Origin of the sequence: Ktedonobacter robiniae, from assembly GCF_016587375.1 — a bacterium.
GTDB lineage: Bacteria > Chloroflexota > Ktedonobacteria > Ktedonobacterales > Ktedonobacteraceae > Ktedonobacter > Ktedonobacter robiniae.
This window is the reverse complement of the sequence record NZ_BNJG01000002.1, coordinates 115344-173014: the sequence shown is the minus strand read 5'-3', so window position 1 is coordinate 173014 and position 57671 is coordinate 115344. Positions and strand designations below refer to the sequence as shown.

Genomic DNA, 57671 nt, shown 5'->3' with positions numbered 1-57671 from the left:
GGGCCGCGGTAAGCGCTTTGGGCGAAATGGGCAATCGTGCGTCTGTCGTGCTCTTGTTAGAAGCTTTTCACGACATTGATGAGAGCGTTAGAAAGGCTAGTATTTTGGCTTTAAGCCAATTGGGTGAGCGTGTACCTGTCGATCACCTGCTAGCAGCTCTTGATGATCCAGATGCGCCTATAAGATGGTTAGCTGTTGAAACCTTAGGTAGACAGAGTGAACGTGTACCTGTTGAACCTTTGCTGGCAGCTCTCCACGATTCAAACAAAATTGTAAGAGGCGCTGTTGTTGAGCTTTTGAGCAAGCTAGGGGATAGAGTCCCTCAGGCTTCCCTACTGGCAACCCTCTATGCTCCAAACGAGCGTGTCAGATATGCAGCAGTCCACGTCCTAAGTAATCTGGGAAAGTATACCCAACTGAGTCCGCTGCTGGCAGTTCTTGATGACCCAGATGAGGAAGTGAGATGTGCTGTACTTGAGATTCTTGGTAAATTGGGGAAACGTGTGCCATTGGATCCTATTTTGGCAGTTCTTGATGACCCGAGTGTGGAAGTGAGAAGTGCAGCGCTTGAAGCTCTGGGCAATCTAGGAGAGCGTGTGCCATTGGATCCGCTTTTGGCGGCACTTGATGACCCAGATGAGGAAGTGAGACGCACTGCACTAGAAGCCCTGGGCAATCTAGGAGAGCGTGTGCCATTGGACCTGTTGCTGTCAGCACTTAGTGATCCAGATGAGGGAGTTAGGTGCGCTGCATTAGAAGCCCTGGGCAAGCTAGGAGAGCGTGTACTACTGGATCCGTTGCTGTTGGCTCTCAGTGATCCAGATGAGGGAGTAAGGCGTGCAGCACTAAAAGCCTTGAGTAAACAGGGTGAACGTGTGCCACTGGACCCGGTGTTGTTGACTCTTGATGATCCAGATGAGGGAGTGAGGCGTGCAGCGCTAGAAGCCTTAAGCAATTTGGGAGAGCATGTGCCGCTGGATCCGCTTTTATCGGCTCTGCACGATCCAAATCAATATGTTAGGAGTACTGCACTTAAAATCTTAGGTATGTTAGGAGATCGTGTGCCACTAGAACCGCTTTTGGTGGCTCTGCACGATTCTGATGAGACTGTCAAACGTACTGCAGCACGAAGTCTCATGCAGCTACAAAGAGAATTGACGTTAGACTGGTATTTACAAAGCCACATAGTGGATAATCCAATTGTCTATTGTGCTGCACTTGAGATTCTAGGTATGCTAGGAGAGCGTGTGCCACTGGATGTGTTGCTGAGAGCACTCCATAATCCAGATAAGCGTGTCAGATACGCAGCACTAGAAGCTTTAGGCAATCTGGGGGAGCGTGTACCACAAGAGCTGCTGCTGTCGGCTCTTGATGATCCAGATACGCAAGTGAGACGCGTTGCATTAAAAGCCTTAGGCAATCGGGGAGAACATGTGCTACTGGATCCGTTGCTGTCGGCTCTTCGTGATCCAGATTGGACAATAAGGCACAATGTACCCAAGATTCTAGGCAAGCTAGGAGAGCGTGTACCACTGGATCCGCTGCTGGCAGCTCTTCATGACCCGGATGCGGAAGTGAGGCGTACTGCATTAGAAGTCTTGGGTGAACTAGGAGAGCGTGTGCCACTGGATCCGTTGCTGTCGGCTCTTGATGACCCAGATGCAGGGGTGAGACGTATTGCGCTAGAAGCTTTAGGCAAATTGAGGGAACGTGTGCCACTGGATCCGCTCTTGGCAGCTTTCTATGATCAATCCTGGGGGGTGAGACTCGCAGCACTGGAAGCTTTGGGCAATCTGGGAGAGCGTGTACCACTCAACCTACTGTTGTCGGCTCTTGATGATCCAGATACGCAAGTGAGACTCGCAGCACTAGAAATTTTGAGTAAGTTGGGAGAGTGTGCGCCACTAGATCGGCTACTGTCCGCTCTTGATAATCCAGGTTCAGGAGTGAGATGCACAGCATTAGAAGCCTTGGGCAATTTGGGAGAACGTGCTCCACTGGAGCCACTGCTATCAGCTCTTCACAATTCAGATAAATATGTCAGACGCACTGCGCTTAAAACTCTGGGTAAGTTGGGAGAGCGTGTGCCACTGGATCCGCTGCTATCGGCTCTTCATGACCCAGATGAGGAAGTGAAACGCATGGCATTAGAAGCCTTAGGTAATATAAGAAAGCCTGTTCCTCTCGAACCGTTGCTGGAGATTCTTCACGATACAAATACATCTGTAAGATGTACTGCACTTCAGATTTTGGGTAAACTAGGAGAGCGTGTGCCACTTAATCCATTCCTGGTAGCTCTTCATGATCCAGATGCAGAAGTGAGATGCACCGCGCTGCAAACACTAGAAGTATTAAAGATCAATATTTCTGAAGAAATGCTTATCGAGATGTTAGGAGATATGTCGACTTTCGTTCGTACTACTGCCAGTCGGCTTCTTTCTCAGAAGAATTCAGAAAAAGTATATGGGGTAGTTGAGGAAATGGTCGCTGTCCTTCAAAAAAGAGAATCAAGCAGTATTTTAGCCTCACTGAGTAATAGTATGTTTGCGGACGCCATCGTTGACTCAAGTTTTGGTACTCCTCAAACTCTCAAAGATTTAATAAGCCTTTTACATTGGCCGTATTGGCAAGTTCAGTTAAAAGCAATTCAAGCCTTAGGAAGGCTTCGTCGGAATATACCAGATAAAGCGATAGAACAATTGCTAGAACTACGCCTTAAACCAGGTTTAGAAAATATCTATATCCGCCAGACAGCGGATGAGACACTCGCTGAGCTTCTCTCTTTAGAAGGAATCGAGGATGACTGAGAATAACCCGCGTAAGTGGGGAGTTTGAAGAATGAAAAGACATTGTGTGGACTGACTGAATCGGTAAAATGGTTTCACTTTAAGGGTGCCTGTTAAAGATCAACTATCCTAGTACTCATCGACTACTTTAGACTTGCCGTTTCTGCGTTTGTCTCCTGAGCCTGTTGAAAAATGGTCGCCTCCGTGGCTCGGTAACTCTCGACCTCCATCATGTCCAAGATCACCGAATGATGCACGATGCGGTCGATAGCTGCTAAGGCCGTCATCGGGTGTTTGAAGATCCGCTCCCATTCGCTGAAGACGAGATTGGTTGAGAGCATAATCGATTTGCGTTCATAGCGTTCACTAAAAAAGGTAAACAACACCTCCATTTCATCGCGATCCTGTTGGATGTAGCCCAGATCATCGAGAATGACACAGGCGAACTTGTCGAGCTTGGCCAGCTCCTGGGGAAGACGCAAGTCCCGTTTGGCTGCCAACAACCGTTGGACGAGGGTTGAGGTTGGGAGCCAGAGGACTGGATGCCCCTGCGTGACTAGCTCGTGGCCAACAGCGGCCAGGGCATGACTTTTTCCAACACCCGGCTTGCCGATGGCGACCACATTCGTCGCAATCTCCAGGAAGGTCCCGCTCTTGAGTCGCGCCATTTGCACCTGGATGGCGCTGGGTAGTTTGCCCAGGTCCAAGGTGCGAAACGTTTTCTCTGCAGGCAAGCCACTGGCACGCAACAGCCGCGTCGTCCGTCTCTGGATACGTAGGTCTCGCTCGTGAGTAGCCAGTTCCCACAAGTACGCTTCGTGAGTGAGATGTTCTTTGGCCGCACGCAAGGCGACCTCGGCAAAGATTGCTGCCATCCCTCCTAGTTCTACAGTTGTAAGTAGGTGGAGTAATGAGTGAAGGACGGAGACGAGCAAACAGAGACGGCATTCATAAGGCCAACGTTCTTTACAACTGCGCGAGATCTTTTGGCAAGACTCAGAAAGTACCTCCCGCCAGTCCCGGAGTTACCTCCGATCTGGCGCACGTCACCATGAAAGGGCGCGCAGCTATTCAGACGACAGCTTCATTCACCCAGGCGAGCCGTGCGGAGATGAAAAGACGAACATCGTTTGTTCCCGCGTCTCATGCCTGCTGCTGTTCTCACAGCAAGCCGCGTTCAAGCGCGATGGCGACTGCCGAGGCACGGGAGTCAACATTCAACTTGGTATAGATGTTGGTGAGATGCGCTTTCACTGTCCGTTCAGAAACGCCAAAATGGTGGGCAATTTCTTTGCTGCGTTCACCGCGGGCAACTGCGATGAGAATGGCTCGTTCACGTTCTGTCAGTTCCGCTGTGGAATCACCTGGAGGAGCTCCTGTTGAAGGAGTTGGCATCGAACGATGGGTCTGAGCAAGGATACGTGCCATGATTTCTGGTTGAAGGAGCAATTCCCCTCGTGCCGCCGTACGGATGGCGTGAAAGAGGGTTTCTGCGCTCGTTTCCTTGAGCAGGTAACCACAGGCTCCCGCCTGGAGTCCGCGCAGCAGCGCTTCGTCATCGGTATAGGTCGTGAGAATGACCACCGCAGTCTTCGGCCAGGACCGGTGAATCTGTTCGATCGCTTCTAACCCATCCATGCCTGGCATACGGACATCCATCAAGACCACATCTGGCTGCAATTCGCCTGCGAGGCGGATGGCCTCTTTCCCATCCCCCGCCTCACCAACCAGGGTAAAGCCCTCTCCCATCTCCTCTAAGAGCAGGCGCAGACCCTTGCGCACCACCAGGTGATCGTCAGCTACCAGGATGCGCAGCGGTTTGTTTGTTATTTCCATGCGTTCCTCCTCTGTCGAGAGCCAGGCGCAATAAGAGGGTGGTTCCCTGCCCTGGCGCGCTCCGAATGTCAAGCTGCCCGCCAGCAAGCCCTGCCTGTTCACGTAAGCCAAGCAATCCATAGTGACCAGTCCCGAGGTTTTCGTGACCAGGTGCGTGCAGCAGAGCCTCCGGGTCAAAACCCTGACCATCGTCACGCACTACGAAGACGTAGTGCGCCTTTTCCCGTCTGACTTCGATCCACACCTGCTGTGCGTGCGCATGATGGGCAATGTTTTGGAGTCCTTCCATGATGAAGCGTGAGACTGGTTCGGAAAACGATGGAGGCAAGGTAGCAAAATCTGCCAGGCAAACCTGGCAGACCATCCCTGTGGTGCTGGTAAAGCGATGCACCTCTTCCTGTAGACATTCGACCAATCTTCCTTCGGCACTCCTTTCCTCACGCAGATCGTCAATAGCCTGTCGCGCGCTGATCAGCGTTGAGCGAGCGCCAGAGAGCGCTTCCTGGACGAGTTCCCGTCCACGTTCGACTCGGCTGTGGAGGAGATGCGAGTTGGCCACTTCGAGTTGCATGACCAGCCCGGCAAGTCCCTGGGCCAGCGTGTCGTGTAAATCACGCGCCAGACGCTGGCGTTCCGTCAGGCGCGTCAGTTCCTCAATCTGGGTCGAGGCGAGTTGGAGTTGCCGGTGGGAGCGGGCCAGTTGCCGATAGAGCAGCAAATAGCCAGTGAGGAAGAGCAACTGCGCCAGGTACACCGGGATATTCTGGAGGACGTCGATCCACAGCCATTTCATGCCTGGGCCAAGAGTGATGCGTTGGGCAGCCAGCATTCCCATACTCAGCAGGAGATAACTCCCCAGAGCAAGCAGCAGCACCTGAGCAGAAGAAAGCCTGGGAAGCGTGATGATTTCTAGCGCGAGAGCCAGGGCCAAACTGAGGGTGAGTGGCTCCTGCTGGGCCAGCAGATACACGGCAAAGACGAGGATGATCTGTGCGAGCACGCACACGAACAGGAAAGGCCGGACCAGCTTGCCTGAAAGACTGAACCAGAGCGTCACTCCAAGCAACAGCAGCAGGAGCGTGAACACGGTCGTCCTTGGAACATCAAAAGCAGAAAAGGTGAGGGAGAACTGGCAGCTTTGATCGGATGTGACACACAGAGGCAGCACAAACCGGTTCCACTCCTCCAGCCCCCACAGATACACGATACTTACCCAAATGAGCAGGAGAGTGCGAAGTGGCGATGAAACAGGCATGCACTTCTCCTTCCCAATGCGCGAAATAGCCCTGAACGTCCCTCATTTGAAAGAGCTTGTCAGTTATCGCCAGTATAACACACACAGCCACCAGAAGAGAGCGTCCGTTCAGGCACGACCCGCAAGGGCAAAAACTCCTTCCCTTTCTGCCCTTTTGGGCAGATTGCGCCGCTTCCCCAAAAACAGCTGGTGTCTGCCCAAACGCACGATGTGGAGATCAATGACCAGAGGATATGGTGATGCATGGGAGCAAGAAGTTCGTAGGCAGCGTTTTTCGTCTTCTCGTTCTCCTCACGATAAAGGAGAGGAATTAGGAATGGGCAATATGAAACCATCTCATCAGGCGGCATCACCACGCATGGTTTCCGGCACGGCACTGATTGAGGCAAGCAGCGTCTCGAAGGAGTATCGTCTCGGAGAAACCACGGTCCAGGCGCTCCGCGGCATCACCCTGTACATTGAACCTGGAGAAGTGGTGGCAATCATGGGTCCCAGCGGCTGTGGAAAGACCACCTTGCTCAACTGTTTGAGCGGGCTAGATAGCATTTCCTCCGGCACAGTCAGGATTGCAGGCCAGGATCTGCATGGCCTCTCGGACCGCGCTCTGACGGCCTTCCGAGCGCGCGAGATGGGCTTTATCTTCCAGGCATATAATTTACTTCCGGTGTTAAACGGAGTCGAAAATGTCGAGTTGCCCATGCTGGTGAGCGGCGTCTCCGCGCATGAGGCGCGTAAGCGGGCATGGGCAAGTATTGAGCGCGTGGGCATGCGTGATCGCGCCCACCATCGTCCAGCGGAGTTGAGCGGAGGACAACGCCAGCGCATCGCCATTGCGCGCGCCCTGGCAACGCATCCCTCATTGGTCTGGGCAGATGAACCGACGGGGGCGCTTGATAGCCAGACGAGCCAGGGGATTCTTGACCTGATGCTGCACCTGAACCGGGAAGAGGGTCTGACCTTTGTCTGGGTCACCCATGCGCCGGATATTGCCCAACAGGCCGGGCGTCTGATTACGATGCGAGATGGGCTGATCGAAACGGACCAACCCGTGGATACTTGTCCTGGGAATGAACAGGAAACTTCCGGAAAGCAGGTGCAACGATGAGCGCGCTCTTTTCTGGTCTTGCCCCGGACGCCATCGCCCTGGCGCTCCTGCTGGCGACATCCGGATTCCTCTTGCTGGTCGTGGGGCTGAGCCGTCTGGTGTTCTTGCGCATGAGCCTGCGCAATATGGTCCGCCGTCCCAGCCAGAGTGTGATTCTGTTGTGTGGGCTGATGCTCTCCACCATCTTTATCACTGCCTCATTGGGCCTCTCCGATAGCTTTACCGGCTCGGAGAAAACGTATCGTCTGGCACAACTGGGACAAGTCGATGAAGCGGTGAGCGGTCATTTCTCCGTTGACCAGTTTGCAACAGCCAGCGCCCGCCTCAAACAGCAACCAGGGGTCCGAGCAACTGCCGGCGTTCTGCTGCTCCGGCACGGTGCAGATGTGACGAATGAGCGGACCTTGCTCACCCAAACCCGTCTGGATATCTATGGTCTGCCACCCTCCTTCGATCAGGTCTACGGACCAGTCACCGACCAGCAAGGACACGTCGTTCATTTCGCGGACCTGCGGGCTGATGACATCATGGTGAGTGCTACGGTGGCAAAAATCATGGATGTGCGCCCTGGGGACACGTTGAGCATCCAGACCGAAGTCGGCGCGCTTTCTAGCAAGGTCAGTCATATTCTCTCAACCGATATTGTTGTGACCTCGGGTGAGTTGCTGAGTAATGCCCCCTTTCCTGAAATTCTGCTTCCTCTGGCCACGTTTCAACAGATGTACGAACAGGGATTACATCAGCCCATTGCGCCCAATATACTCTGTATCAGCAATACGACTCAGGGATCGAGCCAGGTGATTCTGAACCTTTTGCAGCAGCTCTTTCAGGTCGCACCTCTTGATCCCCGCATCCATATTCCGGGCACGACGCAATTCGACACCACGTACATTCACCCATTACGCTCGGCGATCGTGGGGGCGTTGAATGAAGTGCCTTTCACCTCTGGCCTCGCGCTTGACAATTCGCCTGCGGGCCGAGAATACGCGCTGCTTCTCCCTGCTTTTACCTGGCTGCTCATTGGCGCTGGGATGGTCTTCCTGGTCCTGCTTTGCCTGCTGCTCGCCACTGAACGCAGGGGCGAATTGGGGATCAGCCGAGCGCTGGGGTTGCAAAGGCAGCATCTGGTCCAGCTCTTTCTCCTGGAAGCATTCGGATATGGTGTGCTGGCCGCACTGCTTGGCGTGCCATTGGGTGTGGGGACTGTGGCGTTGGAACTGTGGGCGTTGGGACAGCTGCCGACGGTCAATCTGGGACCAGATGTCATCGCCTCCAGTGCCTTCCATGTGCCACTTCATCTCCAGGTGAGTTGGCAGAGTCTGCTCAGCGCCGGCTGTCTGAGCGTGCTTGCCACAGCAGGAGTCGCGGGTCTGGCCGCGTTCTGGATCAGTCGGCTGAATATTGTCGCGGCAATCCGTAATCTGGATGATTTCGCGAAGGCCCACGTCTCCCTCTCTGATCTGTTACGCGCGCTCTGGCAGAAACCGTGCGATGCCTCTGGTCAGCCTCTTCCAGAAAAGCTGGCCCTGTGCTTCACCCGCTCTCTTGAGACAGTGGGGAAGCTCTTCTGGGAAGCATTCCGGTGTGGTCCTCTCTGCTTGCTCTGTGGCCTCGTTTTGCTCGTGTCCGATCCGGCGTGGATGCATGAGGGAGGGACCGTTTTGCTTCTCACCAGTGGCGGTCTTCTCGTGGCCTGGGCAGGTCAGGGACCCAGGAGTGGACAACCGTGGCGAGCACTCTTCCAGCGACTGGGATGGAGTTGGATAGGCGTGAGCTGGGTGGTGTACGGGATGCAGGTGGGTAGCAATGCCCTGTTCTCAGCTCTGGCCTCCCTGCCGAATACCACCTTTGACAACACGACCGTGGGGCTGGAACCAATCCTCCTGAGCCTTCTGTTACAGATCGGGGGCTGTGTGATCGTGGTGATGACCAACCTGGATCTTGTGGCGGCCTTGCTCTCTTTCGTATTGAAACGCTCGCGCAGTCTCGCCCCGCTCAGTCGCATGAGCATGGCGTATCCGCTGACTTTTCGTTTTCGTGCCAGAGTCACCGTCACCCTCTTAAGCAGCATCACCTTCCTGATCATGCTGCTGCTGACGAACAATCTGGGACAAGCGCAGCAGGGACAGGTGCAGGTGACCAGCGGGAATTTCCAGTTGGAAATCGAATTGACGTCTGGCGAACAGCAACAGTTGGGCGCACCCATCCAACGCTTGCCCAACACGCTCCCGCAGGATATCGCAACAGTCTCCCAAATGCATCCGCTGTACAATCCGGTCAATCAGGATGGCTCAGCGCCTCAACCAGTCCTGATGTCACTCCCAGGGCAGCGTGTACAGCAGACTGGCACCGCGCCATTAAGCGGACCGCTTGTGGTCAAGGAAGAATCCCCCTGGATGTATCCGGGGGAGTGTCAAACACAGCTATTACTGAAAAAGCGCTTTGTACTTAACAGGTGACATGGAACAGACCGATGACTGTGCCGGTGGCCTCATTCCAGGTTTGGATTGCCTGGGGTGTGGGTAACAAATCCACCTGGCATTGTTTTTGCTGGAAATACTCAGTTGCCTCATCAGAAAGTCTGACATTGCCAAACTGTCCCGTGCCAATGATGAGCCGTTTCGTCCCTTTTTCATAGATGTATTTCGCCTCGTCTTGAGAAAGTATGTGCGATGTACCATAGAGGGCCTTAGATAATTTTTTCTTCCGCTTTTTTACCTGGCCACTCTGCCTGATCATCACATCGTGCGCGAAGACGGTTCCTTCAATGGTAATTGAGCCAAAGATAGTCTGATCAATGCTGGGTTTCATCTTGTTACTCCTCCACATCTATGTGGCATGCCAATGTGGGCTCGTTCAAGAAAAAGTGCTCTGTGGACAAAAAGCTTTGGCCATAGTATATATCACTAAGCAAAGGCGTGGCTGAGAGGCAGTGCCGCCTACCTATTCTCTCGCTCATCTGTAATTGACCCGATTGGGAAGAATACCTGAAGTAAAGGGGAAGGAAGAGCATCTCTGCTCAGAACGAAGGCACTTTACAGTGGGTGGCCTTGTTGCATGCCTGGTACGCGTATTATCAGCACAGCCAGATCCTGGCGTCATTGCTCGCCCGGGATTTCAAGGCAGGCTCGACCAGCGAAGACGAAAATGGGACTTTGTCAGGCCTCTACACTGCCTTGCCAGATGACCTGGCAGCTATACAGAAAGGCGACTTCAGACAGCAGCTGGGCAAGGCCCTTTCCTACCGGGTTGTAATTGTCCCGGTTTGGATGACTCAATAAACTGTGGCTCAAACGCACTTTTGAGAGGCTAAGAGTTCATTGACGAACCAGAAGCGTTAGCTTAGAATGAGGCGATAAGAGCTCACAAGGGGCTACATCTATGCCAGGGAAGCGAGAAGGATATGGAGCAACCAGCGAAAGAACAGACAATCGAAAGTCTTATCAACGCATTGAGTGCTCAGGTGTGGCGGACTCGGACCGAAGCTGCGGACGCATTGATCCAGCTCGGTAAGCCAGCGGTCTTGCCACTCATAGATGCGATCTGCAACGCACGGTTCGGTTACCACTACTTGCCTGAGGCTGTGCGAGCCCTGGGCGGTATTGGTGATCCACGGGCTATCAATCTGCTGATTGATATTCTCGCTAGCGACCATGTTCACGCCGCTCAAGAAGCAGCCAAAGCACTTGGTCACATTGGTGATCCACGGGCCATTGAGCCACTTATCAATGTCTTTCGGCATGACTGGAATGACACAGAAACGTTTACGGCGTGGCAAAAGGCATCAGCTGCCCTGGCTGCCATCGGAGAGCCATCTCTTGGTGCTCTCCTAAACGCACTCTCGGATGAAGATGACACTGTACGACAAGGAGTTATTGAGGCATTAGGAACGCTGCGTGATCCACGAGCCGTTGATCCTCTTATCAAGGCTTTACAAGATGAAGCAAGCATCGTTCGAGGACGTGCAGCAGCAGCTTTGGCACAGATTGGTGACGAACATGCCATTGGGCCACTTACCGCTCTGCTCGCCGATGCAGAATGGTCTGTCCGAGTTCGTGCCATCTCTGCCTTAGGTCAGCTAGGCGGCCAATCGGTATTTGCTCTCCTTGTCGATGCCCTTAAGGATCAAGAGCCCAGAGTACGCAATGCGATTGTACTTGTTTTGGGAAAGCTACAAGACGAACGCCTTTTTGATATACTGCTTGACGTGTTGAGTGATCCAGATGGTCGCGTTCGTGCTGCTGCCGCTAGTATGTTAGGCCAACGTGGCGATGAGCGCGCGTTACCTGCGTTGTGCTGGATACAGCAAAACGATACGGGGTATGCAGGTGCAAACAAAGTCAGTGCTTCTGCCGTAAGAGCCATTCAATCTATTCAAGAGCGTTGCCAGAAACGTTAACACAAAGTGCCTATGTGAGATTCAGGCGGCATGAATCACGCGCAAACGGAGTACGTCAAACTTAGCTCGGCCATACATTTCACGCTTAACCAGCTTCAAACGGGTCACGTGGCCTTCGGTCTGCCCATTACTTTCTGCTCTCTTCCTCTCCTTGACCAACTCGTTGCACAACTCGTGGGACGTAGCTCAGATTGATGCTTGTGTCGACCTGGTAGGCCTGAAGCTTCCAACAGAGTGGGAGCGCGTCTTCATTTTCCACGCACTCAGGAAACGCCCTATAGGCGAATCTCAGAAAGATCAGGCAGTCTACAAGGGTCGCAAGTTGGAGACGGTCAACTTTAGCGGCCACGGTTGCCCCGTCAGCTGCAAAGTCTACAACAAGTCCAAAGAGATTAAGCACTCAGACAAAAAATGGTTTGAAATCGTCTGGGAGAAGCGTAGCTGGGAACCTGGTGAAGAGGTCTGGCGCGTGGAGTTCTCCCTGGAACGCGAAGTACTTAGAGAGATGGGCCTGGATGATGTCTATGACACACTACACAACGTCAAGCGGTTATGGGCCTACTGTACAGAAGAGTGGTTGCGCATGGTGCGACCAGGCCAGACGAAAAATAGAACGCGCTGGCCGACTCATCCCACCTGGGAAAAGATACAGCGGGCTTTTGATCGCTACGGCGATAGAGAGCTAAACCGGTTGGAGCCATTAGTGCGAGAGCCACGACGAGTGAAGAACAAGGAACGGGCGGAGGCCGCCATAGCTGGGTACATGACCACCTATGCCGCCTGGGATCAGAAGATGGCGGAAATACGGAGATGTGTATACCTCTTGTGGAGAGGTTTTTAATTGACTACTTCTCCACAAGCAGCACAAAAACGCGCTATAGGTGTGCATAGTGGTTTGCTACATCGAGGGCAAGGTGCCCCATAGGTAGCGATGCGATGATGCAGAACAACGTTTGGGTGAATATCTTTCATACCAGTCATGCGCTCGTACTCTTTGCTCACAGGGAGAAAGTAATCTGGCAGTGGAAGATGTTCATGGCGAGAGCGTTCTTTTCTCTCCTTGCTGGCACGCAGGAAACATTCACCATACAACGTGTACATCGTGTTGTATTCCTCCTCATCTAACATGGGAACTTCTTGTTGACAGCGCCAGCACCACATGTTTTTCATGCTGTGCTCCTTTCATCTCTTGCTCCTCCTAGTTTATCCGTTGTTGATTTCACTTACTAGCCCTTATAGCACCTGCTGTGAGGTTTTTTTGAGGTGAGACAATGGACCTCTCTATCCAGGATGAATAAATATATGGCTGGCTAGCGACAACCGACACGGGTTGTCGTCTCTGTGAGTGGTGGGAAGGACAGCATCGCCATGTTGCTTGAGGACCTGATGCACATAGGAGAACGAAGCGAGCGAGCATGAGAACACTCGCAGGCTTCATCGCATTGGTTCATAGTTGCTGCCGGTATTATGAAACATCACTTGAAGATTGCTGACGGTCACAACCAGGTCTGGGTGGTGCATATCACCTGAGAAGGTGAGTGTGACGGGCGCCAGATCGGCGCTAGGACCAACAAAGTGAGGCCCGAGCAACATCCGCGCGTGCTGAGGATCTCCTCCCGCCATCAGTTTTGGCATCCCATCAATGGTGAGCAAATGGACAGGAGGGGAGAGCGGCATGGTCAGCGAGCGCATGGGTGGTATATTCTCAATCTTCTCTAAAGGGATCTCCCTTCATGTGAATTGACAGAGTTTCTGTCCTCCGGTTTCTTTATCAGCGAGTGATGAATGAAGATTGTAGGTAAATTCTGCGCTTTCGGGACAGGAGTTTTGCGCAATCACTTCGTCAAGGATGGTCTTTGACTTCTGGCATGCAAATTTCCTGGCAGCGGCGTTGGATGGCGGCATCCCGCTCAATATGTTGGCGATAGTGTTCCAGCGTGCAAGCACCTATCAATTGGATCTGGCGGCGTGCTAGCATCGGCTTCAACAATGGAGCCACATCAATCGGGTAGCGATCCCATTCGCCTCCAACGATGCGATGAAAATGATCGACCAACAACAGGAAAGAACCAGCAGCTTGATGCATTGCAGTGAAGAGCAACTGGAGTCGTTTCGTGGGGGTATCTTTTTCCTCCAGAGAGGGCTGACCGCGTAGCCGTTCCAGGAACGCCCTTTCTTCCGACCCCGGCTTTGCATGGATCAATGCATCGAAAGAGTATGATTTCACCACTCTGGGACGGAAAATATGCTCAGGGAGGCCAGCGAGCAACGCTTCGTAATCTAGCACAATCACCTGCTTGTCGGGTAAAAGATCAGGTGCATCGCCTATGGCCATCCGACGAGTTACTTCTATCAGGGCTGCCCACCGTCCGGCCTCATGAGAACCTAAGAGCACCGGATTGCACTTGTTCTCTCGCAGAAGAACCTGAAACAGTCTATTTATCACTGCATCTTGACCACTGAGAGGTGAGAAAGCGCCGAGTTTCGCAAGCTCAGTCAGGTTGTGTCCGTAGCGCTCCAATGGCGTAGAATCGTTGAGGATGGTTGACATGAGGTTTCTCCTTCGCTGGCGAAACAAATGGTTCTCATCTGACCTCGTCCTGGTCTTAGTATCGCACAAAACAGATGTGATATGTTTTTCGGCTAATTTCATCTCAACAAGATTCTTATGGCGCAAAACTCACGTACCGAAAACGCAACTAGTAAGCCCCAAAGTGGACAAGAGCCTGTTAATGAACACCGGTAATTACAGAGAACCACGAACTTATCCAAAAGGGGTGTGGATAAATTGTGAAGAAGAACGTGTCGAGGGACAAACGTCGTCTGGCTCATTCTAAAGAGAACGATAGGTGGCCTTTTCCAGGTCTATTGCGATGCACATACGCTTGCCGTAAGCAACTTTTCCGCTCTAGAAGCTCTCTCTGCGAGCATGTTACTTTTACGAGGTCAGAGCAATTCACTATGCATTTTGTCTATACAGAAGAAAGCTGATCAGCTAGAATGGGGGAAATACGCGAATGGAGACGAAGAACGGCGATGAAATCGAATCGGCAGGTCATGGGGCAATTGCAACGACAGAGGCTGGTGAAACAGCTTCAACGGCAGTTGAGAGATTGGGACCCTGATACGCAATGTCACATTCACTATTATCTGAGTAAGAATAAGCGGTGTCAATATGATCAATACGGGCGTGTAATTGAACTGCATCTCTGCGATTACGATTTGACGCAGATTCCCTCGGAAGTATGGCAATTCTCAACATTGCAGGATCTTTACCTGAGCCATAATCAGCTCAGTTCCCTTCCTGCTGATGTGGGCAGGCTCTCTTCGTTGCAACGGCTGGACCTGGAGCACAACCAACTCAGTTCTTTGCCTGAGCAAGTGTGGAACGTTAAGGGTCTAAAATCGCTTTACCTGAGTCATAACCAGTTTCGCTCCTTGCCTGAAGATGTGGGTCGGCTCTCCTCATTACAATGGCTTCACCTGGAGCATAACCAACTTCGCACGCTGCCAGAGCCGCTATGGAACCTTTGTCATCTCTGCTCGCTTGATTTAGGCCACAATCAGTTCAATACTCTACCTATGGAAATTGGCAAGCTCTCTGAGTTGCAATTTCTTGATCTAGACAACAACCAGTTGCAAAGTCTTCCTGCGGAAATTGGTAACCTCTCTGCTTTGCGCCTCCTGAATCTAAGTCACAACCAGTTTCGTACTTTGCCTATGGGAATCGTCAAGCTCCCTGACCTACGAATACTCCGTTTATCCCATAACCAACTCGGCACGCTGGCGAAAGAGATAGATCATGTCTCGTCATTAAAACAGCTCCATTTAGATGGTAACCAACTGAATACTCTGCCTATGGAGCTCAGTTCCCTCTCGTCATTAAGCTGGCTTTACGTGAACAATAATCAGCTCAGCTCTCTGCCTATGGCGTTAGGGAATCTCCCGTCGTTAAAACGGCTTCATCTGGATGGGAATCCATTACAGACACCACCGCCGAAGATCATTGCCCAAGGCTCCCAGGCGATTCTTGCCTATTTGAGGACAATGTAAGAGGCAGAGGCGAAACGCCTTAAAGCAAATAATCCACCTGGATGGGCAAAAAGAGGCTGTGCTGATAGTATTTAGCCAATAAAAATGGTGCCATAACCGAAGAAAAGAGCATGGTATGTCTGTTGTCCATTCCATTACGGTGACATCGTCAATCAAGCGCCTAGAGCAATTTTCTACATGGAGCCGAGATGTGCAAACAGTGCTCGACTACCTCCCTCGCTACGTTGCGGCAGGGAGAAAACAGCGTGTTTTTGCATTACCATGGGAGGGTGTTCCTACAATGCTCATCTCTGCTAACCTGTTCCGTAAATACCACGAACAACATTGTCTGGAGCCGCTCATCCTTCCCAATCAGTGGCAGGCCTATAAGCGATTTATTCAACAACTTCCCGTAAACACCCAAGTGGATGCGCAGCTCAAAGAAGGATCCCAAGTTTATAACTATGAGCAAACCATCAGCAGCTTGTATGGGCACGGTCCAAATATTTCTATGTTGCTCAACTTGCCTGGCAAAGGTAGATATTTTCTTCTGGCAATGGAACAAGGAGGGACGGAACCCATTCCCATTCGAGGACCTGACGGCACAGGAGAACCCATAGTTACAAAGATTGAGGTTGCCTTCAACATAGACATTGCAATATATGATCATGGCGACGCATTCTCCCTCAGGGTGGAGGATCTTCTTCAGGAAGGCTACTACTTTTGGAACCTGGTTGGTGATCCGCACGATATCGTTGCCAAGGCGGCCCTTATACGTCTGGTTTACTACTTTCCTGAGATTGAGGTTTCCAGTGATAGCGAGCCAGGCGAATGGTGGGAGGCATCTCTGCTTTGCCAGAAACTTTTCGGAGTTGCCGATCTGCCGCCAGGGCCTTGGGGTGACATCGACAGGCCAGACGAGGATACTAGAAAACAACTCATCTCTCTGGCGAAGTCGCTGCCTGACTAGAGACTGCATATAAAGGCTTCAAGATGGGTCTCTCGCCAAGTGACGCAGAAGCAAGCGATTCTGAGACGCATAGATCCCACTTTCGCTGCTTTCTGGCAAGAACTCGCCGTCTTTGCAGAGCCGACGACAAAAGGGATACCATGCCGAGTATTGTGTAAGAGGACGGAGATTTCTTCGAAGAGATGATGGCACAATTTCGGCGATGGTAATCACCCTATCTCAGATGCTAGGCTTGTGGTGTGTGGAGACTATCGGGTCTGGCGAAGAACTGTACGCTGGGCACAAGTGTCTGGTTTGATGCCTCTAACATCGAGACTACAATCACGCTGACATTATCCTTGCCACCACCATTCAGCGTGGATTGGATCAACGCTTCAGCGGCATGAGATGGATCGGGAAGTGTATAACAGAGAATGTCTTCAATTTTAGAATCACGTACCATGTTCCACAGGCCATCCGAACAAAGCAATACCGTATCGCCGGGGTGTAATTGTACAGTAAATAGATCAACCTCCACGGGCAATTTCCAGCCCAGGACACGCTCAATCACATTGCGGTGTGGATGGGTATATAAGTCGTCAGGTTTGAGGATTCCTGCCTCAATCTGACGAGCAACCCACAAATGATCAGTCGTGACCTTTTTAAGTCCTTCACTGGCACGATAGAGATAGGTGCGGCTATCTCCGACGTTCGCAACGTAGGCAGTTGAACCAACAACCATTGCAGCGGTAACGGTCGTCATCACACTGAAATCCACATCTCTAGCTTGCAGAGGGATATTCTGCTGATAGACCACTTTGTTCGCGAGTTGGACTGCTTCAGCCAACAACGTGACCCAGTCTTCCGGCCGAAATGTAGTGCTTCTGACAACCTGTGGCCAGATAAAGTCAACCATTGTCTGGATTGCACTGCTGCTCGCATCTTGCCCATCGGCATATGCTCCCATCCCGTCAGCAAGCACAAACAAGCCAAAGGACAACGGTAAGGTATCTCTATCCCCGATGCTCTGAGCCGCAAAAAGGCTATCTTCGTTCAGTTTCTTCTGTTTGCCAAGATCAGACCCAACCCCTACCACATACGCCAAAGAGGTGAGCCCTGTTGTAGGTAGTGAAGGGATCTTTTCCCAGTTATGGCTGAGTTCCCAGCTTTCATCTTTGTGAGGCATAACAAGCTATTCCCTCTTTCAGAGTTGCAGGTGTTCCCTTTAATCTATATCACATCCTTGGACGCGAGAGTCCAACCAAAGGGGTCCGCCACAAAGAGACTGATCATTGTGTGTGGCTGACCCCCAATGATAGCTACATCTTTTGTTGAAGAGCAGGATTTGTCAGTCGAGGATCAATTCACTCCCAAGCCACTCGGTGAGTATAGCTTGAAGAAGTGGGAGTGCTCCATCGTGAGGGAACCAAAGGAACGTGACAGCGTGATGGTTTTCGATGAGCAAATGGAGTCGATCAGTGCTGATCCCATGATGTAAGTACGCTCTTTGAAGCAATTCACGTGGAACCCACACATTTTTCGGCGATGCCAGGAGGGCCTGGAAGGTTGCCTGATCGAAAGAGCGTTGCGGTCGTTGTTTTTGGTTGACGGTTGGGCCTGTTCCATGCAGAAAGGTTGTTGCGAGATTAAGCGGGAGACGAAGCAGACCGTGAGGGAATAACCATAGTTCGCCATGAATCCAGTCCAACCAGCCAGTCGTAGCGCTCGCCGTGAGGAGCGTCGCGACAAGAGCATCATTGTGAATGCGAGGAAGTTTTGGCTGCTGTACCTTTTCTTTCCTTCTTCTCTATTTAGGGTAAGTATAGATGAGAAGCGATTCTAAAGCAATACACAAGGTGTCGTTACCATATCTATGGTGCTAGAATGAATATTTTCCGACAATGCCAGCTAGAACAGGGGCAAAGAGAATAAGATACAGACCAGTAGGCCCATTTTTTAAAGGATATTTGCCACGAAGCATGTTATTTGTATAGATACATATGAAGAAAGAAGGTAACTATTGAGGTAACATTTAGCACTATGCAAATCGATTTTGACACTCCAGAACGGTGCCTCTTGATTCCAGATTTCCAGGATAGGATGTTAGATTCTTTCGAGAAGAAACGTTTATACAGTGAAAACTTCTTATTTTTTTCATGGGGATGATGTATGCTCTTCAATTTCCAATTGCGCGCACTCTCCGAGGTAACCCCTTGGGTTTATCAGGGACATCTCTATCTGAACTGGTTTGGCTTGACAGAAGGATGGTACTGGTTGCACGTCAACGAGAAGGATGACATCTTCCGTTATAGCCCGGAGCTTCTGGCTTACTGGCAACAGGAATACCTGGATGAGCCCAGGCGTCTCCCTTATGCCGACTATTACGTCGTCCGTTTTTGGCAAGATCTTTTGGACATTTTACCCCGTATTCTTGAGCCGCTTCCTCCCAGGCTTGCGCAGCTGTTAGCAACAGAAGAACAGGTGAATCAATGGCAGGAACGTATCAGACAATGGGAAACATTATTCGAACCGAGTGGGGAAGCAGAGGAAACAGAAGAGGAAGAACAAGCTGGGAGGGAAATGTGGGACACCTACCTACAAGCATCAAGCTGGTGGTATGATCGGAAGCTCGACACACATCCTTTGATCGCAGGGCCACATCTCTGGTTCTGGAATAATGGTCAGCATATCCAGGCCTGTTGGGATAATCGCAAGCTATACATCGACACTATCCCAGCTTGGACCGCGCAAAAAGGCCAGATCCACCTGACCCGCGCTCAATTCTTAGATGAAGTGCAAGCATTCCATGGTCGCCTTTTTGCCGAGATGGCCAGCAGAATTCAGAAGATGAAAGATACCTACCAACCTGGGCGAACAGATAGAGCGCCCATGCCAGCAGCATTTTCTGCAAATCGCTCCATCTATGCTCCGCTTCCCCAAAAAGGCGAAGACCCGGAGGAAAGATTCTGGCCTCACCCGGATATTGCCCTGGATCTCGCCAAACTCGAAAAAGAGCAACTGACCCGCTTTCAACGGCTCGCTTCGTCGTTTGGGCGAGTCTCTTCAGGCGAGGAGATACAGGTCAATGCTGTGTTCAATGCAATGACGAAGATGGATAGATTTGCAGGGCTTTCCTGAGATGAACACGAATGCTAGAAACCGGAGAGCTTATTTGCCTCCGGTCGCTTTTCATATTTCGCTGCTCCTGGTCTCTGTCAAAATATGTATCAGTTAAAAAATGAAAGAGCAAACGTATAGCATTTAAAAGTAGCACAATACAGGAACTTTATCCTTTCAGCACATGTTGTGCGGAATTCTTCGATGCGTCTAGCATACCCGAGTAGGATCAACGTTAATGTATACTTAGAAAATCTCATGCATTAGGAAGCCTCTAGTATATGCGATCGGAGTAGTTTTACCCATATAGCAGGGAGCGCACACGATGGAAACATATGATATCGTTATTATTGGTAGCGGTCACAATGCACTCGTTACCGCAGCCTACCTCACCCGCGCGGGACGCAGTGTCCTCGTGCTGGAGAAAAATGACCGCCCAGGGGGACTAGTTCGCACAGATGAGCTGACACTTCCTGGCTTTAAACACGACGTCTATTCTGCTGCACATCCCCTCTTCCTCACTGGACCAGCCTATACTGATCTCGGAGACGCACTGGCAAAGCGGGGATTACATTATTTGAATACCGATCTCCCAACGGGTGTATCCCTGGAAGAGGGTCAAACAGCGGTGTTTCCACGCTCTATCGAGGCACTCATCGCAGAGGCGGAGCGACTTGCTCCTGGCGATGGAGCTGCCCTCGTTCGTCTCCTGGAATCGCTCAACCCTTATGTGAATGATGTTTTCTCTCTATTTAACTTGGATCTTACCTCACCTAGCGCACAGGAGATCCTTACGCGTCTACTGTATGATAAGAAGCATTCCGGCTATTCCTCCTTTGCTGCTTCGTTATTTGATACTGCGCGCACTGTGGTCAGTCCTTTCCAGTCTTCAGTCTTGCGTGCAATGCTTGCCCCCTGGGTCATGCATATGGGACGCACTCCCGACGAAGTTGGCAGCGGTATCTGGGTCAAACTCGCCATCTTGGCATTAATGGGAGGGGGCATGCCGATACCCGAGGGGGGAAGCGAAATGCTGGCGCGCGCCCTGACACAATTGGTAATAGATCAGGGAGGAGTCATACGCACGCAGGCTCACGTCAATCGTATCGTTGTAGAACACGGTCAAGCTTCGTGCGTACGCATATCTAGCGGTGAAGAGTTCCGTGCGCGCCAGGCTATAGTTGCTTCAATGAATCCAGATCAGCTCTACCTCTCACTGCTTGCTGATACAGATGTCGATGAATCCCTGCGTACACAGGCCAGGCAGTTCAGGTATGGACGTGGATGTGTACAGATTCATCTGGCGCTTAGTGAGCCGCCACATTGGCCAGATGAGCGCTTCAACAGCGTGGGACAGCCACACTTAACGGATGGACTCGATGGGTGTACCCTCGCCATTGCCCAGGGAATGGCTGGCTTACTTCCGGTGAAACCAACGTTTACTGTGGATTGCCCAACGAACCTCGATCCTTCACGCGCACCGGAAGGGAAATCCATTATGCGCGTTCAGGTTCTTGAGGTGCCCTGTCACCCTCGGGGTGACGCTGCCGATCTGATCGATGTAGGTGACGGGACATGGACACACGACCTTACTGAACGCTTTGCAGAGCGAGTCATTGATATTGTGGGCAGGCATATTCCAAATATTCCTGGCGCTATTATCGGTCACACTGTGATGACACCCGATACACTGGCACAGTTTAGCCCCAATCAAGGCCCTGGTGATCCATACGGAGGTGCACACGATCTGGCTCAGAGCTACCTCTTCCGCCCGCTCCCCGGTCAACCAGGGCATAAGTCCCCAGTGCCAAATCTCTTTCTGTTGGGAGCAGCAACATGGCCAGGGCATGGAATTAATGGAGGATCAGGCTACATTGTTGCGCAACAACTCTTGAATGCGACCCCCGAAGAGATAAGATAGCATGGCGTCTTGAGGAAGAGCACGCTTCAAGAAATTTCGGCGATTCCTTAGGCTTTTAAAGAACTCAGGTGTTTGAGCTTATTGGCTTCGATCGGCAGATGAGAACACAAATATTGCCATCACCCAAAGATTATCAGGGAGTAAGATGGCAACATGTGGGATTGACCCGATTTGGAAGAGTGGGATTGACCCGCTTTGGAAGTGGACCTGAAGTGAAAGGGAGAAGGAAGAGCATCTTTGTTTTAGCAGAGGAACCACGAACGGCACAAAACCTTGATTGTTATATGCATGGGTGCCCCTGCATATAACAATCAAGGTTTTGTCCTTCTGATTGAAATTTTGATTGCCTATCTTTTTCCTCTCAACCTATCTTTTCCCTTTTTATTTTAAAGGAAAATCAAGAGGATACAGCGTGGTTTGCCCTCCGATAGCCCACGCGATGCGCAACGAGCGACGACCCCCGTAGAGAGCAGAGGGAAATAAGGATGTGCCTTCATGAGAAGAAAGAAGCAATGACTTTTGCTCAGGGAGGCACATATGAGCAGTATCGCCAATGGATCAGTGGATATCCAGACCTCTTCTCATGCTGGTCCTATAAGGCGCTGATTTTCCACGAACGTTTTATTTACATTTTTCAGCGCAAACAGCTGACTGAGGGCTTTCAACTGCATTGTACCCCGATGCAATGCCGCCTTCTGGTTGCGTTCCTTCACCATCCTGAGCAAGAACTCTCCTTTCGTGACCTGGCTGCCTATGCTTTTCGTCTTGATGTCTCTCGCTGTGACTTGCGAGATATTGTGGCGCTACAGAAGCACGTGTCCAAACTCAAGCAGAAATTGCCACCATTTCTTGAACTGGTTGTCGTCAAAGGGCATGGCTATGTGCTTCGCCATTGCCAGGATGAGCCAAAAGAGAGCAGCAATCTAGCGCCTGAATGAGTAAACGCCTGGGGCATTGCACACATGGATAGCACTTCGCCCAGAATTGGGAATTACTTCGTCCACTATTGGGTGGTTTTCATCTTCCCTTGTCTCCTTTGCTTCAAGTACACTTAGTCACGTACTTCACGATGTTGACCGGAGCACCCTGGACCATGTTGGTGGTAGTGATGATGGCTGACTGAGTGCCAGGAATGGATCAAGGATTGCTTCATCATCTAACGCTTTCATAGCAACGGTTTACACACTGAAGACATGTCGACAGAGCAATAGTATGTCTAGCCAAATTACAAAATTTTGGTAAAATCGGAGGATTTTTCGCGATGGGAACATCCCTTTTACCTTGCTCTGATCAGCATGTTCCTCTTCACTCAGTCGGACGACGAATATGGTGCCGTTTCGCAGGCACCCCTGAGAACCCACCATTGCTTTTGCTTCATGGCGAGTGGCAAAGTAGTGCCGTGTTTACCCCCTACTTTGAATCTCTTTCTCGCCACTACTACGTTGTGGCGCCGGATCTCCTTGGGCACGGTTTTTCTTCCAAATCAGCGGAACAGTCTGCTTATACCATTTCCGCCTGGGTTGAGGACCTGGCAAGCCTGTGCGATACCACTCTTCATTTGGACGATATACATGTGGTCGCAGTAGGCCGGTTTGGCCTGTGTTTGCTCGATGCGCTTCAGTGGCACGTGGTTATGGCAGAGCGTCTACGGGGATTCGCTCTTCTTCCCTTCCCATGCGCTTATCCTCTCTCTCTCCTGAAGCACCTGGCCTCAACTGATGTCGACATTTCCTATAATGCTGCTCAAGAGCTCACAATGGTGCTGTCCCCTCTTTTTCCACAGGATGGAGTAGGCGTAGAGCGTGCACATGGAGAACTCCTGTCACAGGTTCGACTGGTGCATCCTCAAGCCAATCATGTTCTCTGCCACCTGGTTGAACATATGGAGACGGAGTACACACGTTGGCAAACGCCGCTCATGATTCTTCAGACGCTCAAGAACCTCTCCTGCCTTGTGCCGCAGAGCGATGTGTCTCTCGTCGCGGAAACCGATTCTCAGGAGGAGAACCAGCTGACAGATACTGTGCCTTTCTCGCTTCCATGTGTTCCTGATCTGTCCTGTTGACGGTAGTTGTGCGTTCATAAACGCCCCAGAGGACAGGCAGTTTTCTATCGCGGTCTTGTTTGTCTGGCAATGACAACAGAAGGATATGTTGTCTATAAAGAGAAGAGATGAGAGTATGATGCATATAGTTTCCCACTCCATCCATCCGCAGGAAACATCGCCACGGTCTCAAGGGGAGCAGCAGTGGCTCCCGCTTTCCCATGTGCTCCTTGAGAACGTGCTTACACAACGCGAGGCTCCCCTTGAGACCGTAGCGCTTCATTGTCTTCCTCCTCTTCAAGAGGAGGAGGCCTTGCTCCTGCGGTTCTGGCACCAGGGACGCCCTACACTCACGAACATTGTGACAACGCCACTTGGGCGCGTAGGAAATATACTTCTGCCCATAGCGATCTCGCATGCTGATGACGACGAGCAGCGACAGAAGCTGATTCAGCAGGCCTGCCAGGCGGTAGCCATTGCCCGGTCCTGTGGTGCCAGAAGTGTTTCCCTCTCTACTCCTCTTGCCTCTGTCACGCATGAAGGGCAGCTGATCCAGGAGTACCAGGTTTTGCGGGCAGATGATCGGCCAAGGCTCACCACTGCAGATGCAACTACCAGCGCTGCAGCGTTGCTCACGCTTGAATGGATACTTGCTCGCGTCGCCCGTGATCTGCGTCGTAAACAGATTGTGGCAGTAGGATCTGACCCTCTTGCCAGCACGTTCCTTCGCCTTTTGCTTGTAACTTTGCCCCATCCTGCATCCGTAATTCTCTGTTCTCAGCCGGGTCAGCAGGCACAGATTGAGCGGCTTGTGAGAGAACTACGCGCCTCTGGCTTTGAGGGGGAAATACTGCTTATCGACACGCTGCAAGAAGGCGAAAGCGCTCCAGATGCTGTGTACGAGGCAACGCTTCTGCTTGGGACAGGGAGTTTTCTTGAACAGCTCAACATCGATCGCATTCGCGCTGGTACGATCGTCTTCAGGTTTTCCGGGCTCTCGCCTCTTGTTGCAGAGCCGCTTTTGGCTCGGGTAAGAGCACACGAGGACATCCTTGTCCCCCTGGTAGATGAGCTGACATTCCCCACAGCAGTACAGGCGCACCGGGGGGTTGAAAAAGGATCGATGCTAGATCTGCTCTTACAAGCTGAGGAAAGGTGGGGAGGACGCACTCCATACCAGATCAAAAGCTCCTTGCTAGCCGGGCTTGCTGTGGCAACACTCGATGTTCCCCCGGCCCTTGGATGGGTCGACACAAAAACGGCACAAAGCCACTACCTTGCGCTCAGGCGGGCCGGGGCCCGAGGAATTGCGCCTCATCTGGGCGTACAGGACGCCCCATCGGCATGCCTTATGGAGTTTCGAGCTCGCTTTCGCAACCGTGTGTGAGGGGGTCTACCAGGGAGTGTTCTCTCTGCTTGCCTCTGTAGAGCAAAGAAGGAGGGTTGTGGTACACACTCACCATGTTGTTTACACGAAGAATATGCTTCATTGGATGTGATGACTCTGAAGGATTGGTGAAGAAATGATGTTTGACCCCACGCTTTTCTTAAGGATATGCTTTTCTATCCTTACTGGTATGGCGCTTTTACTCTATGGTGTCCGATCGTTGCTGATCCACGGAGGACGAGATACGACGGTTAACCCCAGGAACTGGAGCGGTTGATTGCGGCTGCGCCTGATTCTACTGAACACTGGCAGGTGTCAGGGCAGAGCACTGTCGGGCGTATTTCGCGGATCGTCAGGCGTATCGCACACGGGTTCTGACGTTCTTTGAGCGTGCTTTACGCCCGGTTCCCAACCCCATGACGATCTCTCAGAAAGATCGACAGCAAACACGTTCGCGACGGACTGTTCTGCCTGCAGAATCGCGCGCCCTGATGGAAGAACAGGATGCGCCCAAACAGGAAATCCCTGCGGCACATCGAAAGCGAACCATGTTTCATGCTTTCGCGATGTTCACGGGATATCCCCGAGCCTACTGGTACCTGCTGTTTGGGACATTGATCAATGGAACGGCCACCTTTGTCCTCCCGTTTGAATCGCTCTACCTGGTCTCCGTCCGACATCTTCTGGTAAGCCAGGCGTCGGCCATTGTCGCACTCTATGGGATTGGCTCGTGCGTCTCGGCACTGCTTGGAGGAGTGCTAGCCGATAGGATTGGACGTCGCCCCACCATTCTTTCTGGCCTGGTGGGCCTGACCGCGACGACCTTTGCCCTGGCCTGTATTCAGGAGACCTGGTTGATTGCGCTGCTCACATTCCTGATGGGCTTCTGGATCTCGTGGTATCGCCCCGCGTCGAATGCGGTGCTGGCCGATCTCATTCCGCAAGCGCGCCAGGCCCAGGCCAATAGCCTGGTGTATTGGGCCTATAATCTGGGCATGGCCGCATCTCCCCTGTTGGCAAGTATCATCGTCCCATATATTGGCTATACCATCCTGTTTTGCGCCGATGGCATCGGGACCGTACTCTTTTGTCTGCTGATTTTCCTCGGTCTACCGGAAACACGTCCAACCGCGACCAGATCCTCCATGCATTCAGTGCCTCATCTCAAACAGGCGGCGAGTACGTCCGGAATCTGGCGGAATGGTCGCTTCCTGCTCTATACTGGTCTGTCTTTCTTCCTGACAAGCATATACTTTCAATACTCTTCCACGCTGCCAGCAGATATGCAGCTCCATGGGCTGGATGCCGCGCATTATGGCCTCGTAATCTCTATCAACGGGATCGTGGTGGTCCTGCTTGGCCTGCCACTCTCCCATCTGCTGACGCGTTTTGCCCCTTTCAAGGCCCTCGCGGTATCGGTCTTGCTCCTGGGGGCGGGATTCGGCCTGACCGCTCTCGCTGACTCCCTGTTTTCGCTTCCTCTGTATGCTGGCTCGGTTCTGGTGTGGACGATCGGGGAAATCATCTTTGTCCCCGTCTCAGCCACGATTGTTGCTCTGCTTTCTCCTACCACTGAGCGTGGGCTGTACCAGGGGGTGGCACGCATGTCCTGGGGCCTCTCTGCCTTTGCTGGTCCTCTGTTGGGAGGCCTGGTCCTTCAGCAATGGGGATTCGCCTTATGGATCGGTTGTGCGGTGCTGGGAACTGGACTGGCGTGGAGTTTCCTCCTGCTCGGGCGCGTGAAGAACCGCGCTCAGCTCAACGAAGAAGCCCTGCCTTCATCTGCGAATGCTTTAGCTTCAAAGCTGGTGCCTTCGCCCGAAATGGAGATGTACCTGGCAAAATGTGGGAAGAGTGTCCTCACTGACGGCAAGCGGAAGGCAAAAACGGCTGCTTCGTAGAAAACTAAGGGAGGCTCTCCTCTGTTCTGCCACGTCTCCCTGAAGGTTAGTCACCAGACCCCACGGCTGATGCGTATGGGATCTTGGCCAGGAAAAGAAGAGTATGTGTAGGTGTCAGTACCGGTACAATCTCAAGCCGATGAAGGGCGTTTTGCCTCAATGGCTCTGCGAGTGTAGCATGCTTCTCAGGCGCTATCAAGGTCGCTTCGCTTTCCCTTGACACCGCCTGAGAAGCATGCTCAGAGAATTGATGTGCCATTGAAGCGAAAAAATGATCATGCTTTTCTCTCTTCCCAAAGATGTCATTTCAGTCTTCAACCGGCGCGTCATGACGTTGGCGTGAACAGGAGGAGGCAAGCGGCAATCAAAGCTCCGGTGAGAGAGGCAAGGAACTGCCGATGCGGCGCACCCATTCATGTACAAGGGATCAACCCAGATGCGTATGAGGGGTCCTTCACGCATCGCCCAATCAGCCGTGAGGGGTCCACCCAAAAGCCGGGCAGGGGTCTTCAGTTCCCTGGAACGAGGGGAGCTCCTCCTCGCTGCCTCTCCATTGGTATCCTACAACACACTTTTCACCTCTATCAAGATCCCGTACATAAAGCCGGGGGCTTGTATCTCTCCTCACGCTTACCCGTGGATCAGGGAAGGATACGTTAGCCTTCAGGACAAGCCTGAACACCACTAGGACGGGTGACAAGCGGTTCAACCAACCGCCACTTCCTGGAGGAAGTCGCCCCACACGGAAAAGGGTACACAGGTTGAGCTAGCGTACAGGGCGTTGGCCCTCATGCCGATCCGTGCATGCTGAACAGTTCGACCGATGCAGGTATCCATGCATCACAAACAGTTTCTCTTGAGTCAGAGGAGTGCCTTTGTGCTGACCTGTTCGCGAACATATACACATCTCTTCTTAGGCAACACAGGAAAACCGGAAAGGAGAGGGCAGGCCCCGCCACCCATGCGCCTGAAAAGGACTGGGCATTCCTCCCCGCGCATGAATGCGGGGGTCTCCTGCCTCGATTTAATGATCTTCAACGAGATGATCGGGAGGAAAACAATCACCCAGGTGCACGGAAAGGCGCGAGCGCCTGGGTGTAATCGACTGTTTTGAAGGCTCTACTCATGACAAGGAACATCACAGAGAGACGTTGCTGTAACAGACTAAGACAGCCAAAATCTCGTGCGGCACTCAGCAGGCAATGTGAGGGAGATGCAGGTATTCACGTGTTGATCCCCAGCGGTTCTTCCTCTCAACGTGGCGTGGAAACCTCGGTGGTTCGCTGACATCTCTTCCCTTTTACTCACTGAACAGAGCCGTCGCGTGATCTGGGGCTGAATTCTTGCCATGGCTGCTAGTCGTGGGTTTGGGCTGAGGAAAAGGAGCGTCAGGCGAGGCGTCGAATGCGGTACAATAAGGGGGGGCTATGGAACAAGGAGGGCTCATGCGGTTGATGAAGAGGCAAGAGGGAGTGACAGTCCACATTTCCTTGCCATGGGAGATTGAGTATTTGGCATCTCTGTCCGAGCAAGGAAGAGAATGGGTCCCTCTCTCAAGTACTGGAGATAATGCCCAGGTAGTGGGTATGATCAATAGCCGGTCGTACGAAATCCAACTCCATCCAGGAGTGGAGATTGTCGATCGGTAAGTGGTGGTCCTTTCGCCACCAACATCTTCCCAAGGCTAAGTGGGAGATTGCCAGGGGAGGGATGCAGGGCATCCTCGAGGATGCCCTGCATCCCTCCCCTGGTTTTTGCTGTATGCTCTGGCAATTCGATACAGATAACAGTACGTTTTCGCTTAAGAGGGCGGGAAGGAAACAACTTCATATGCGATTTGGTCTGGCGCTGCCCAATGTCGGCAGATATAGTGATATTGCTACGCTGGTTGACCTGGCGCTTCTGGCGGAAAGGGATGGCTGGGATGGTATCTTTCTCTGGGACACACTCCACTACCAGGCCGATAGCCAGGAGGTATGTGACCCTTGGATCGCGCTAACGGCCCTCGCGTTGAACACCGAGCGCATTCACATCGGTACCATGGTTACGGCTCTGACGCGCCGCCGCCCCTGGAAGGTCGCGCGCGAAACGGCCACGTTGGATCGCCTGTCTGGTGGCCGCTTGATTCTTGGCGTAGGTGCTGGCGACGAGGGTGATAAGGGCTTTACCCATTTTGGTGAGGAGCAAGACAGTCGCACACGTGCCAAATTGCTCGACGAAAGCCTGGATATCCTGAATGGTTTATGGAGCGGAGAGCCGTTTAGCTACAGTGGCGAACATTACCAGGTGCAGGAGATCACCTTCCTACCCACTCCTCTCCAGCAGCCGCGCATTCCAGTCTGGATAGCTGGAACCTGGCCGCGAAAGGGACCTATGCTCCGTGCCGCGCGTTGGGATGGTGTGAATGCCTTTGCCCAACGCGAAGATGGAACCTTAGGAGAAATCTTGCCAGAAGAGGTTGTCCAGTTGCGAGCCTTTATGGATGAGCACCGTGAATCCGATCTACCACTGGATATAGTCGTAAGTAGCAATGTCTTTGCCGCATATGATGATGAGGATGCTCAGGCGCTTTTAATCGACTACAAGGACGCGGGCGTGAGTTGGTGCCTGCAAAGCGTCTGGCCTGAGACCGATCCAGAAGATGTGCGAACTGGCCTCCAGCGAGGACGCGACACCTGGTACAAATACGCACTCCGCGAATAAGTTGCAATAAGCTTATAGAGAAAGAGGATGCCCCCCCTGATGAAGCCAGGGGGGGCATCCTCTTTCTCTATAAGCTTATTGCCTGGCTGCCTTGTAGGGATGATGCAAGGTCTTGTCGCCTTTCTAGTTTTCGCGCAGGCTGGGTTGAGTGAGATCCCAGTCAGGGCGTGTCTTCTGCATGACGGGGCATATTGTTCAAGAAGCAGTGCTTCTGTGTTTCCCTGATCGATGGATAGGTGAGATGCATGAGAAAGATGTATAGGTATGTGTCAGGGCAATTGCATCTAAAAAAACTCGTGTCTGCAACTTCTGCAACCAGCCAGTTGCAGAAGTTGCAGACACGAGAGAGCAGTACCGCCTACACGTACCCCAGGATGCGGTCAACCTTTACGCACAAAACCACACGCGGATCGCCACGATAGCGCGAGGAGGAGCCATACTTTTCTGCCAGGGTATTGTAAAAGGCTCCAGTGGGATCTTCCTCGATCTTATCAACCACCCCACGAAACTCGGCATAAGTGTAGGGGTCATCGGGGTCAGTAATCGTGATAGCCACACGCGGATCACGCTTGAGATTCTGATATTTCTGACGTTCAGTGGTATGGGTAAACTTGATGTATTCCTCATCCCACAAAAACCACATCACTGATGAATTTGGCTCTCCCTTAGCGCCAATTGTTGCAAGATGCGCGAACGCTTTCGAGTTGAGTATCTTCTGAACTTTGGGACTATTCAAATCGGCCATGCAAATAACCTCTCGACATTACTTTGGCTGAAAGGCGTGATCGCCTTTCAGGTAATAGAACCCCATAATCTGCATAGTTTATTCCTCTCGTTGCTCTGTAAACTCCAACTTCTCCGCAGTTTTAGAGCTTCTGGTAAATGACGCGAAAAGTGGATCTGCCCACGGGATACGCAACGAGATGTGTTTTTGATTGAGGTGTCTTCACAGGTCGTTTCACGCTCCGGCTTTTTGCTGGTAAAGGATCAGAAAACCTCTGCTTTATGAAAACGAGAGGGCAGCGAAGAACACTCTCAAGCCAAATTAATGCTGAGCTACATCTCGTTGCGCATCCCGTGGGCAGACCCCAATCTTGAGCATAGGAACTCATGTTTCTTGGAAAGCCGCTTCTCATCTAGCTTCTTTCACTGAGATTTTGTAAATTGGAAGGAGGAAAGGAAGGTACCGATCCCGCATCCCGGATCGGGTTCGCCAGTTCGCCAACCCCATGAGCTCGGTCTCTTTCAAACCACAAAGAAAGATGGTAATGATAGAATGCTGTAGCAACTATAAGAGAAAGAGGTGCATATGGAAGACACGTCTGCTGCTCAGCAGATAAACATCATAGTCAAAAAGTATGACGATTGGCGGGGTGAGATGTTGTCACGGCTGCGCGCTTTAATCAAGCAAGCTGATCCTGCCTTAGTTGAAGAAGTGAAGTGGAAAAAGCCTTCAAGACCCGAGGGAGTCCCCGTGTGGTCTCATGATGGAATACTCTGCTTTTGCGATACTCTCAAGAATGCCGTAAGGTTAACATTCCCCAAGGGTGCTCAGATGAAAGATCCGCAAAAGCTCTTTAACACGCGCCTAGATAGCAAAAAAGTTCGTGCAATCGACTTTCACGAAGATGACACCATCAATGAGGCCGCGTTAAAAGCACTCATTCTGGAAGCTGTGGTGCTGAACAAGTCAAAAGCAAAATGAGCCCTTATTCTATAAAAGTCATCATTTATGATGACTTTTTAGATTGTTTATCGAGCACCCACTGCACCGACGGGCTTATTGACTTGTCCGTGCGGTGAATACAGCCATCCAACAACAAGGTCGGCGCATGCCCTCTTTGAGTTGCGTGCGCACCCTTTCAACGTGCTGCCTTCTGGTTTCTGGTTTTTTCACGGAGATCGTCCAGCATATCCATTCATTGCGCGCAAGAGGCGTAAGATCCTCCCATGAGGCTCTCGCCTCCGCGTCAGAAGCGAGGATTTCTCGTAAGTCCTCTGGCAATTCGTGGACAATACCACCGGAGATTTCATTGTTAGTCATAGTCATACGTCTATACTACAACAAAATAGCCTTCTCTCGCAAAGATTGCTGGCGCTAACAGTATCTTCAATTTGCCTGCCTTCTCCCGTGCCGAATTGACAAAAATGGTGTGCACATGTTCGCTTGTGGAGCGGCTTGATCTGCTGCCAATGGCTGTGCTGGTAAATAGTGCGAATGTTCGACGGTTTTTAAGGCTCTTGTTCATTTTCGGTGGAAAAGCTCATCATCAATTGAAAAGAGAGAGCTTGGGTGGCTTCTACAGTGATCTTTTGCTGTGTTTTTCCACCGAAAGTGACCAAGACCCGATTTTAGAGTGAAGAGTGGTCAAGCGGTGCGAAGAGTGATCAGCTCAACCATTTTCCATTGGAGAAGCCGCTCCACATCTAAGGTATCAAGAGGAAATGTTGTAAATAATGTGCTCGTCATCTTGTTTCCAAGAACAAGTCGATCATCGTTGGTATCTTTCCCCAAAATGTGCTCATTCAGCGGGCATCCATTGCTTTGAGAGGACAACGATTCGAGGAAAGATGGTTCTCTGAAAATGTGCGCGAATTGCTACCAACTTGTGAGAAGTGAGAAGATGCTAACTCAAGTTCCGACTAGCTTCGTATTGCTTCTGGATGTGCCAGGAGCCACTCACTGAGTTGGAGAAAGGGTGGTCGACTCAGCAACTGGCGAACAGGATCATTTGAAAATCCATCAAGAGCCGCTGCAAAGAGCAGCACGGCTGCCGTGTAAGGAACCAACGCTCTTTTCTCCTCCTCGGTAAGACGCCAGTTTGCGGCATCCTCTGCTGTTTCTGCCATCTTGGCAAACCTCCGCAGGAACAATGACCACTGTTCCAATTATTTCGGGCGCAACCGCTACGATCTGTTCCAGCCTGGTGATCCCCTTTTGCGACTCTATTGCAATAAAGATCATAGATAAAGCTAGTATACCATATCTGCTCCTCAGTAGTAATAAACATGTGAAGCGACTCTTCCGCCGCGAATGGGGAATTTGTAACGAGAAACGGCAATACCGATCGGATGTACTGGTGAACCATGGAAGGATCTTCATCGCAGCCTACGATCCTCTCCCACCTGGCCTAATCCGGCTTCCCTCGCCCGGATCACTGCCTGTACCCGGTCTGCCACCTGCATCTTGCTGAGGATGTTGGAGACATGGTTGCGCACCGTTTTCAGTGTAAGCCCCAGCAAATCAGCAATCTCCTGGTTGCTCTGGCCCTGAGCCATCAGAGTCAGCATTTCCATTTCCCGCTCGCTGAGCTCCGAGAAAACCTGCTTCGCAACGGCCGGGCGGGAGGTGGAAAAGAACGGCTAATCGCGATACCGCGTGGAATCGCTTCATTTTTCACACCTCTACAAGACAACCAGAAATCGCGATAGTGCGTGGAAAAGAAACAGGATGCCTCTCGTAATCGTCTCTCCCTTGCTACCACTTTTACTTTCATTGCTGAGAATTTCTTGGGTAATACTCTGCAATGGGAGAGATGCTTTTGGACCTCCTGGGCCTGGCTGACTTTCGTACTCTGGCAACCGATGAACAAAAACACCACTTTCACTTTCAGGTGACGCCCATCGCGCCACCGCTTCAGTGTGTCCATTGTGGTCATCACAAGCTGTATCGCCATGAGACGAAACTACAACTGTTTCTGGACTTGCCCATTCGGGGCAAGCGCGTTGGTATTACCGTCGAGCGCCGCCGCTATCGGTGCTGTGCCTGTCGCCACACCTTCTTCGAGCCGCTTTCCTGCATGGATGAACGCCACTTCATGACACATCGCATGGTGAGCTACATCCAACAAGAAGCGCTGAGGAGAACGTTTGTCAGCATTGCTGATGAAGTGGGAGTCGTCGAGAGCACCATTCGCGTTCTCTTCAACGAGTTTGCTACCTCCATTCAGCCGCGCTTTCCAGATGACAAGCTGCTCTATCTGGGCATTGATGAACTGTATTTGTTGCACCAATACCGCTGCGTCATTACTGATGTCCAGAACCACCACATTATCGATTTGCTTCGAGACAGGCTCAAACCAAGCGTTCTCACCTACCTGTGTAGCCTGCCCGATACCACCAAAGAGCGGATTACTGTCGTCTGCACTGATATGTGGGCAAGCTATCATGATGCAACTCGTGAAGCCTTGCCACACGCCACACTGGTTGTAGACAAGTTTCACGTTCTCAAGCTGTTTTCCGGTTGTCTGGAAACTGTTCGCAAACAAACCCGTAAGAGCCTGACAGACAAGCAACGTCGAACACTCATGCATGATCGCTTCTTGTTGCTCAGGCGTGCGCACGACCTGGACGAGCAAGAAACACTGATTGTTGAAGCGTGGCTCAACAACTTTCCTCGATTGCAGGCAGCCTACCATCTCAAAGAAGCGTTCTACGGCATCTATGAAGCCCCAACACAGGAGATTGCCTTGCAACGCTACTTTGCCTGGCTGGCTTCGATCACGCTTGATATGTACGAAGCCTTTTTGCCCCTGACACTGGCGATTGGGCACTACGGAGACGCCATCTTTAGCTACTTCACCTATCGCTACACCGCCGGATATACCGAGAGCCTGAACGGGTTGATGAAGTTAACCCAACGAATGGGACGCGGATACAGCTTTGAAGCGATCCGCGCCAAAGTGCTGTTGACAGATGGTCTGCGAAAAACCTCGCGACCTGGCTACAGAGAGCAACAGTCTCATGACGCATCCCCCGAGACTGCCGACATGGCCGTTAGAACGGCTTTGGCAATGGCCCGCCCCAATGGAAGAGGAACCCCATTGCCAACCGCTTTCACGGCTCCTGCAACCGTAAACGAAGGCAATTCAAAATCATCAGGCAGTCCTTGAGCACGCCGCATCTCCTCAAAGGCGGCACGCGACTTGTACCCCAACTCATTTGCCTTCGATGTCCGAGATCGATCTACACCAGGCTTAACCCCACCACTGGCACAGGCAGCCAGTACCTATTCTTGCGGCTCTGGCGTCTCTGGCACCAGGAGCCGCCGCCCGTCGCGTGTTCCAAAGGAAATGCGTCTCGTCCGGCTCTGGGTGCCACCGCCATGCTTACGGTTATTGAGCAATTGTGATTGAACTTGGTAGCCAAGGACAACAGGTAACGGCGCATCCAGTACATTCTCCATGATGAACCAGGCTGGTTGAGCCTCTTTCACGCACCACTCAAATTCAGGAATGAGATTAGGAGCGGTCTGGTAGCCGTTGTACTCGACTAGGTACTTGAACCTGCTAAATGCTTGGCAGGGAGGGCCGCCAATGATGCCGCCAAAATGACCCAATTGTGGGTGAAAATCTCGAATATGGCCCTCGAGTATTAACTGACGCATATCTGGTGGCAAGCTTCGCGCAGTCTCTTGCGGCTGCTTGCGCGGCCTGGAGGCGAAAAAGCTGACCATCCCCTGCTCGTCAAAGTCATCTGCTTTGCGCTCCAGGCTGGTGCGCGGCTCACCTGTCTCTTTTGCCCGTTGAATGGCCGGATCGCCGAAAAGTACTACAGGGCGCAGCAGTTCATAGGCCGTTTGCTCCGTCCAGAGTGTGTACTGCTGAATAGTCTGCCAATCTTCGGTATGCTCTCGTTGCTGACGCTTGCGCTTGGGTACCGTGCTCCCTCCTACACGATGAAATTGGCGATAGTGTCATCATGGCGTTTGATGCGCGAAAGGAGTGGCCTACTACTCCCAGCTTCCTGCGCCTCTATGTCCCGAATAGCGATGCAGTGTACCAGCAAGCCCTCGCTGCCGGAGCAACTGCGGTCACCGAGATGACTTCCCTGGCTTTCGGCGACCGAGTGGGACGCGTTCGTGACCCCTTTGGCAACCTGTGGTGGATTCAGACACGTCTGGAGAACCTGACCTTTGAGGAGATGACAAAACGCGCCGCAGAGCAGCAGTATCGCGATGCCATGCGGAATTTTCAGGAATCTCTTGATCAGGAACTCTCCAATCGGGGGCACCAGCAATCATGATGAGACCTCTCGCCGCTGGACCTTATCGATCTCTAAGAGAGGAAGCTGGATCTTGCCTTCGTATAAGTATGCACGGTGAGGTGTCATCTGGAAAGCGTTGGAAACAGAGGGACTTGAATTGATGCAACGCTCTGACATCATTCCTTGTAACAAGGATGTCAGAGCGTTGTCATTAATGTCAAGCACTGTGGAGAGCACGCAGGCGCTTTAGTGTGCTCTCGATCCATTCGAGTTCGGCGCGAAGCATGACGCGAATGTGCTCACGAATGATTTGCTGGACGATGTCCGTGTATTCCTCCTCTGTCCGCGCCCGTGATTCATCATGGACGCGGATCAGATTACGCTGGACCAGGGCGCGGCGCTCTTCAAGGATGAGCGCCGTCTCGTCGGGCCGCATGTAGCGCAGGAAGAAGAGACCAATATCAATGGTATCGACCTCTGTATCATAGTCGCGCAGAGCGAGGCGCAATTGTCGATCAAAGGTGTGCTGTTGCTCGCGCGTGAGCGATGGCAGACTGATGCAAATGGTGTGCCACATTTTCAATCACCCCTGCTTTGTCGCGTCGAACGTGTCCAACTGAACGCGCTATAGCCGAGAAGTGCTGAGATGATGAAGAGCAGGAGCGCGTTGACCGGGTGAAGCGCGGTCAGAGCGGGCGCGTGAAAGGCGTACAAGAACGATACCAGCCCTACCTGGAAGATCACATCCACCACCAGCAAGAGGTGTAGAAGCACGACCTTGCGTGGGAAGCGTCCCAGCGGTAGCAGGATCAGCATGAATATCGAGAACATGGCTAGCATCCAGCCAAGCCCCGAATGCACTCCCAGCCACCCTCCGTTATCGAAGATGCCCAGGCCCGCGAAGTACGCCTGAATGAGCACGCACAGGGCAAAGAGCCAGGTAACAATGATATATATAACCTGAAACACGCGAGTGACGATGCCATAGACGCGCTTGATTGGGTGTACTGTATCTGTAGGGTTGCGTTTGCTCTCTTCTATCATTTGACGATCACCTCAAGTTTCATACCCGCGTGGATGGTGCAGTAAAGATGGAAGGTGCCAGCCGTATTGAAGGGTCCGATATCAGCCGAACTATTACCGCTAATCTGTAAATCCTGAACTGTGGGTGCGCCAGCTTCGCTGGATGACTTGGCCGTTGTGCCCTCCCAGGTCCCATTGGCGATAGTGTGCGGGTATAGGTGTCGGCGACAAGATGAATGCTCTCGCCCTTCTTAATAGTGATGAATGACTTGACGAAGGTAGTATCGCTCATGTGAACGGTGTTGGGAGCGTCGCTCGCCGCGCTATTACTACAGGCGACCAGGCTCAGGAGAACGACGCTACATATGGACAAAATGATGAGGGTCTTACGAAACATAGAGTTCTCCTTCATTCTATATCTTTCCTCGCGGGATGTCCGCGTTGTAACAATTACGGATGAAGGAGGGGACTCGCTATCACCCGGAGAGGGTGATTGTGAGGATGATTTTGATAGGGTGACATCAATGGGTTAGAGCAAGCCTAGGCGTTGGGCTGTGTCGTAGGCATCCTTGCGCGTGGAGACATTCAGCTTACGATAGATGCTCTTGACCTGCGTTTTGACGGTGTTGATGGAGACAACCAGTTCGCGTGCGATCTCTGGACGGGAACGGCCCGCCGCGAGCAGGCGCAGGACGCGCAACTCCTGTGGGCTGAGCAGGTCGGGGATGCCAGGATCGCTGTCAGGCACGGAGAAGCCCTGGATGAGCTTGCGAGCGTAGGCCAGTAGCGATTCCTCGTGTATGTCACGCAGGGTAGCGCGCAGTAAGGTTCTCATGGGCTCGCCCTTATTCAGAAAGAGCCGCTGATAGCCCTCCGGCTGAGCTTTCTCTAGCGCCAGGAGTAGGAGGCGTCGGGACTGGGACATGGTTTGTTCCTGATCTGATCCCGTGGCGTGGGCCAGGGCCGAGAGTGCCAGTATCTCCAGTTCGTTATATGCACGTCCTCCCTCGTGAGCCTCAGTAAGCCACGGTTCGAGCATGCGTAGTGCCTCTGGCGTGCGTCCCTGCTCGATGAGAAGGCGAGCCAGGGCGATGCCTTCTCGCTCGCGAATGAGGTAAGTAAAGTCTTCGTCATCGCGCGGGAGATTCGCGGCCCAGCGTCGTGCTGTAGGCTGGTCGCCGCTCACAAGCGCTAGGTTCGCCTGTTCAAGCAGTAGTTCACGTTGCAGACGTGGCCTCTGGAAGCGCGCAAGGCGCGTCGCTGCCTCTCGCTCCGCCTCTTCATAATCAGCATGTTCACCGCGCGCAAGCGTCGCAAGCGCCAGGAGTAGCAAGGCCCGGATTTGAAGCTCTTCGAGGTCCCGCTGCTCAGCTATAGCCAGGGCCTCGTGAGCCTTCCGCTCGGCCTGCTCCAACTCGTTCCATTCATAGGAAAGACGCCCCAGCCTGAGCAGCGCGAATCCCTTATCATCAAGCCAGTAACCTTCCGTGACCCGCTCCTCGATCTCCTTAAGAACCTGCTGGTAAAACATACTCGCCTGGTGCAGTTTGCCCTGTAGAACGCATATGTCGCCCTGCCCGCTGATCGCCGCGAGCATAGGCGCGGTCGAGTCGCAAGATGCGAGCAGTTGCCGGGCCTGAGCGAAGAGGCGTCCAGCCTCGATAAGTCGTCCCTTCAATGTCTCTTCCAGACCGACATTTAGCAGGCTCATGCCACGCCACTGCACTTCATGCTCCGGCAGGTGTAGCAGGGACTCGCGAGCTGCGCGGAACGACTCAACATAATCCTCCTGCCACAGAGCAACCAGCGCGCGAAACGATTGAATCTGTGCCAGGCGTTGTAGGTTGCCTTCGGCACGCCAGTAGTGCTCGGCGAGACGCAGAGGTGTCTCGATGCGCGTTCTCGTCACCGGAGCGTGGCGATCCTGGGTAAAGAGGAGCGCCGCCGCGTAGAGGAAGCCCAGACCGGGTTGCTCGTGCAGGATCTCCATGGGAAGCACTCTCAGCCAGCGCCAGAGCGTCTGATGCTCAAAGTAGTTGCCCAATGGCTCAACGAGGCGCATAATCAGAAGCGTCATGCGAGTAAAGTCCTGAATCTGCATGGCGACCTCAATCGCCTCCGGTAACATGTCCTCATGCTCGTACCATGCACTGGCCCGACTCATAAGAGCGTGTATCTCGCTCTCTCCCAGGCGACGACGAGCTTCATGTCGCATGGCTTCGGCGAGGAGCGCGTGGTAACGATACCACGCTTGCGCGCCGTCGAGTGGCTGCAAGAACAGGTTCGCGCGCTCTAGCTGGTCGAGCACGAGGGTGCTATCATTCCGACCTGTTACCGCGTCACAGAGCGAGGCCGTCAGACGATCAAGCAAACTGGTCTGGAGCAGGAAGGTCTGAAGCTCCTCCGGCTGCGCGCGTAGCGTCTCTTCTACCAGATATTCCAGAATATGGCGGTGACTGCCAGAGAAAGTAGAGAGAAGCTCTTCAGCCTCCGGCGCGTTCTCATGACCGCGCAGGGCCAGCGCCGCCAGTTGTATGCCGACCGGCCAGCCCTCCGTACGCTCCGCGAGATGTTGCACGACCTCATAGGCGAGAGGACGTGCCAGTGCGCGCCCCAGGAAGAGACGAGTCTCCTCTAGCGAGAAGCGCAAATCGGTGGCGCGCAACTCATAGAGATCATCATGCGCGCGCAGGCGTGCCAGGGGCAAAGGGGGATCGTTCCGCGTCAGGATGACTAGGCGCAGGGCGGATGATGGGAGATCTAGCAGGCGTACAAGCGACGCATGCAATTGCGGCGAGGTAATCAGATGGTAATCTTCCAGCACTACAACTCCGACGCCTTGACAGTGGCTCAAGTCGTTAAACAACGCGGCCAGCATGAGTTCAGGCAGGCGCTCAGGTGGCGGCTGACGTGGCGATTGCAGCAAAGACAGTGCTGCCTGCCCTACGCCTGGATGCAACACCTGACAGGCCATAATGAAATAGCGCCAGAAGCGAACAGGATCGTTATCGCTCTCATCCAGAGCGAACCAGGAAACCACTGGTGCTGACTGACAGGTATTCCGCCTGGATGCCCATGCCGCCGCCAGCGTTGTTTTCCCATATCCTGCCGGAGCGGAGACGAGGGTAAGTGTGTGTTCCGAAGCAGCGTCCAGGCGCGCCAGAAGTTCCTCACGCGGCACCATAGAGGCTCTCAGGCGTGGCAAATGCAGTTTAGGTCTCAACACTGGCAGCAGAGGCAGCACGTCACCGCTCACATGGCTCTCCTTCGATAACACCTATCGCGACAATACTTTTCACCACAGATTACAACGTTCATGGCCTGAACGCAACACATTACCTAAGCCATTCATGGCTATTTCATGCTTGGCAGACGCTCTCCGCACATACGAATCTTCGCCTTCGGCGCTCTGGGGTAGGATGTGGGTACGGGCAAAACGGACAATTGCCCGTACCCACATCCTACCCCAGAGCAGATCAGGGCCACGTACCACCGTAAAGCCATTCTCTTCAAAATTTACAGCCTGACTATGATATGCTTGGTCCCGCCGTTGTGGTTGAAACGTGTTGCCACAACCTTCACACTGCCGAGGAGCAAGCAAATTATATGGACTCTTCCCCATTTGCACATCCTTGTTTCTTCTGTGAAATTGTCACACGATTCCACGCACTATCGCGATTAGCCAAAAGAACCTGAGCACACGCCGGGCAATACCCAGGCCGAAGATGGCCTCTCCATTGATGATAGCGTGAATGGCCCGCATAATCTCGGCCTGGTTCGCCCCTTTGAGTACATAGCCGTGAGCGCCCGCGCGCATAGCGGCAAAGACCAATTCGTCATCTTCCAACATCGTCACCATCAGGATCTTGATCCCGGGGTGCGCAGCCAGGATCGCGCGAGTGGCCTCGATACCATTGATCCCCGGCATTTTGATGTCCATAAGGATCATATGGGGCCGCAGAGTCTCTACCTGGGCAATGGCTTCTTCGCCAGTAGTGGTTTCCCCCACCACAGTCGTCTCGGCAACCGAGTCGAGCAGGCCATGCATGCCGTTGCGAAAAAGTGGATGATCATCAGCGATGAGGATGCGAATAGGGTCCATAATCAAGCCTCCTGTCAGGATGGTGATGAGAGAGGACGCTCCGATACAGGGAAAGGAGACGAAAGCACGCAGGGAAGCTGGGCGCGCACGACAAGCCCTCCAGTTGGTACAGGCTCAAGCACAACCCACCCGCCCAGTTCCTCCGCTCGTTCGCGCATCGAGGTCAGGCCCACGCCACGCTGGCAATCTCTCAAACACCCCTGCCCGTCGTCCCGCACCTCCACGGTCAGCGTCATAGCCGCCTCATTCAGCTCCAGGCGGATAGTGCAAGAGCGCGCCCGAGCGTGGCGAACGACATTGGTCAGAGCTTCCAGAGCGATCCGGTACGCCTCGACCTCGACTGCCGCCGCAAGCTCTGGCAAGCTGTCGGGCACGTCAAAGTGGATGGATGGGCCGGAGGTGTACTGCACTGCCTGTTCACGTAAAGCCGCCACCAGCCCCAGTTCATCAAGGACCGGCGGCCGCAACCCGTAGACCAGGCGGCGAATATCGGTCACCGCGCTCTGTGTTTGCACCGTGATCGGCAAGTAGCATCTCGGCCAGCGAATTATGTCCCAGGCGGTTGCGCGCGGTCTCCAGTTTCAGGGTGAGGCTAGCCAGTTGCGGACCAAGCCCGTCGTGCAGGTCTCTGCGCAGGCGACGACGCTCTTCCTCGCGAGCCGTCACCAGACGCTCGCGTGAGCTCTGTAAGTCGATCGTCAGGCGTTTGAGATCCTCCGTCAATTGGACTGCGTGAGCGGCAACGCCCGCCTGCCGCGCCAGATCCTCCAGTAATCGGTGTTCAGCAGGTGTGAACGCTTCGCCGGGGGTACGAGTCGCAAGAACCAGTTCTCCTACTTGCTCGGATTGAGAGATCAGCGGCACGTGGAGCACCGCTTCTGGCGCCGTTCCATGTGAAGCCACCAGAACCAGCTCTTCTCCCTGCTTGAGAGTAACCGCCACATACGGCAGCTTGAGGGTTTGAGCCACCACTTCAACAACCGCGGGCAGCACCGCCTCGGGAGCAAGCACCGCCTCCAGGCGCTGCCCCAGACGCGAGATAACCTGGTAGGGATCATCTCGTTCGCCATACATCAGACGGTTGATAGTGCGTTGGAAATGGGTGCGCAGAGGTTGAAACAGCACCGCGATGAGGCCTGTGGCCAGCAGGGAGATCATGAGGTTACCCCTCGCTTGCAAAATGGTGCCCAATCCGCCTATCACCAGCGTGTAGAGGCCGAGGACACAGACGGTGAGAGCACCATAGACCAGCGTGCGGTTGATAACGATATCGATATCCCATAGGTGAGATCGCAAGATGGCAAAAGCGAAGGAGAGTGGGATGAGCGATTGAACACAGTCCTTGCTCAGTTTGTGAGTGACCTGCGTTCTTCCTACAAAACAGCAACGATTTGCAATGGTGGATCACGTGAGGCTGCGAACCGCAAATTTGGGCGAACTCACTGGCGTAGAAATGTGTCCAATCGGACAAGATAGGAGACCAAACCTGAGCAACAGCAACATACGTGATTCCAGTGGTGTTTCACAACCATCACTGGAATCACCCTTAGGGTGTCACTCCTCCTGCAATTTTTCCCTGTTTATAGAGCTGTTCGAGTTTCTTGGCAGTTTCCTCATTTGCTGGAAGATAGATCACCATTTTCAATCCAGGAGAGCCATCAATCTGAAAAGTACTATGATCGAGCGTAAGCAAGCCCGTCTGAGAATGAATGATTTCCTTCTGCCCATCTTGTCTCCCTTGCACCTCGTGACGCGGCCACCAGCGTGCAAATTCTGGACTGCAATGCTGCAGGTCCATAATCAGTGCACCCAACCGTTCATCATCGCGATAGTGGCTGCTACTCGCTCGGAACTGTGCCAGAACCCGCTGCGCTATTCCCTCCCAATCCACAAAGCGGCGGCGAAATTCCTCGTTAGTGAAGATTAAACGCACAATATTGCGCTCCCCTACTGACAGGGCTGCAAAGTCTGCGATAACCTGGCACGCCGCACGATTCCAGACCAGCACATCCCATCTCCGGCCCATAATATAGGCTGGGCTGCTTCCCTGGTGCTCAAGAAACTTCTGCAAGAAAGGACTGGCATGTTCCTGCTGAGGTGCAGGATGCTGAAGTGGTACTTGACCTGCTAGAAGAAACAGATGTGTTTTCTCCTCCGCAGAAAGCCGTAAGGTTCGTGCCAGACTATCGAGTACCTGGACGGAGACATTGATCTCTCTCCCCTGTTCCAGCCAGGTATACCAGGTGACCCCGACACCGGCAAGTTGTGCTACTTCTTCTCGTCGGAGTCCCACCGTCTTGCGGCGTGCTGTGCGTGGTAATCCCACATCTGTTGGTGACAGCCTAGCCCTGCGCGTGCGTAAGAAGGTTGCCAGTTCACCACGTTGCTCGTTGTTATTTGTCATGCTGCGCTCCTTTCCCTGGTGGTGCCAATACCAGTATTAGCACGCTCTGGTATAGCCTCAGAACCTGTGGCATGCTACTACCAGAATTAGCATGCTCGCATAAGAGCAGCAATGTCAAGTTGCAAATACAGAAAGGACATAGTATATGAAGGCCGCAATTCTCAAAACCATCGGTCAATCCCTTGCCATTGAAGATATTCCTGAACCAGTGCCGGGTGCAGGCGAAGTCCTTGTTCGTGTGCTAGCTGCTCCAGTCCTGACCTATGCACAGGAAGTCTTTACTGGGCAAAGACACTATCCCTTATTGCTTCCGCTCGCTCCCGGCTGTGGAGCTGTCGGTATTGTAGAAAAAACGGGTCCCGACGCTACTCGACTTAAACCTGGTCAGCTCGTCTTCTGCGATCCCACCGTGCGGTCACGTGATGATGCTCTTTCCCCAGATATCATGCTGCAAGGATGGGTCGCTCCTGGCGAGGGACCACAGAAACTCCAGGCACACTTCAGGAATGGTTCGTTTGCTGAAAAAATGCTCTTACCCCTTGAGAATGCCTTCTCTCTTGAACATGTGCGTTCCATTGATCCCGCCAAACTTGTCTGGCTGAATACGCTGCTAGTCTCCTACGGTGGGTTCTTAGCTGGGGGCCTCCAGCCTGGACAGGTTATTGTGGTCAATGGAGCAACCGGTCACTTCGGCAGTGCCGCTGTCGCCGTTGCTTTGGCTCTGGGCGCGGCTCGCGTCGTTGCATCTGGGCGCAATGAGCAAGCTCTTAACACGCTCGTACACCAATTCGGTTCACGTGTCCGTCCTGTGCTACTTTCTGCAGATGAAGCGACTGGTAGTAATCGCTTTAGAGAAGCTACTGAAGGTTCTTCCATCACGTATTCGGCCTATTCTTTATCTGAAGATGAAGCGATGAACCGCAAACGCTTTATGGAAGCGGCTGAAGGTCCAATCGATTGCCTGCTGGATATCCTGGGACCCATCCACGATTCCGCACCAACCCGCCGTGCCATTATGACTGTGCGCCCTGGAGGAACAGCCGTCTTGATGGGAGGCGTGCAAGCCGATCTGGATATACCTTATAACTACGTGATGCGCAACAATCTGGTGATTCGCGGCCAATGGATGTGTCCAAGGCATGCGCCCTCGCTGCTCATTGAGTTGATTCACAGTGGCCTGCTCACCCTTGAACCATTCTCCGTCTCCACATTTCCGCTTGAACAGGTCAATCAAGCCGTCCAATATGCCCACGACCACGGAGGCGCTTTCCAACTCACGGTGCTCAAACCATCCAGCATGTAAAAGGGACCTTCGGAATTTGTTGTGTTCAAACTATCCTGATCCTGATCGATCCTCGATCACATATTCGTGTAAAGCCGCTCTAACTGTCAACGGCAAGCGATGAAGCACTGGGGACAATGGAGATCGATCGTGTCCTCGTGATCAGGAGAGGCTCTGCGCAAAAAAACTTGCCGCACCCGCACTTCGGGGCTCAGCTGGATTGCAATCAGGGTAGGCACGGTGCATCGATTGCCTGCTTGCACGAGGGAAAAATCATCTTCCTGCGAGTATATGCGATGACCGCACTCCGTTATGAGTGGGAGGGCTAATCTTCTCACTTGGCATAGCCAATTACGATAGAAAATTCAAGAATATTCTCCAACGTGTCCACCTGGGAACCTTTCACGAATGAACCGCATCTTTATTTTGTGAGAAGCGCTTCTTACAGAAAGTTGTCCGGATTTAGAAAGTATTCAGGGTGATAGATAAAAAAATCATTTTTCGTGCACAGAGAGGAGATATGCAAGCATTTCAACGGATCGTTGAAGAGTACCATCAACTCCTCTGGCGTACTGCTCGCATTCTTCTGAGAAATCTGGCCCCGACGGAAGATGTCTTGCAGGAAGCCTGGATCGATATCTGGAAGGGCTTACCCCGACTCCAGAATTATCTGACCATTCGTTCCTGGCTGCTGACTGTTGTTGCTAATCGCTGCCGAATGACATTACGGCGTGCAGCACCTGTCACAGTTTCTCTAGAAAATGATCCCGATATGCTCCGGTTGCCAAGCGACATCGAGGATGTTCTGGAGCAGATTACGCGCATAGAGATCTCGACAGATCTCCGCCACGCACTGGATAGGCTTCCAATCGAGCAGCGGCACGTGCTGGAATTACGCTATTTCGCCGACCTGGAACTGAACGAAATAGCCCTGGTAACCTCTCTCCCTTTAGGAACCATAAAATCGCGCCAACATCGAGCGCTACAAACCTTGCGTACAAGCTTGCAAGGAGAGAAAGAGAAGCTCTTTTTATGAAGAATACACCCATGAAAGGTTTAGAACAGCATTTGCGTACACACTATCACGAGGAATTCGGTAATCCCTCACCGGCCAGCGAGTTTTGGAATACCCTTGCAGGGCGCTTACCTGTGCAAGAGCAGCCGCAGTCCTGGTGGCAGCGCTGGTTCCGTGCGCTCTCGCCAACCGGGATCATGCTAACGTCTGGTTCTCATCGTGTCTCAACGCGCAGGATCGCGCTTACCTTCTCGCTGGCGCTTGTTGTCTTGTTGTTCGCGACTGGCGCCTTCTATGCTACTGGAGCAATTCGTTTTCACTCGGATCAGCCAGCCCAAACCATGCTGAACCCAGGTGTTAACTCGGCGGCCTTGCTTTCGTCACTCGTGAAGAGTGATGTGCAAGCTCGCACATTGGCCTTTACTACAGTGAATCAGACAGAGGGAACTGGCTCCAATACCATAAATCTTCAGAACGTATACGCTGATGCCAATAACATTGTGCTTGGCTATACCTTTACCATTAAGGTTGGACCATTGGGACCCCAGATGCCCCTACCAACGATTACTCTTCCCGGTCAGCAACCGATCAAACCCTATAACACGTTGATCAAATTTGGTGACACGATCAAACCTGGGCAAGAACGAACAATCGCGGCTCTGGCCTACTTCAACGCATCGGCCATTCAAAGTAATCCTCAGCATATACAGTTGAATATCTCGATCTCCAGGGGGACAACAGTTGAGCACTTCAGCCCAACCGTTCCTTTCTCTGTGGGCAAGACTGTTCATGTGCATCAGACTGTGACAGCCTACGGACACACGATTATGCTCGACCGCGTCGTTATCACGCCATCTGAGTCCCGTTTCTACTTCTCAAGCCGGGACGTGAATCGGCTTGATATTACGAATCTGTCCATCTCGGGGAAGAAGATATCCGGCAGCCCTATGCCCATTCCCGTGGTGGGATACTCCTTTGGCATCTGGCAGAATCTGGTGAACAACACTGGCACCTGGACAGTGAATGTCTCGGCTCCCACTAACAGTCTGTGGGGAAAAATCTGGCAGTTCACCTTCGATGTGAAGTAAATCAACATACTTGCTGTTGTGCATGTTACGACGCCCCTTGTGCGCCTGACATTCGCTGCAACGTAAAATAACCTGATGCTGCGAGCCTCGTACTGTCTGTGTGAACCATAGCAGATATGAGGCTCGCTTCCTCTATTCATACGATGTTGAATACACTCTCCAAATTGTGGCTATACAGAATTCTATGCAAGTGAACCTCATAAGCTTATACCAGAAGTTTAGAGCGATGTATTACCACGTTCACCACAGGTATCTCTGGTCTGGTTCAAGAGACACCGCACCAAGATGTACTGTTCTGATCGGTGTCGCCAATGGGCCTACCGTCAGCGACAAGCGCTGAAGCTCTGGGAACAATGGAGATCGATCGTGCCATTGCGGTCAGGATAGGCTCAGCTTGGCGCAAAAAAACTTGCCGCACCCGTAAAGAGGCGGTCAAACGTCACACTGCTGATATGAAGGTGGTGATTGACAGAAATCAACATGCCCCACAAGAGAAGCTCATTGAGGAACTCAATCGCGTGAATCGGGGATGGGCGAACTACCATCGCCGAACAACGGCCTCAAAGACGTTTCATGCCTGTGACCATCTGCTCTACCTCCAATTAAAACGGTGGGCGAAGCGCCGCCATCCCAACAAGGGAGGGCATTGGATCGCGAACAAATACTGGCATGTGGATAAAGGACAGGGCTGGCAGTTTCAAAGCCAGCAAGCAAAGCTGTGGAAACACGGACAAGCACATGTCCAGAGACACATCAAAGTCAAGGGAGCGGCCAGCCCTTACAATGGCGACCTTCTCTACTGGAGCCAACGACTCAAAACTCATCCCCTGTGCAATGGCGTCAAGGGAGTGCTCTTGCAGAAACAGCAAGGGAAATGTCGCTGGTGTGAATTGCTCTTTCAAGACACCGATGTCATTGAAATCGATCACATTACCCCAAAAAGTGAAGGCGGCGGCGAAGAACTCAGTAACAAATTTTTGCTCCACCGACATTGCCATGATGAACGACACGCCCGACGTGTCAATGGTATCTGTGCCAAAGACCCGATCATTGAGGAGCCGTGTGACGGGAAACCCTCAAGCACGGTTTTGAAGCCGAGCGGGGGAGGTGACTCCCTCGCTTAGGTTAACAATCGCGTGCGCAAGCACTCCACGCTGGGCTATCTCAGCCCAGTGCAGTTTGAGATCATGAAGCGTTGACTTTTCACTTCATCTGATCATTCAAAGCGGGACAACCACCACCACCACTCCATAGAAATGCCTCTCTTTTTCTCCTTCCAGGAATCTATCGCGAAACCTTTTCCTATCCAGTCGTTGACCTCGTTGCTGCCCTGGTACAACAACAGCCTCTGGACAACCATTTGATACAACCCGGCCAATATCACTTGGTGTTCCAACGTGAGAGACATTCACTCACTATGAATGTTTTGACCCTGAACGAGGAAACATCGCTTTTGTTAGATATCTGTCAGCAAGAAGCGAGAGTAGAGGATGTGATTCGGGAAGCGGAACAGCAATTAGGCGAAACTGACCTGGCCGACGATATCCTTGCCATGCTGACATTGCTCCAAGAAAAACATATCGTGGGAGTACACGGATGATCAAAGATACCTCTGGGAAACAAGTTCCTCTCTCTCGGTTTCGCCTTGAGCACGTTGGCAAGAACCAACAACAGAGAACGATGGTAGATACAGGGTGCCAACGCTGTCAACAGTGCGCTTTATGGCGTCGATTCATGTCTGCTGACACACGTACCATCCTTTCGAGCTTTCTCTGGACACAAGAAGAAAGGAGTCATCAATGCGAGAAATAACCAATTACACAGCGGCTATCCCGGCGCTAGGGGTCGGAATAGGCTATCGCTCAGAACTGAGAGAGGGCATATTTTCCAACCGAGATCGTATTGATTTTTTGGAAATTATTACTGAGAACTATCTCTCACACCCGGATGCCTATCGATCATTAGAAGAGCTGTGTGATCACTTCCCTGTCATTCCCCATGGAGTGGATTTATCAATAGGATCGATGATGCAGCTCGAGACACCGTACCTCAAAGCCATCAAGCGCATTTCGGATGTGACGAAGGCTCCCTACTATAGCGAACATCTGTGCATGACCAAAACGCCTGGGAGATACATTGGTCACCTCGCGCCCCTCTGGTTCTCAGAGGAATTATTGCAGCACGTCATCCGTCGTGTTCAGATGCTTCAAGACTATCTAGAGAAACCACTCATTCTGGAGAACGTCACCTATATGCTGGAAATCCCTTCCAGCCCAATGAGCCAGACCGAATTTTTTCAAAGGTTGGTCGAGGCAACAGATTGTGGTATTTTGCTTGATGTCACTAATGTCTTCATTAATGCAGCGAATCATGCATTTGACGCCCGACAGTTTGTAGCGCACATGCCACTCTCACATCTCGTGCAAGTCCATCTTGCTGGCGGATATCAGAGAGGTGGTTGGTATGTTGATGGACACAGCGAGCTTGTGCCCCCCAATATTTTCAGCCTTTTTGAATACCTGGTATCACTGTGTCAGGTAAAAAGCGTTATCTTTGAGCATGATGCCCATTTCCCTCCCATCACTGATCTGCTCCAACAAATGGATCAGGCACGTGCTATTGTACGTCGACAACAGAGGAATGATATGCCAAATGAATGCGTTTCTTCATAAATATTGACGACTTGGCACATCAAGAGTAGGATACAGGAAATTGTAGTAAAAGAGAGATTAGTAAAATCCAGCCGGGTGCAGATGTGCAGTCACTCATCATCATAAATGTGCATAAAAAGCGAATGTAGACGCAAATTTCTTCTCTGAAGTGAGCGACAAGAGGAAGGTACGAATTATTTGAATCAGCATGTGATGGGCTTACAGTTAAACCACTTTCTCATTGATAGTGCCAATCAAATGCACGAGCAGCGATCTCAAAGTGAAGACTATGTTCTGGTGAATGGAGAGAGAGGTCTGCTTGGGGTATTTGATTCAGTGGGAGGAAGAGATAGAAATCTTCTGGTTTCACATCTCGCTGCCATGACAATCTCCTCTGCCTTTGAAGCTTTACCTGAAACTGATTGTTTGCTTGGGCATATTGAAAGAGAAGCACTGTTGCAGCAATTGATACAGCTCGCGGACACAACCATTGCTTCACTGGTCCTCCCCCCGGAACAAAGAAGACCCGCAACAACGGTTGCACTTGGCATCCTCTCTGTCCTGAAATCTCAGGCCTTTTTCTATTTGGCTCATATTGGTGATAGCAGAATCTATCTTTTGCGAAATGGGCAATCCCTCCAACGACTCACGGAAGATCATGGATACTTTTCGTTCGCTATTGAGCGAGGCTACTTGAGTAGAGACGAGAGCTGGCGTATTGAACAAGCCAGAAGCGCACATGATTTATTGCCATGTGACAAGGAGCACTTTGAAAAAAGGAATAAAATCACCTGTGCAGTAGGATGGTCTGACTTTGCGTCGATTCCGACGCGTTGCCTTGCCCTTCAGCCTGGAGATCGCATTGTGTTCTGCACGGATGGAGTTCATGACAATCTTACTGGTCAGGAAATAGAAGAGATTTTGTCAACTTCAGGAGCGTGTACCGCGCGAAATCTGGTAGCTGCCGCGTATCATCGTTCTCAACAACCTGATTTTCGCGCAAAGCCAGATGATATAAGTGCAATCCATGTTTTGTATCAACCATGCTAACCACAAGTAGGATTCCTGTGTAATACTGCACACAGAACCGGAGACAATTCACAGGTTCGACAAATGTCTGAGAGCGTATCTGTCTCTGGTCCTTCTTCTAGAGCCGAGTAATACCAACATTATGAAGACCGATGTGTGAGTACAAGGTATCGCTCCTGTAATTCCATTGCCCTCTCTTCAACCTCTGAAAGAGGTAAGCGCTTACACTCATAGCCGAATATATCTCGGTAAAACATCATCGCCTCATCAGTAAAGACGACGGTTCCGTCTTCCTCAACATCTTCAATCCCATCCAGATACAGTCCTGCCTGATTGATTTGGAGCGCATGATGCATACTCACCTGATGAGGTAAGACAACATCAATGCTCTGAGCATGGACACATATCGAATACCCTTCCTTCTGCAAAGTAGTTCTCTTGCCGCTATTCACATTTTATGCTACTTTATCTTTTCCGATATATGTACAGGCGAGGAGCACGAAAAAAGATGAATACATTTCTGGCAGGCGAGAAAGTAATTCTGCGTTCCTTAGAACTTGATTGTCGTTTAGACAAAAATACCATGACAGAACTTCCACAAAGTTCAGTTGAACACCAAGCATTCTGATTGAAAGGCTCGTTATGCGATCACAATGGAACAAGGTGAGGCAGCTTTGGCCTTTTGCGAATGACGGCAAAGCGCTCGGCCTTCTTCACCCGCTCCCCTTTTTGGCGGCCTTTCGATTTTCCGCGTGGTTGAGGGGCACAAGCAGGAGTCCCCAGGGTGCGCAACAATTTGTCCATGCCGCGTCTGATCTGCTGAGGCGTGGGCTGCCGCTCTCGATTTTCCCAGGGACGCAACTGGGGTTGCACCAAGCCACGTGCCAAGACCAGCTGATTGTGGACAATGGCAACCACCTGGCTCCAGCGCTCGAATTGTTCAGGAGTGCGCAAACGAGCTTGCTCCCACAAGAGCGCCTGTTTGTCAAAGCGATAGCCATGCTCCTGGCCAAAGCGCAGCACATAGCCCAAGGCAATCTGCACCACATCGGCTTCTTGATCCCCAATCCAGACAAACCAACTGCTACGGGGATCGCGTTCCTTGTTGCTGGCATGAGGCCGCACCACACGGACCACGGTCAGTTGCAGCCAGCGAGCGGCTTTCACATGCATGTGCTTCCAGAAGGTGACTTGCACCGGGCGACCCTTGGTATCGGTACCGCTAAAGACCCCATCAGGGTGTCCATGCGTACTCGTGTCTTTGGGTTGGAGCTTGTCTCCATCTTTGCGTGGGGCTCCTCTTTTCCCCGTTGGTGGGGGAGCCTCCCGATACAGGCAGCGGTTGCTTTTGAGCCGACCCAGCACACCCGCCTGCAAGCCGCTACAGCGACACCACAACCAGGTCGCATCGTAGCCTCGATCCAGCAAGACAATGGCCTTGGCTCCCAATTGGGGAACCAGGCTCGCCAGTTGCTCGTAAGCGACTTCAATGGCTGTGGTCTGCGAATCCACTCGTCGTTGATCCAAGATGTAGGTCCAGCTACTGGGAACGCTTGGCAAGGCGACCACGGTCGAGAACTGCCAGCCAAAGGTCACGGGCTTCTTACACTCAGGCAGATTCGGCACGTGTTGAGCCGTCCGATCTGCCGAGGTGGCTGCCTCAGCACGGGCAATGCTACTGGCATCAATCCCGATCCATACCCAGCTCCCCGGCTTTGGTGGCTTGAGGTAGCGTACGAAGATGCTTCGCAAGCGCCCTTCATCAATGCGTCCTCTGACAAACGCTTTGTAGAGGCTGGGCCATTTGCGCTCAAACCACAACGATTGCGAGAGTTCAGCAAAGGAGGTGGCTTGCGGGGTGCTCATGAGAGCATCCACCGCATTCCACAACGCGTCCGCAGATCGCAGAAAACAGGCATAGGCCTCGTGACGAAATCCTTTCAATGTGGTACAACTGTCCATGGAAGCAAAGTCCTTTTTGGGTTTTGTAATTACAAGAACTTTACTTCTTTGAGGCAGCCCTCCGCAAGGTTGGGGTGCCTTTTGTTTTCTTTTGTCTAAACGTCAAAACTTGAAGATCTCGATAGGTTTTGGACATGGTTTGCTGATCGTGAGGTCGTCAGGTACTCAATGGGAACATGGCTGTTTCCCTGGTCGAAAAAGGAGGCCGAACAGTGGCTACAACAAACGCTTCAGGATAAAAATACACTGACACTTGGGGTCATGAAAAAAGATGGAAGTCAATTGATTGGATACGCAGGAATCGCCTCGATAAGCAGTATTAACCATTCCGGAGAATATTATATTTTGCTGGGAGAGAAAGGGAGTTGGGGACAGGGTTACGGGACAGAAGCCACACAACTGATTGTCCACTATGGCTTTGCCAGCTTGAATTTGCATCGTATCATGCTCACTGTTTCTTCGCTGAATACAGGTGGAATAAAAGCGTACACGAGGGCGGGGTTTCAGCAAGAAGGAATACTACGTGACGCCTGTTATCGCGATGGAGCGTATCACGACAAGATCGTGATGTCCATTCTTCGCCCTGAGTGGGAGACTCAACGCTCTTAAAACTCGTTATCACACGGCTCTCCTGATAGCATACGAGAAGAGGGAAGGCATACTATCTTCCCTCTTCTCCTACAAAGGCTGGACCTTGATATTCTCTTTGCCGAGAATGCTTGCTACCTGCTGATGAAGTTGGGGCGTAAAATCGATAGTGTTCTCATGAGGAGTAAGGCGAACACCCCATTCCCCGTTGCAGACCTCGATTTCGTAGAGATCATGTCCTTTGTCAGCATGACGCAGGCAGGCATGAAGATCCTGCACTTTTATTTTGGCGTCGGAGATGGCAACTTCATCACCTCCCCAGGAATGCAGCGTAAACCAGACCAGTTGACGCTGGCGGTTCATCTCCTTTTCTACTGCCTGAAGTGGCTCGATCTTGTTACAGAGAACATTGACCTCATCACGCTGCTCTCGATACTGGGTCTCGCCAGTCAGGAGTACCACCTTGTCTTCCTCGATGTATTCTTTAAAGGTCTCATAGTCACGAGGAAAGACGGTAACTACCATGCCACCTTGAGCATCCTCAAGGGTGAAACTGCACATCATATCGCCCTTCTTGGTGCTAAAGGCACGAATGTTGGTGATGACGCCTCCCAGCGTGACCGTCCCTTTCCCGACCTCCGCTCCTTTTTCCAGCAATTCTGTGGTGTTATGTGTAACGCGTCCATCAAACAGGTGCGCCAGATAGGTCAGCGGATGAGGCGAAATATAGACGCCAATCAGCTCCTTTTCCCAGTCCAGGAGCTGTTTGCGTGAGATCTCTGCGGCCTCTGAAAGAGAAAAGACAAGCGCCGCCGGGGCAGACGCGAGATCTTTAAAGAGACTAAAGACTTCTCGTTCTCGCGCCTGGCGCTCTCGTTTGCCATAGGTGATTGCCGTCTCAACTGAGGCCAGAAGCCGATGGCGTTTCCCTTCTCCCTCGATAGAATCCAGGGCGCCCGCCTTAATAAGATTTTCAATCACACCTTTGCCCACAGTGACGCGAACACAGAAATCGACGAGCGAGGTGAATGGTCCCCCGTCGGCACGCGCACGTAGAATCTCTGTGATTGGCCCTTCACCGATGCCTTTGATGGCAAGCAAGCCAAAGCGAATATTGCCCTCTTCGACCGAGAAACCAAGCTCGCTGGTGTTCACATCAGGACCCAGCACTTTGACACCCATTTTGTGGGCTTCGGCAATAAAGACGGCGACCTGCTTCGAGTCACCAGCATCAGCCGTGAGGGCCGCCGCCATATACTCCGCTGGATAGTTCGCCTTCAGATAGGCGGTATAGTAGGCAACTACCCCATAACTTGCGGCATGTGCCTTGTTGAAGCCGTAGCCGCCAAAGGGCAAGACGAGAGTAAAGAGCTTTTCTGCATCCGCTGCCTTCATGCCATTATGGACACAGCCCTGTATAAAATCGCCTTTGTACCCCTCGACTTCATCCATCTTCTTTTTGCTCAGGGCTTTACGGAACTTGTTCACTTTGCCCCAGGAGAAGCCTGCCAGGTTGTTAGCGATCTGGAGCACCTGGTCCTGATAGACAATGACGCCATAGGACTCGGCAAGCCATTCCGAAAGGCGTGGGTCGAGATAGGTGACCTTCTTGCGCCCATGTTTACAGGCCACAAACTCCGGGATACTATCCATGGGTCCAGGACGATAGAGAGCCACCATGGCCATGATGTCTTCGATACATGTCGGTTTGAGTTGCTTAAGATATTCGCGCATCTTTGCTGACTCAAGCTGGAAGACTGCAATGGCATCGCCACGCGAGAGCATCGCAAAGGCTTTCTCCCTCTTCTCACTCAAGACAGGATCAGGTGTAGGATCGACAGGAATTTGCTCTAGAAGCAGTTCTTCCCTCTGCGTCCTGGCAACAAACGCGAGGGCCTCTCTGAGCACAGAGAGGTTGGCAAGCCCCAGGAAGTCATATTTGATGAGCCCTAAATTATCTTCCAGCCACTTGTGCTCGTAGCCACAGACCAGAGGCGTCGTGGGATCTTTGGGATCTTTGCGCGAAAGAGGCACAATCTCATTGAGTGGCCTGGCCGAGAGCAAGACACCTGCCGCGTGAACGCCAGTCGAGCGATTGAGGCCCTCCAACTGGCGAGCAAAGTCAATGATTTCATGCACCTCTCCATTCTGACTGTAGAGCACATTGAGCTCAGACACCTCATCGAGCGAGCTCTGGAGCGTCACCTTGGGTCCTATTGGGATCAGGCGCGTAATCCGTTCTCCAAGCTCCGTTTTGCCGAGAGCGCGAGCCACATCCTTAACTGATCCTTTGGCAGCCAGCGTGTTAAAGGTAACCATCTGAGCCGTCTTCTCCAGCCCATAGCGCTGCATGGTATAGTTGATCACTTCTTCACGCCTGGAGTCGGGGTAATCCATGTCGATATCGGGCATATCGTTACGCTCAGGATTCATGAAGCGCTCAAAGAGCAGGCCATAACGCAACGGGTCAACATTGGTAATCCCCAGACAATACGCGATGAGGCTTCCCGCAGCCGATCCCCTGGCCAGGCAGGTGATGCCATGGTCGCGAGCATAGTTCGTCACATCCTGCTGAATGAGAAAATAACTTGCAAAGCCTTTCTGCTTGATGATGCTAAACTCATAGTCAATCTGCTCCTGAACGCGCGTGCTGACCTCACCAAAGCGCCATCTTGCCCCCTTTTGACAGAGATCATAGAGGTAGTCGTCGGGAGATGAGAAACCATCAGGAATATCGAAGATGGGTAACCCGGCCTTCTTTGCGGTGGGATCAATCCGGCAGCGTTCGGCAAGTGTCACCGTATTGTGCAACACCTCAGGGATATCGGGATAGAGGAGGGCCATCTCTTGTGGAGATTTCAGGAAATATTCATCAGAGTCAAAGCGGAACCGGTCTGGGTCATCATAGCGATTGTTCATCTGGATGCAGAGAAAGAGGTCATGGGCCTTTGCTTGCTCTTTGTTGACATAATGGAGGTCATTGGTAAGAATGGCAGGTACGTGCATATCCCGGTAGATCTGGTAGAGACCAGCGTTGCATGCATCTTGTGGAGAACCTTTCCCATAATGCTGTTGAAATTCCAGGTAGAAATTCTCGGGACCAAAGACATCCTGGTACCAGCGAACCGCCTGTTGCGCTGCCTCCATATCCTGCTTCTCCACCAGGAGTTCGGGAATTTCTCCGCCCAGACAGGAAGACGTCGCGATCAGCCCCTCGGCATGGGCCTGGAGCATTTTCTTATCAATACGAGGTTTGCCATAGTAGAGGCCCTGCGTAAACCCCAGCGTGGTGAGCTTCATGAGGTTTTCGTACCCGGCCTGGGATCGAGCGAGAAGCACCAGATGCCAGTAGGCATTGCTCTTCTTGGGTTTGTAGTTGACATCTTCAACCAGATAGGCCTCCATGCCAATCACTGGATGGATGTCCTGTTTCTGGCACTCCAGATAAAACTCCATGGCACCATACATCGCGCCATGATCGGTGATCGCCAGGTGCTCCATCCCCAACGCCCTGGCCTGCTTCACCAGAGTTGGAATGCGGCTGAGACCATCAAGCAAGGAATATTCAGTATGCACATGTAAGTGCGCGAAATCGCTCGCCATCGTATACATCGCTCCTCAGCAAAATACTTACAGGCATTATAACAAATGTTCCTTTTGCCTTTACCAAAGCCCTTTTGCTGAGAAACGCGGGAATGGGAGCACTTGGACCAGCGAAAACCAGCCACAAAACGAGGCAAGAGATCTCATCTTCTTTTACCTGAAAAGCCTAATTGTCCCACTCCCGTCCCACTTTTGTCCCAATAAACATGGTACACTCAAAGAAGAAAAAGCAAAAATCACGAATAGGTTATAAAAAGGCAAAGGAGAGGATGGTGGGGTGTCAACAAACAAAAAACACGTAGGATATACACGCCTTACAGGAATATTTATCTCGTTCCTGAAAAAATGTATTACGTATGTAGCCAGGGACGTCCTGTCTATCACCTCTCACAAGAGCCGAGAAAGGAACATAACCCAGCTAATGAGGCAGCCCCAAACAGCACAATATCGCCAGCAGCTTGTGGAAACCATCGAGGTTGCACTTGGACATCATCTTTCCGCACTTGTTCGCGATGCCTTTCTAACGATTCCTCGTGAAGCCTTTGTAGACCAATACTATCAGCAACGCGGCAATACGTTAGACTGGGGTGTGATCCTTCACCCTACTCTCGAGGAACTCTATCAGGATGAGTATTTGGTAACCAGAATCAATGAACGCAAGATGCCAGGCAGCTCGAGTTCACAGCCTTCTATTATGGCCGCTCAACTGGAAGTACTCGCACTTGCCCCAGGGCAACGTGTTCTGGAAATCGGGTCAGGAACGGGGTATAACGCAGGTCTTATGGCCCATATAGTGGAACCAACAGGAACAGTGGTCAGCGTTGATATCGCTGAGGATCTGGTGCTGCGCGCGGCATATCGGCTCCGGCATGCAGGCATCATCAATGTACAGGCATTCGCTGCCGATGGATATGAAGGATACGCACCGTATGCGCCCTATGATCGGCTGTTAGCAACGTGTGGCGTGACGGCCATTCCTCCATTTTGGCTTCCGCAACTTCGAGAGGGGGGGATCCTGATTTCCAATGTGCTCCTTCCCCTGGCAAGTATCTTTGTGCGTATTGAGAAGGTCGGAAATACTGGTGTTGGGACGCTCCTTCCCATTCGAGGTGGTTATATGCAACTCACCGGCACCCATAGCAGACCTATCATCCGCAGATTTGGCTGGAAAGAGTTGTCAACTTTACCCAAGAAAACGCTTCAGCTTGAGGAGGATATTGAAGCGCTCTTAAAACAATCAAACGGCTTTGCCATTCTGCTCCATTGTTTTTGCCCCACGCTCACAAAAGCCTACTTTCGCCCTTCTCATGAGCAGGAACAACCCTATGCCCTCTACCTGATTTCGCAGCCGCAACACGAAACCATCGTCTGTGTTCAAAAAGGCTGTCTGACCTGCTATGGGCAAGCAGAGCCCATAGCAAGTGCTATCCAGTCTTGTCTCCAAACTTATCATGACCTGGGCGATCCACGGGTGGAAGAGTATGCCCTCTCACTCAGCGAAACA

The 57671-nt window shown here is 52.1% G+C and carries 52 protein-coding genes and 3 pseudogenes (2 of these 55 cut by a window edge); 28 read left to right on the top strand and 27 right to left on the bottom strand.

What is annotated here, in order from left to right; genetic code table 11:
* Positions 1-2807: the 3' portion of a HEAT repeat domain-containing protein gene (locus JMJ04_RS21420; RefSeq protein WP_201372539.1), read on the top strand. The gene continues 2584 nt to the left of window position 1, outside the view; only the last 2807 of its 5391 coding nucleotides appear in the window; the start codon falls outside the window, past its left edge; it ends in the stop codon at positions 2805-2807.
* A gap of 122 nt (positions 2808-2929) precedes the next feature.
* Here the strand turns inward: JMJ04_RS21420 and istB are convergent, their stop codons facing one another.
* The 3 genes from istB to JMJ04_RS21405 all read right to left on the bottom strand — a co-directional run bounded on the left by istB (position 2930) and on the right by JMJ04_RS21405 (position 5877).
* The gene (gene istB, locus JMJ04_RS21415; RefSeq protein WP_268887364.1) at positions 2930-3721 is read right to left on the bottom strand and encodes an IS21-like element helper ATPase IstB; all 792 of its coding nucleotides are present in this window, start codon (positions 3719-3721) and stop codon (positions 2930-2932) included.
* 226 nt (positions 3722-3947) lie between these two features.
* Complete coding sequence (locus tag JMJ04_RS21410) at positions 3948-4622, bottom strand: response regulator transcription factor (protein WP_201372537.1); 675 nt, start codon at positions 4620-4622, stop codon at positions 3948-3950.
* Complete coding sequence (locus JMJ04_RS21405; RefSeq protein WP_201372536.1) at positions 4582-5877, bottom strand: sensor histidine kinase; 1296 nt, start codon at positions 5875-5877, stop codon at positions 4582-4584. Before JMJ04_RS21405 ends, JMJ04_RS21410 begins: the two co-directional genes overlap by 41 nt.
* 316 nt (positions 5878-6193) lie before the next feature.
* Here JMJ04_RS21405 and JMJ04_RS21400 point away from each other — a divergent pair, with 316 nt between their 5' ends.
* Complete coding sequence (locus JMJ04_RS21400; protein ID WP_201372535.1) at positions 6194-6982, top strand: ABC transporter ATP-binding protein; 789 nt, start codon at positions 6194-6196, stop codon at positions 6980-6982.
* Complete coding sequence (locus JMJ04_RS21395) at positions 6979-9441, top strand: ABC transporter permease (protein WP_201372534.1); 2463 nt, start codon at positions 6979-6981, stop codon at positions 9439-9441. The genes JMJ04_RS21400 and JMJ04_RS21395 overlap by 4 nt, the downstream gene beginning before the upstream one ends.
* Here JMJ04_RS21395 and JMJ04_RS21390 read toward each other — a convergent pair.
* A complete protein-coding gene (locus JMJ04_RS21390) occupies positions 9431-9793 on the bottom strand; it encodes an MTH938/NDUFAF3 family protein (RefSeq protein WP_201372533.1) in 363 nt (120 codons plus the stop codon). The genes JMJ04_RS21395 and JMJ04_RS21390 overlap by 11 nt on opposite strands.
* Positions 9794-10026: 233 nt before the next feature.
* Here JMJ04_RS21390 and JMJ04_RS21385 point away from each other — a divergent pair, with 233 nt between their 5' ends.
* The 3 genes from JMJ04_RS21385 (at position 10027) to JMJ04_RS21375 (ending at position 12222) form a co-directional block, all read left to right on the top strand.
* Positions 10027-10263: a hypothetical protein gene (locus tag JMJ04_RS21385; protein ID WP_201372532.1), complete on the top strand. Its 237-nt coding sequence runs from the start codon at positions 10027-10029 to the stop codon at positions 10261-10263.
* Between the two features lie 122 nt (positions 10264-10385).
* Entirely contained in the window at positions 10386-11381 is a 996-nt protein-coding gene (locus JMJ04_RS21380; protein ID WP_201372531.1) for a HEAT repeat domain-containing protein, read from the top strand.
* A gap of 322 nt (positions 11382-11703) precedes the next feature.
* Positions 11704-12222 (top strand): hypothetical protein, encoded by a 519-nt coding sequence (locus JMJ04_RS21375; RefSeq protein WP_201372530.1) that lies wholly within the window; start codon positions 11704-11706, stop codon positions 12220-12222.
* On the opposite strand, the gene JMJ04_RS21370 is transcribed toward JMJ04_RS21375, so the two are convergent.
* From JMJ04_RS21370 to JMJ04_RS21360, 3 genes are all read right to left on the bottom strand, one after another.
* Positions 12219-12551 carry a hypothetical protein gene (locus JMJ04_RS21370; RefSeq protein WP_201372529.1) on the bottom strand — a complete coding sequence of 111 codons (333 nt, stop codon included), beginning with the start codon at positions 12549-12551 and terminating at the stop codon, positions 12219-12221. The genes JMJ04_RS21375 and JMJ04_RS21370 overlap by 4 nt on opposite strands.
* A 264-nt stretch (positions 12552-12815) precedes the next feature.
* Positions 12816-13073, bottom strand: a complete 258-nt coding sequence (locus JMJ04_RS21365; RefSeq protein ID WP_201374534.1) for a hypothetical protein — start codon at positions 13071-13073, stop codon at positions 12816-12818.
* 151 nt (positions 13074-13224) lie between these two features.
* Positions 13225-13932: an ATP-dependent Clp protease ATP-binding subunit gene (locus tag JMJ04_RS21360; RefSeq protein WP_201372528.1), complete on the bottom strand. Its 708-nt coding sequence runs from the start codon at positions 13930-13932 to the stop codon at positions 13225-13227.
* Between the two features lie 485 nt (positions 13933-14417).
* On the opposite strand from JMJ04_RS21360, the gene JMJ04_RS21355 reads away from it, so the two are divergent.
* Together JMJ04_RS21355 and JMJ04_RS21350 are read left to right on the top strand one after the other, a co-directional pair.
* Entirely contained in the window at positions 14418-15434 is a 1017-nt protein-coding gene (locus JMJ04_RS21355; RefSeq protein WP_201372527.1) for a leucine-rich repeat domain-containing protein, read from the top strand.
* Between the two features lie 115 nt (positions 15435-15549).
* A complete protein-coding gene (locus tag JMJ04_RS21350) occupies positions 15550-16383 on the top strand; it encodes a hypothetical protein (protein WP_201372526.1) in 834 nt (277 codons plus the stop codon).
* Positions 16384-16609: 226 nt separating this feature from the next.
* On the opposite strand, the gene JMJ04_RS21345 is transcribed toward JMJ04_RS21350, so the two are convergent.
* Complete coding sequence (locus JMJ04_RS21345) at positions 16610-17548, bottom strand: PP2C family protein-serine/threonine phosphatase (protein WP_201372525.1); 939 nt, start codon at positions 17546-17548, stop codon at positions 16610-16612.
* Between the two features lie 159 nt (positions 17549-17707).
* Between JMJ04_RS21345 and JMJ04_RS21340 the strand changes: the two genes are divergently transcribed.
* The 7 genes from JMJ04_RS21340 to JMJ04_RS21310 all read left to right on the top strand — a co-directional run bounded on the left by JMJ04_RS21340 (position 17708) and on the right by JMJ04_RS21310 (position 26732).
* Positions 17708-17860, top strand: a complete 153-nt coding sequence (locus tag JMJ04_RS21340) for a hypothetical protein (protein WP_201372524.1) — start codon at positions 17708-17710, stop codon at positions 17858-17860.
* A 671-nt stretch (positions 17861-18531) separates the two neighbouring features.
* Entirely contained in the window at positions 18532-19500 is a 969-nt protein-coding gene (locus JMJ04_RS21335; RefSeq protein ID WP_201372523.1) for a DUF5984 family protein, read from the top strand.
* A gap of 304 nt (positions 19501-19804) precedes the next feature.
* Positions 19805-21400 (top strand): phytoene desaturase family protein, encoded by a 1596-nt coding sequence (locus JMJ04_RS21330; protein WP_201372522.1) that lies wholly within the window; start codon positions 19805-19807, stop codon positions 21398-21400.
* Between the two features lie 512 nt (positions 21401-21912).
* A complete protein-coding gene (locus tag JMJ04_RS21325) occupies positions 21913-22338 on the top strand; it encodes a helix-turn-helix domain-containing protein (RefSeq protein WP_236038231.1) in 426 nt (141 codons plus the stop codon).
* 323 nt (positions 22339-22661) lie between these two features.
* The gene (locus JMJ04_RS21320) at positions 22662-23465 is read left to right on the top strand and encodes an alpha/beta fold hydrolase (protein ID WP_201372521.1); all 804 of its coding nucleotides are present in this window, start codon (positions 22662-22664) and stop codon (positions 23463-23465) included.
* A gap of 115 nt (positions 23466-23580) precedes the next feature.
* Positions 23581-24831: a thioester reductase gene (locus tag JMJ04_RS21315; protein WP_201372520.1), complete on the top strand. Its 1251-nt coding sequence runs from the start codon at positions 23581-23583 to the stop codon at positions 24829-24831.
* Between the two features lie 491 nt (positions 24832-25322).
* Positions 25323-26732, top strand: a complete 1410-nt coding sequence (locus JMJ04_RS21310; RefSeq protein WP_201372519.1) for an MDR family MFS transporter — start codon at positions 25323-25325, stop codon at positions 26730-26732.
* Between the two features lie 1590 nt (positions 26733-28322).
* Here JMJ04_RS21310 and JMJ04_RS21305 read toward each other — a convergent pair.
* Positions 28323-28472, bottom strand: a complete 150-nt coding sequence (locus JMJ04_RS21305) for a hypothetical protein (protein WP_201372518.1) — start codon at positions 28470-28472, stop codon at positions 28323-28325.
* Positions 28473-28562: 90 nt separating this feature from the next.
* Here JMJ04_RS21305 and JMJ04_RS21300 point away from each other — a divergent pair, with 90 nt between their 5' ends.
* Positions 28563-29435, top strand: coding sequence for an LLM class flavin-dependent oxidoreductase (locus tag JMJ04_RS21300; RefSeq protein WP_201372517.1), 873 nt, complete (start codon positions 28563-28565; stop codon positions 29433-29435).
* A 358-nt stretch (positions 29436-29793) separates the two neighbouring features.
* Here the strand turns inward: JMJ04_RS21300 and JMJ04_RS21295 are convergent, their stop codons facing one another.
* Positions 29794-30180 carry a PPOX class F420-dependent oxidoreductase gene (locus JMJ04_RS21295; RefSeq protein ID WP_201372516.1) on the bottom strand — a complete coding sequence of 129 codons (387 nt, stop codon included), beginning with the start codon at positions 30178-30180 and terminating at the stop codon, positions 29794-29796.
* A 564-nt stretch (positions 30181-30744) separates the two neighbouring features.
* Here JMJ04_RS21295 and JMJ04_RS21290 point away from each other — a divergent pair.
* Positions 30745-31140 carry a DUF1801 domain-containing protein gene (locus JMJ04_RS21290; RefSeq protein WP_201372515.1) on the top strand — a complete coding sequence of 132 codons (396 nt, stop codon included), beginning with the start codon at positions 30745-30747 and terminating at the stop codon, positions 31138-31140.
* Positions 31141-31215: 75 nt separating this feature from the next.
* On the opposite strand, the gene JMJ04_RS48765 is transcribed toward JMJ04_RS21290, so the two are convergent.
* From JMJ04_RS48765 to JMJ04_RS21275, 3 genes and pseudogenes are all read right to left on the bottom strand, one after another.
* Positions 31216-31479, bottom strand: a complete 264-nt coding sequence (locus tag JMJ04_RS48765; protein ID WP_201372514.1) for a YdeI/OmpD-associated family protein — start codon at positions 31477-31479, stop codon at positions 31216-31218.
* A 599-nt stretch (positions 31480-32078) separates the two neighbouring features.
* Positions 32079-32285 carry a hypothetical protein gene (locus tag JMJ04_RS21280; RefSeq protein ID WP_201372513.1) on the bottom strand — a complete coding sequence of 69 codons (207 nt, stop codon included), beginning with the start codon at positions 32283-32285 and terminating at the stop codon, positions 32079-32081.
* A gap of 249 nt (positions 32286-32534) precedes the next feature.
* Positions 32535-32747, bottom strand: a pseudogene (locus JMJ04_RS21275) (helix-turn-helix domain-containing protein); the annotation flags it as partial.
* A gap of 215 nt (positions 32748-32962) precedes the next feature.
* On the opposite strand from JMJ04_RS21275, the pseudogene JMJ04_RS21270 reads away from it, so the two are divergent.
* A pseudogene (locus tag JMJ04_RS21270) lies at positions 32963-34114 on the top strand (ISL3 family transposase); the annotation flags it as partial.
* A gap of 62 nt (positions 34115-34176) precedes the next feature.
* On the opposite strand, the gene JMJ04_RS48760 reads toward JMJ04_RS21270, so the two are convergent.
* A complete protein-coding gene (locus JMJ04_RS48760) occupies positions 34177-34338 on the bottom strand; it encodes a DNA cytosine methyltransferase (RefSeq protein ID WP_420799520.1) in 162 nt (53 codons plus the stop codon).
* Positions 34339-34443: 105 nt separating this feature from the next.
* Entirely contained in the window at positions 34444-34890 is a 447-nt protein-coding gene (locus tag JMJ04_RS21265) for a DNA cytosine methyltransferase (RefSeq protein WP_201372510.1), read from the bottom strand.
* Positions 34891-35135: 245 nt separating this feature from the next.
* On the opposite strand from JMJ04_RS21265, the gene JMJ04_RS21260 reads away from it, so the two are divergent.
* On the top strand, positions 35136-35459 hold the full coding sequence (locus JMJ04_RS21260) for a VOC family protein (protein ID WP_201372509.1): 324 nt from the start codon (positions 35136-35138) through the stop codon (positions 35457-35459).
* A gap of 178 nt (positions 35460-35637) precedes the next feature.
* Here JMJ04_RS21260 and JMJ04_RS21255 read toward each other — a convergent pair whose 3' ends face one another.
* From JMJ04_RS21255 to JMJ04_RS21215, 9 genes are all read right to left on the bottom strand, one after another.
* Positions 35638-35997 (bottom strand): hypothetical protein, encoded by a 360-nt coding sequence (locus JMJ04_RS21255; RefSeq protein WP_201372508.1) that lies wholly within the window; start codon positions 35995-35997, stop codon positions 35638-35640.
* 2 nt (positions 35998-35999) lie between these two features.
* A complete protein-coding gene (locus tag JMJ04_RS21250; protein WP_201372507.1) occupies positions 36000-36464 on the bottom strand; it encodes a DUF6220 domain-containing protein in 465 nt (154 codons plus the stop codon).
* 19 nt (positions 36465-36483) lie between these two features.
* Positions 36484-36840, bottom strand: a complete 357-nt coding sequence (locus JMJ04_RS21245) for a hypothetical protein (protein ID WP_236038230.1) — start codon at positions 36838-36840, stop codon at positions 36484-36486.
* A 132-nt stretch (positions 36841-36972) separates the two neighbouring features.
* Positions 36973-39699, bottom strand: a complete 2727-nt coding sequence (locus JMJ04_RS21240) for a winged helix-turn-helix domain-containing protein (protein WP_201372506.1) — start codon at positions 39697-39699, stop codon at positions 36973-36975.
* A 39-nt stretch (positions 39700-39738) separates the two neighbouring features.
* The gene (locus JMJ04_RS21235; RefSeq protein WP_201372505.1) at positions 39739-40065 is read right to left on the bottom strand and encodes a hypothetical protein; all 327 of its coding nucleotides are present in this window, start codon (positions 40063-40065) and stop codon (positions 39739-39741) included.
* A gap of 30 nt (positions 40066-40095) precedes the next feature.
* Positions 40096-40545 carry a response regulator gene (locus JMJ04_RS21230; RefSeq protein ID WP_201372504.1) on the bottom strand — a complete coding sequence of 150 codons (450 nt, stop codon included), beginning with the start codon at positions 40543-40545 and terminating at the stop codon, positions 40096-40098.
* A 14-nt stretch (positions 40546-40559) separates the two neighbouring features.
* On the bottom strand, positions 40560-41042 hold the full coding sequence (locus tag JMJ04_RS21225; protein ID WP_201372503.1) for a sensor histidine kinase: 483 nt from the start codon (positions 41040-41042) through the stop codon (positions 40560-40562).
* Positions 40993-41703 carry a histidine kinase gene (locus JMJ04_RS21220; protein WP_236038229.1) on the bottom strand — a complete coding sequence of 237 codons (711 nt, stop codon included), beginning with the start codon at positions 41701-41703 and terminating at the stop codon, positions 40993-40995. The genes JMJ04_RS21225 and JMJ04_RS21220 overlap by 50 nt, the downstream gene beginning before the upstream one ends.
* Positions 41704-42091: 388 nt before the next feature.
* On the bottom strand, positions 42092-42949 hold the full coding sequence (locus JMJ04_RS21215) for a helix-turn-helix transcriptional regulator (RefSeq protein WP_201372501.1): 858 nt from the start codon (positions 42947-42949) through the stop codon (positions 42092-42094).
* Positions 42950-43094: 145 nt separating this feature from the next.
* Here JMJ04_RS21215 and JMJ04_RS21210 point away from each other — a divergent pair, with 145 nt between their 5' ends.
* The 7 genes from JMJ04_RS21210 to JMJ04_RS21180 all read left to right on the top strand — a co-directional run bounded on the left by JMJ04_RS21210 (position 43095) and on the right by JMJ04_RS21180 (position 50035).
* Positions 43095-44252 (top strand): quinone oxidoreductase family protein, encoded by a 1158-nt coding sequence (locus JMJ04_RS21210; RefSeq protein ID WP_201372500.1) that lies wholly within the window; start codon positions 43095-43097, stop codon positions 44250-44252.
* Between the two features lie 499 nt (positions 44253-44751).
* Positions 44752-45267: an RNA polymerase sigma factor gene (locus JMJ04_RS21205; protein ID WP_201372499.1), complete on the top strand. Its 516-nt coding sequence runs from the start codon at positions 44752-44754 to the stop codon at positions 45265-45267.
* Positions 45264-46334, top strand: coding sequence for a DUF4179 domain-containing protein (locus JMJ04_RS21200; protein WP_201372498.1), 1071 nt, complete (start codon positions 45264-45266; stop codon positions 46332-46334). Before JMJ04_RS21205 ends, JMJ04_RS21200 begins: the two co-directional genes overlap by 4 nt.
* 353 nt (positions 46335-46687) lie before the next feature.
* Complete coding sequence (locus JMJ04_RS21195; protein WP_236038228.1) at positions 46688-47458, top strand: group II intron maturase-specific domain-containing protein; 771 nt, start codon at positions 46688-46690, stop codon at positions 47456-47458.
* A 329-nt stretch (positions 47459-47787) separates the two neighbouring features.
* Positions 47788-47934, top strand: coding sequence for a hypothetical protein (locus tag JMJ04_RS21190; protein ID WP_201372496.1), 147 nt, complete (start codon positions 47788-47790; stop codon positions 47932-47934).
* A gap of 199 nt (positions 47935-48133) precedes the next feature.
* Complete coding sequence (locus tag JMJ04_RS21185) at positions 48134-49006, top strand: MbnB/TglH/ChrH family RiPP precursor modification enzyme (protein WP_201372495.1); 873 nt, start codon at positions 48134-48136, stop codon at positions 49004-49006.
* Positions 49007-49183: 177 nt separating this feature from the next.
* On the top strand, positions 49184-50035 hold the full coding sequence (locus JMJ04_RS21180) for a PP2C family protein-serine/threonine phosphatase (protein ID WP_236038227.1): 852 nt from the start codon (positions 49184-49186) through the stop codon (positions 50033-50035).
* Positions 50036-50154: 119 nt separating this feature from the next.
* Here the strand turns inward: JMJ04_RS21180 and JMJ04_RS21175 are convergent, their stop codons facing one another.
* On the bottom strand, positions 50155-50466 hold the full coding sequence (locus JMJ04_RS21175) for a hypothetical protein (protein ID WP_201372494.1): 312 nt from the start codon (positions 50464-50466) through the stop codon (positions 50155-50157).
* A gap of 196 nt (positions 50467-50662) precedes the next feature.
* Positions 50663-51976 carry an NF041680 family putative transposase gene (locus JMJ04_RS21170; protein ID WP_201368740.1) on the bottom strand — a complete coding sequence of 438 codons (1314 nt, stop codon included), beginning with the start codon at positions 51974-51976 and terminating at the stop codon, positions 50663-50665.
* Positions 51977-52093: 117 nt separating this feature from the next.
* Here JMJ04_RS21170 and JMJ04_RS21165 point away from each other — a divergent pair.
* Positions 52094-52585, top strand: a pseudogene (locus JMJ04_RS21165) (GNAT family N-acetyltransferase); the annotation flags it as partial.
* 69 nt (positions 52586-52654) lie between these two features.
* On the opposite strand, the gene dnaE reads toward JMJ04_RS21165, so the two are convergent.
* Complete coding sequence (dnaE, locus tag JMJ04_RS21160; RefSeq protein WP_201372493.1) at positions 52655-56167, bottom strand: DNA polymerase III subunit alpha; 3513 nt, start codon at positions 56165-56167, stop codon at positions 52655-52657.
* Positions 56168-56588: 421 nt separating this feature from the next.
* Between dnaE and JMJ04_RS21155 the strand changes: the two genes are divergently transcribed.
* Positions 56589-57671, top strand: the 5' portion of a protein-coding gene (locus tag JMJ04_RS21155) for a protein-L-isoaspartate O-methyltransferase family protein (protein ID WP_201372492.1). 72 nt of this gene lie beyond the right edge of the window; only the first 1083 of its 1155 coding nucleotides appear in the window; it begins with the start codon at positions 56589-56591; its stop codon lies off the right edge, out of view.

Excerpts from the sequence above, each read along its gene's own strand:
- JMJ04_RS21345 (WP_201372525.1), bottom strand. The coding sequence starts at position 17,548 with ATGCCTCACAAAGATGAAAGCTGGGAACTCAGCCATAACTGGGAAAAG.
- JMJ04_RS21365 (WP_201374534.1), bottom strand. The coding sequence starts at position 13,073 with ATGCGCTCGCTGACCATGCCGCTCTCCCCTCCTGTCCATTTGCTCACC.
- JMJ04_RS48760 (WP_420799520.1), bottom strand. The coding sequence starts at position 34,338 with ATGCGGCGTGCTCAAGGACTGCCTGATGATTTTGAATTGCCTTCGTTT.
- JMJ04_RS21200 (WP_201372498.1), top strand. The coding sequence starts at position 45,264 with ATGAAGAATACACCCATGAAAGGTTTAGAACAGCATTTGCGTACACAC.
- JMJ04_RS21355 (WP_201372527.1), top strand. The coding sequence starts at position 14,418 with ATGAAATCGAATCGGCAGGTCATGGGGCAATTGCAACGACAGAGGCTG.
- JMJ04_RS21315 (WP_201372520.1), top strand. The coding sequence starts at position 23,581 with ATGATGCATATAGTTTCCCACTCCATCCATCCGCAGGAAACATCGCCA.
- JMJ04_RS21235 (WP_201372505.1), bottom strand. The coding sequence starts at position 40,065 with ATGGGGAAGAGTCCATATAATTTGCTTGCTCCTCGGCAGTGTGAAGGT.
- JMJ04_RS21280 (WP_201372513.1), bottom strand. The coding sequence starts at position 32,285 with ATGGCAGAAACAGCAGAGGATGCCGCAAACTGGCGTCTTACCGAGGAG.
- JMJ04_RS21230 (WP_201372504.1), bottom strand. The coding sequence starts at position 40,545 with ATGGACCCTATTCGCATCCTCATCGCTGATGATCATCCACTTTTTCGC.
- JMJ04_RS21370 (WP_201372529.1), bottom strand. The coding sequence starts at position 12,551 with ATGAAAAACATGTGGTGCTGGCGCTGTCAACAAGAAGTTCCCATGTTA.
- JMJ04_RS21350 (WP_201372526.1), top strand. The coding sequence starts at position 15,550 with ATGTCTGTTGTCCATTCCATTACGGTGACATCGTCAATCAAGCGCCTA.
- JMJ04_RS21390 (WP_201372533.1), bottom strand. The coding sequence starts at position 9,793 with ATGAAACCCAGCATTGATCAGACTATCTTTGGCTCAATTACCATTGAA.
- JMJ04_RS21310 (WP_201372519.1), top strand. The coding sequence starts at position 25,323 with ATGGAAGAACAGGATGCGCCCAAACAGGAAATCCCTGCGGCACATCGA.
- dnaE (WP_201372493.1), bottom strand. The coding sequence starts at position 56,167 with ATGGCGAGCGATTTCGCGCACTTACATGTGCATACTGAATATTCCTTG.
- JMJ04_RS21305 (WP_201372518.1), bottom strand. The coding sequence starts at position 28,472 with ATGCAGGGCATCCTCGAGGATGCCCTGCATCCCTCCCCTGGCAATCTC.
- JMJ04_RS21405 (WP_201372536.1), bottom strand. The coding sequence starts at position 5,877 with ATGCCTGTTTCATCGCCACTTCGCACTCTCCTGCTCATTTGGGTAAGT.
- JMJ04_RS21295 (WP_201372516.1), bottom strand. The coding sequence starts at position 30,180 with ATGGCCGATTTGAATAGTCCCAAAGTTCAGAAGATACTCAACTCGAAA.
- JMJ04_RS21255 (WP_201372508.1), bottom strand. The coding sequence starts at position 35,997 with ATGTGGCACACCATTTGCATCAGTCTGCCATCGCTCACGCGCGAGCAA.
- JMJ04_RS21320 (WP_201372521.1), top strand. The coding sequence starts at position 22,662 with ATGGGAACATCCCTTTTACCTTGCTCTGATCAGCATGTTCCTCTTCAC.
- JMJ04_RS21290 (WP_201372515.1), top strand. The coding sequence starts at position 30,745 with ATGGAAGACACGTCTGCTGCTCAGCAGATAAACATCATAGTCAAAAAG.
- JMJ04_RS21400 (WP_201372535.1), top strand. The coding sequence starts at position 6,194 with ATGGGCAATATGAAACCATCTCATCAGGCGGCATCACCACGCATGGTT.
- JMJ04_RS21410 (WP_201372537.1), bottom strand. The coding sequence starts at position 4,622 with ATGGAAATAACAAACAAACCGCTGCGCATCCTGGTAGCTGACGATCAC.
- JMJ04_RS21210 (WP_201372500.1), top strand. The coding sequence starts at position 43,095 with ATGAAGGCCGCAATTCTCAAAACCATCGGTCAATCCCTTGCCATTGAA.
- JMJ04_RS21300 (WP_201372517.1), top strand. The coding sequence starts at position 28,563 with ATGCGATTTGGTCTGGCGCTGCCCAATGTCGGCAGATATAGTGATATT.
- JMJ04_RS21260 (WP_201372509.1), top strand. The coding sequence starts at position 35,136 with ATGGCGTTTGATGCGCGAAAGGAGTGGCCTACTACTCCCAGCTTCCTG.
- JMJ04_RS21245 (WP_236038230.1), bottom strand. The coding sequence starts at position 36,840 with ATGTTTCGTAAGACCCTCATCATTTTGTCCATATGTAGCGTCGTTCTC.
- JMJ04_RS21380 (WP_201372531.1), top strand. The coding sequence starts at position 10,386 with ATGGAGCAACCAGCGAAAGAACAGACAATCGAAAGTCTTATCAACGCA.
- JMJ04_RS21170 (WP_201368740.1), bottom strand. The coding sequence starts at position 51,976 with ATGGACAGTTGTACCACATTGAAAGGATTTCGTCACGAGGCCTATGCC.
- JMJ04_RS21215 (WP_201372501.1), bottom strand. The coding sequence starts at position 42,949 with ATGACAAATAACAACGAGCAACGTGGTGAACTGGCAACCTTCTTACGC.
- JMJ04_RS21220 (WP_236038229.1), bottom strand. The coding sequence starts at position 41,703 with ATGATCTCCCTGCTGGCCACAGGCCTCATCGCGGTGCTGTTTCAACCT.
- JMJ04_RS21195 (WP_236038228.1), top strand. The coding sequence starts at position 46,688 with ATGGAGATCGATCGTGCCATTGCGGTCAGGATAGGCTCAGCTTGGCGC.
- JMJ04_RS21265 (WP_201372510.1), bottom strand. The coding sequence starts at position 34,890 with ATGGTCAGCTTTTTCGCCTCCAGGCCGCGCAAGCAGCCGCAAGAGACT.
- JMJ04_RS21250 (WP_201372507.1), bottom strand. The coding sequence starts at position 36,464 with ATGATAGAAGAGAGCAAACGCAACCCTACAGATACAGTACACCCAATC.
- JMJ04_RS21185 (WP_201372495.1), top strand. The coding sequence starts at position 48,134 with ATGCGAGAAATAACCAATTACACAGCGGCTATCCCGGCGCTAGGGGTC.
- JMJ04_RS21395 (WP_201372534.1), top strand. The coding sequence starts at position 6,979 with ATGAGCGCGCTCTTTTCTGGTCTTGCCCCGGACGCCATCGCCCTGGCG.
- JMJ04_RS21205 (WP_201372499.1), top strand. The coding sequence starts at position 44,752 with ATGCAAGCATTTCAACGGATCGTTGAAGAGTACCATCAACTCCTCTGG.
- JMJ04_RS21335 (WP_201372523.1), top strand. The coding sequence starts at position 18,532 with ATGCTCTTCAATTTCCAATTGCGCGCACTCTCCGAGGTAACCCCTTGG.
- JMJ04_RS48765 (WP_201372514.1), bottom strand. The coding sequence starts at position 31,479 with ATGACTAACAATGAAATCTCCGGTGGTATTGTCCACGAATTGCCAGAG.
- JMJ04_RS21330 (WP_201372522.1), top strand. The coding sequence starts at position 19,805 with ATGGAAACATATGATATCGTTATTATTGGTAGCGGTCACAATGCACTC.
- JMJ04_RS21360 (WP_201372528.1), bottom strand. The coding sequence starts at position 13,932 with ATGTCAACCATCCTCAACGATTCTACGCCATTGGAGCGCTACGGACAC.
- JMJ04_RS21325 (WP_236038231.1), top strand. The coding sequence starts at position 21,913 with ATGACTTTTGCTCAGGGAGGCACATATGAGCAGTATCGCCAATGGATC.